Consider the following 57671-nt stretch of genomic DNA (forward strand, 5'->3'; position numbering starts at 1 on the left):
GAGCCGCGCCTGATCGTCGCCGACGAGGCGGTCTCGGCGCTCGACGTCTCGGTCAAGGCGCAGGTGGTCAACCTGATGCTCGAATTGCAGGCCCGGATGAAGCTCGCCTATCTCTTCATCTCGCATGACATGGCGGTGGTCGAGCGCGTCAGCCATCGCGTCGCGGTGATGTATCTCGGCGAGATCGTCGAGATCGGCCCGCGCGAGGCGATCTTCGGCAACCCGCAGCACCCCTATACCAAGCGCCTGCTGGCCGCCGTGCCGATCGCCGATCCGATGCGGCGCCACGAGAAGAGCCCGGTCTCCAACGACGAGATCAAGAGCCCGGTGCGCGACGCCGACTACATCCCGCCGATCCGCCAATTCCGCGAGGTCTCGCCAGGCCACGCCGTCATGATCTGGGGCGAGGAGTGGGAGAAAAAGGTGATCGAGGCCGTCGCCGCCTGAACACCGGACCAACCAAAAGGCCCGCGACCGGTTAAGGTCGCGGGCCTTTTGCCTTCGTCGCCGCTGAACGGACCGAGGATGCTGATGCGTTGAGCCGGGACAAAGCCCGACTTTGCGCTGTTCAGTCACCTGGCTCCCCTGAGCAAGTGACAGACGCCATTGGCAGGTACACCCCTGCCATACGCAGGGGCCGCGCCCTACGGTTCCGCGAGTACTCGAAAGTCGAGCTAGCTGTGACGCGCTGTGTGGCGGCTGACTTTTTCCGCAAACGACACTGTGCGCCGTAACGCCGCGCTTCCTCCCAAACGGATGCATAGAAAAGTGCGAGCCGATAATGGCCGCGCCGTGGCTTGCGTTGCCCTGAAACAACAGGCTTGGGAATAGTCGCTATTCACAAGACGTGGCGCCCCCGTAAGCTTGCCGCACGCAAAAATTCAGACGATGAATTGGCATAATTAGAAGCAGCAATGGCCTGTATTGCGGCTGCGAATACGCGGTTCCGTTCGGCCTTGTGTCCAGGTGAGCCCACCACAACGTGAGTGGAGCCCTGATCGCGGAAATCGATCCTGCGGTTGGCCTGATAATGGGAGACGGGCGCCTTGAGCAGCATTTCGAGCGAACCCGCGGGCAAGGCGAAGCGCGACAGCACGGCACAAGGTTTGCCATCGCTCGGCGTAGCCCATGGGAACGCCGCAATCGGCGTACGCAACGCACGGCTGCAATATCTGCGCGGTTTCGCGGCCGTCACCGTGATGCTCTATCACTGTTCCGGCTACCTTGAGCAGATGCGCGGTGACGCTCGATTTCTTGTGGTGTTCTCCGGATATTGGGGCGCCTATGGCGTTGCCGTCTTCTTCGTGCTGTCGGGTTACCTGATGTCAGGGCTCAGCGCACGCGGCGAAGCACTGCGTTTTCTGCTGGACCGTGTCCTGCGCATCTATCCGTTGCTGCTTATCGTCATCGCTATCGCGGCGCTGGCGTATCTCGTCACGGGCTTCTGGCGCCGACCGGACTTCATAGCACTTTCGCTCGTGCCGGCTGGACCGCGCGACTACTTCCTCGGCATCGAGTGGACGCTGCTCTTCGAGATGACTTACTACGTGGTCATCGCGACGATGATGCTGGCCGGTTTGCGGTCCTGGCTACAGGTGGTGTTTGCTGCCTGGCTGGGCGCGCTGGCGATCACGAGCCTCGTGGGTTCGTTCCCGCAAACGCTGACGCCAACCCTATCGCAGTTGTTCACCCAGTCGGCCAATGCCGCTTTTCTGATGGGTTTCCTGCTGCCTGCTCTCCTGCGTTTGCGCTGGTTGCCGCCGGCGGCGGTACTGTATTCCGCTGCCGCACTGGTGACTGGACTGTTCTTCATCCTGCCGAATGGCGACCCCCGCTGGTTCGCTGCATTGTCGTCCCTTCTTCTGCTCGCCGGAGCCCTGACGACGAAGCGTCCAACGGGTAACGGCCTTGCGCATCGTGTCGGCGTGCGTCTCGGCGACAGCAGCTATGCACTCTACCTCTGCCATGTCCCGGTCATCGTGGTGACCGGCAACATCGTTTCCACGGGCCTGCCGAGCTATCTGCTCTGGGCAGGGTGGGCGACCGCCGCGTTGGCTGCGGCACTGGCGCTGGGTTCGCTCGACCTGAGGCTACACAGAAAGCTGAAGGCTTGGGCCGGGGGGTTATCTCGATCGCGTATCGCAATGCTGTCTTCCGGCTTCCTGATCGCATTCGCAACGATCGCAATCGGTTCCGACGTCAGCACGCGCCAAACGATGCGAGCCGAAGCGGCCGCTCGCGCCGCCCTTGCCGACGCCACGCCCCAGACCTGGCCAACCGTCGTCAGCGCGATCGACAGCTCGAACGTGCTGCAGAATGGCCGCCTCGTGGTTCGCGGATACGGCATCGACCTGGCCAGTCCAGATGACGATGCCTATATCGCGATCCGGCAAGGCGACCGCATCATCGGCTTCGACCGGATGCGCCGCATGCGGCCGAAGATTGCCGAGGAGTTGAAGCGCCCTGACCTCGCCTCCATCCGCTTCGGCTTCTCCGTCGTGACGGACGGCCCGTTCGTCTGCGCGCAGGGACCGCTGATCGCCAGCCTCATCCTGCCCGATGGACGTGTGGCTCCGATCGGGACCGACGTCCTGGACGCAATATGCCCCAAGGGGAGCGCACCGCCCGCCCCCTGACTTTTGCGAACGCGAATGGGCCGCCACGCGGCGCTGGAGGGCACCCGAACGACCGATCGGCACCCGCCTGTCGCTTCCCGTCCTGGCGCTGCCGCAGAATCGCCGCAAGCTGCCGTCAATTTGACCGGGTTTTGTCACAATGGCGAAATGCAGCAGATGGAGGCGATGATGGCGAAGTATCGCTCCCGCACGACTGCAGTGTGGGTTGTGGGCATTCTGACGTCCGGCTGCGCCGGTCAGTCAATGCCGGTGGTGGAAGACATGACACGGCCAACGACCGAGGCATTTGCCAGGCTGAGTTCCTGGAGGCCATGGTCATCACAGGAGAAGGCTGCCCCGCTGGCGCCCGTCCCGGTCCAGAGCGAACCTCTTCCGCCTGTCGTTAGCGAGGCGCCGAAGCCACCACTCCCTCCCCCGCCGGCAAAACGGATAGCTGCATCTGCCGCCGTCAAACCAAAATCAGCCTCGCCTCATATAGAGCCGGCGTCCCTCCAAACGCCTGAAATTGCCGCGCCAAAGCCATTCGCTGTCAAATGCGAGAGCACGACACAGCCCGGCGGGCGCGTCAGCATGCAGTGCTCACCGATAGATTGAGGCCAGAGCCAAACCAAAAGGCCCCGCTCCCGCTCGATGGGCAAGGCAGCGATTTTATCGGGAAGCGACGGCCGGGTCTGGAATTGCCGCGAGAATCTCGCGCGTTGTCAGAATGGCGAGCCCGGCTGGATTCGGACCAGAGACCAGCAGCTTGGAAGGCTGCTGGCCTTCATTCATCCGGAATGCGCTCCAGATCCGCCAGCCACGCCGTCGCCACCGCGTCGCTGGGAGCTCGCCAGTCGCCACGGGGCGACAGCGAACCGCCCGAGCTCACCTTCGGGCCGTTGGGCACGGCAGAGCGCTTGAACTGGCTCGTTTCGAAGAAGCGCCGCACGAAGACACCGAGCCAACGCTTGATCGTAGCCAGATCGTAGGCGATCTTCTTCGAGGCCTCCATATGCGGCGGCCAATCGCCGCGCGTCGCATCCGACCAGGCGTGATGCGACAGGAAAGCGACCTTGCTCGGCCGGAAGCCATAGCGGGTGATGTAGAACAGGTTGAAATCCTGCAGGGCATAGGGACCGACGAAATCCTCGGTCTTCTGGCTCGGCCCATCGCCCTCACCCGGCACGAGTTCGGGCGAGATTTCGGTGGCGAGGATGTCCAGCATCGCGGCTGATGCATCCACGCCGAAGCGCTGCGACTGCGCCACCCAGCGGATCAGGTGCTGAATCAGCGTCTTCGAGACTGACCCGTTGACGTTGTAATGGGACATGTGGTCGCCGACACCATAGGTGCACCAGCCCAGCGCCAGTTCCGACAGGTCGCCCGTGCCCAGCACGATGGCGTTGTTGAAATTGGCGAGCCGGAACAGCACCGAGGTCCGCGCACCTGCCTGCACATTCTCGAAGGTGATGTCGTAGACCGGCTCGCCCTTGGCGAAGGGGTGGCCGATATCGACCAGCATCTGCCGGCAGGCCGGCGTCATGTCGATCTCGGTCGCGGTGACGCCGAGCGCCTCCATCAACCGCCAGGCATTGGCCTTGGTGCCCTTGCTGGTGGCGAAGGAGGGCAGCGTGTAGGCGAGGATGTTCGAACGCGGCAGACCGAGCGCGTCGAAGGTGTGGGCGGCAACCAGCAGCGCCTGCGTCGAATCGAGCCCGCCGGAGACGCCGATGACGATCTTCTGGACCCGCGCGCTCTCCATCCGCTTGCGCAGGCCATGCGACTGGATGTTGTAGGCCTCGAAGCAGAGCTCGTTCAGCCTGGCGTCGTCGCTGGGCACGAAGGGGAAACGCTCGACCTCGCGCAGAAGGCCGAGATCCGAGATCCGGTCAGGCTCCAGCGCGAAACTCACCCGGCGGAACGCCAGCCGGTCGCGATGCGCGTCGGCGCTGTCGCCAAAAGTGTTCTGGCGGATACGATCCATCGCCAGCCGCTCGAGGTCGATATCAGCGAGGATCAATTGCGGTTCGGCCGCAAAGCGCTCCGCCTCCGCCAGCAGCGCGCCATTCTCATAGATCATCGCCTGCCCGTCCCAGGCGAGGTCGGTGGTCGATTCGCCGGTGCCGGCCGCCGAATAGGCATAGGCCGCGATGCAGCGGCCGGAATGGGCCTTGCACAGCGCGTGACGCCAATCGGATTTGCCGATGGTGACGTTGCTGGCAGAGAGGTTCAGCAGAACCGTCGCGCCCGCCAGCGCCGCGAAGGAACTCGGCGGGATCGGTGTCCAGACGTCCTCGCAGATCTCCATATGGATCACGAAATCGGCGACATCCGAGGCGCTCAGCAGGATGTCGGTACCGAACGGCACGTCCTGACCGCAGAGCTGGATCGATGTCGCGCTCGCCCGCTCCCCCGACGCGAACTGCCGCCGTTCATAGAACTCCCGGTAGTTCGGCAGATAGGTTTTAGGCACGGCGGCGAGAATCCGCCCGCGATAAATTGCGACCGCACAGTTGAACAGCCGCCCCTCGACCCGCAAGGGCGCGCCGACGATCGCAACGCTGCGCAACGACGTGCTTTCCTCGACCAGCCGTGCGAGTCCGGCCAGAACGGCGTCGAGCAGGGCATTCTGCTGCAGCAGATCGTCGATCGCATAGGCGCTGATGCCGAGCTCGGGAAACAACGTCAGCGACGCGCCATCCGCGTCGGCCCGGCGCAACAGCCCGATCGTCTCGGCGACATTGAAGGCGGGATCGGCGACCTGCACGCGCGGCGCCGCGCAGGCGATGCGAACGAAGCCGTGGGTGTGGAGGTTGTGGAAGGTCATGCTGGGGAGGCTCTTGAAAGTCCTGTTGCGCTACGGCCGACAGCCAGGGCCATTGCCCCTTATCGCGCAGGCAACGCAGGGCGGGCAAGGGCAGCAACCGCCTTTCATCGGGCATCGCGCAGGCGTCTCGCTGAACGACTGCGCGAGATTGCCTGTTGGTCGCGGACGCGGCTGGAGATTCAAGTGGATCAAAGAGCAGCGTTGGTGACTGGAGCTGATTGGACTCCATACCAGCCTCGTTCTCGCCCCAGCCCGCGAAGGGCTGATGAGAAGTGCTTATCACCTACAGACGCGCCAGCTACGGCGTCCTCACTCTGTGGCGCGGTTAGGTTGATGCCGCGTGGCGGATGGGGCTATGGCGTAGTGCTCTCGACAAGGATGACGGCAGAATGACACCGCAAGAGGTCCAGAAGCGAGACGGACGGGCCTGCGCGGCGGTGGTATTGTACCACCCGGACAAGGTCTTGCTCGCGCACCAGGCCGAAGGCCTCCGCGGGTGCAGTCTTTTCGCCTTTGCCAATGGCCCCGTGCATTCTGATGCCATTGCAGCCCTGGCGCCGACCGATCTGCGGCTGATATCCAGTCCGGAGAATGTCGGCCTGGGCCGAGGCCTGAATGCCGTGATGGAAGCAGCTTCGGATCAAGGTTTCACCCATGTGATGCTGCTCGACCAGGACAGCGAGCCGCCGGCCGGCATTCTTGAAACCCTGACCGAACGCTCCCTCGCGCTGGAACGCCAGGGCGAAATGATTGCCGTTCTGGCGCCTCGCCTGGTCCCCCCGCAAGAAGGTTTCTACAAGCAAATCCGTTATGAATGGCGTGGCGAAGCACGTAAGGAGGGCCTTGCCGCGGTCGACTTCGCGCCCACCTCCGGCTCGCTGGTCAGCGTCGCGGCCTATCAGGCGATCGGCCCCTTCAGAGATGATTTCTTCATCGCCGGCATCGACGTCGAATGGGGTTTCCGAGCCTGGGATCGCGGCTGGGGATCCTATATCGCAACCGATCTCGCGGTCCCGCATCGGTGGGGGGAAAGCGTCTGTGAGGACGAACTGGGCAAACCACAGATCCTGCGACATACGCCGATCCGCAACTACTACTACGCTCGCAATGTGATCGCGGCTGCGCGGCTGCGCCATGTGCCGCTGGCTTGGCGGGTCAAGTCATGCGCAGGGCTCGCCGCCCAGATCGGCCTGCTCGCGCTCAAAGGTCCGCCACGCTCGCTACGCCCTGTCCGCGTCGGGATCATCGATGGTTTCAGGGGCCGGCTTGGCCCAGCTCCCGAGGGCGTGACCTGAACGCGCACAGATGCGCCGCTTTGGGCCGGCAATCGCTTGCGCCTCAGCCAAACTGTGGTCGCGACCGGATCGAGGCCGGCAGAATGGCCGCGGGATCGAAGCGCAGGACTTCCGATACCGGCCGCGGCATGGCAAATGCTTGACAGATGATAGGGGGGCTGTTTCTTCCCTCCGCCTGATGGCGTCTCGTCAACAGTCTGCCCCTCGGAGCGAAACGACGTGTCACTTAAATTCCTTGTCACCGGCGGCGCCGGATTCATCGGCTCTGCGGTCGTTCGCAAGCTGATCGGCGAGACGCAGCATAGCGTCTGCGTCGTCGACAAGCTGACCTATGCCGGCAACCTGGCCTCGCTCGCGCCCATCTCCGGGAGCAATCGCTATCGCTTCGAACAGGCCGATATCGGCGATGCCGAGCGCATGCACGGGATCTTCGCCGATTTCGATCCCGACATCGTCATGCATCTCGCCGCCGAGAGCCATGTCGACCGTTCGATCGACGGGCCGGGCGATTTCATCCAGACCAATATCGTCGGGACCTTCGCTCTGCTGCAGGAAGCATTGCGCCACTGGCGCGGCCTCGACGCGGCCCGCAAAGCGAGCTTTCGCTTCCACCACATCTCGACCGACGAGGTCTTCGGCTCCCTCGGCGCAGAGGGCTTTTTCCGCGAGGATACGGCCTATCAGCCCAACTCGCCCTATTCGGCTTCCAAGGCCGCGTCCGACCATCTCGTCCGCGCCTGGCACCACACCTACGGCCTGCCGACCGTGATGACCAACTGCTCGAACAATTACGGGCCCTATCACTTCCCCGAGAAGCTGATCCCCCTGATGATCATCAATGCCCTCGAGGGCAAGCCGCTCCCCGTCTACGGCAACGGCCTGAATGTCCGCGACTGGCTTTATGTCGACGACCACGCGGATGCTCTGCTGACGGTCGCGACGAAGGGTGTCATCGGCGAGACCTATAATATCGGGGGCCATAACGAGATGGCCAATATCGATGTGGTCAAGGGCATCTGTACCATCCTGGACGAACTGCGGCCCGATCCCGCCGGTCCGCGCGAGCGGCTGATCGCTTACGTCACGGACCGGCCCGGCCATGACGCGCGCTACGCGATCGACGCCGGCAAGATCGGTCGCGAGCTCGGCTGGACACCGAAGGAGACCTTCGAGACCGGTCTGCGCCGCACTGTCGAATGGTATCTCGCCAATCCCAGCTGGTGGGGCGATATTCGTTCGGGCGTCTATCGCGGCGAGCGCCTCGGCGCTGCCTGAAAAAGGACCGGACCACACCATGTTGAGCGTAGAACCGACCGCGATTCCGGATGTGAAGGTCATCACTCCGAAGAAGCATGGCGACCATCGCGGCTTCTTTTCGGAGGTGTACAAGCAGTCCGACATGACGGCGGCAGGGATCGGCCTCGTCTTCGTGCAGGACAATCATTCGCGCTCGGCCACAGTCGGCACGCTGCGCGGGCTGCATTTCCAGTCGGCGCCCTTCGCGCAGGACAAGCTGGTGCGCGTCACCAAGGGACGCATCCTCGATATCGCCGTCGACATCCGGGCTTCTTCGCCGACATTCGGCCAGCATGTCGCGGTCGAGTTGTCCGAGGAGAACTGGCGCCAGCTCTTGGTGCCCGTCGGCTTCGCCCATGGTTTCGTCACGCTCGAGCCCGATACCGAGGTGCTCTACAAGGTGAGCGCGCCCTATGGCCCGGCCAACGACCACGGCCTCGCCTTCGACGACCCCGCTCTGGGGATCGACTGGCGCATTCCGCTCGACAAGGTCGTGCTCTCGGACAAGGACCGCAAGCACCCGCGCCTTGCCGATCTGCCGCGCTATTTCGATTGAAAGCCATGCGGATCGCAGTGACAGGGCAGTCCGGGCAGGTCGTGCTCTCCATGCTTGAGCGCGCCCGCGCGGGCGTGACCGTCGTCGCGCTTGGACGCCCGCAGCTCGATCTCGCTGATCTCGAAACGATCGCGCCGACAATCGCGGCAAGCCGACCCGACATCGTCGTCAATGCCGCCGCCTTCACCGCCGTCGACCTGGCGGAAAGCGAGGAGGAAGCCGCTCGGCTGGTCAACGGCACGGCGGCCGGCGCGGTCGCCAAGATTGCCGCGGCTCTGGGCATCCCGGTTATCCAGATCTCGACCGACTATGTTTTCGACGGCACCCTCGACCGGTCCTACCGCGAGGATGACGCGGTCAATCCGATCTCGGCCTATGGCCGCAGCAAGCTCGAAGGCGAGCGCGCAGTCGCGGCCGCCACGTCCAACCACGTCATCCTGCGCACCGCCTGGGTCTACAGCCCCTTCGGCAAGAATTTCGTCAAGACGATGCTGCGCCTCGCCGAAACCCGCGACGAGGTCGGCGTCGTCGCCGACCAACTGGGTTGCCCGACCAGCGCTCTCGACATCGCCGATGCAATCATCGCCGTCGCGTGCAATCTGGTCGAGCGCCCCGACGACGACACATTGCGTGGTGTCTTCCATATGGGCGCGCAGGGCGAAGCGGTCTGGGCCGATGTCGCCGAGGCGATCTTCACCGAGCGCGCAGCGCTCGGCGGCGCGCCCGTGCGGGTCAAGCGGATCGCGACGTCCGACTATCCGACCCCGGCCAAGCGGCCGGCGAATTCGCGTCTGGACTCCTCCAGGCTCGCGACGATCCATAACGTCAGGCTGCCACAATGGCAGGGGGCGCTCGCATCCTGCGTGCGCCGCCTCCTGACCACCGAACAGACGGGATAGCAGACGATGAAGGGCATCATCCTGGCCGGCGGTTCCGGAACGCGGCTCCACCCGATGACGCTGGCCATGTCGAAGCAGCTCCTGCCTGTCTACGACAAGCCGATGATCTATTACCCGCTGACCACGCTGATGCTGGCCGGCATCCGCGAGGTTCTGATCATCTCGACACCGACCGATCTGCCGAACTTCAAGCGCCTGCTCGGCGACGGTTCAGACTGGGGCATGACACTGAGCTATGCCGAACAACCCAATCCTGGAGGGCTGGCGCAGGCCTATATCATTGGCGCCGATTTCGTCGCGGGCGAGCCCTCGGTGCTAATCCTGGGCGACAACTTGTTCTACGGGCACACGCTCCCGGAGATGATGGCTTCGGCCGCCGCGCGCGCCAAGGGCGCCAGCGTCTTCGCCTATCACGTGCGCGACCCGGAGCGTTACGGCGTGGTCGATTTCGACGCCAACGGCAAGGCGATCTCGATCGAAGAGAAGCCGAAGGTCCCGAAGTCGAACTGGGCTGTCACGGGCCTGTATTTCTACGATGCCCAGGTCGTCGAGATCGCCGGGAATCTCAAGCCCTCGCCGCGTGGTGAACTCGAGATCACCGACGTCAACCGGGTCTATCTCGAGCGCGGCGAACTCTCCGTCGAAACGATGGGCCGCGGCTTCGCCTGGCTCGACACCGGCACCCCAGACAGCCTGCTGGAAGCCGGTGAGTTCGTGCGCACGCTTGAATCGCGGCAGGGGTTACGTATCGCCTGCCCTGAGGAGATCGCCTACCGGAACGGGTGGATTTCGCGCGAACAGATCGCCGCTCTCGGAGAAAAGCTCGCAAAGGGCGATTATGGCAAGTATCTACTACAGGTCGCACGCGACGCCCGCAAATGACAGAAGCACTACGTCGGAATTTCGAAATTGTCACTCAACGGCACGGCAACGCCCCCTCTGCTTATGAACGGCTTTGCATTGCGTTTGAGCGCCAGTTCTGCGCCTTTCTCAAGATATCCGTTCATGCAGATTTTCTTCCGCGGCGCAGATTGCCTCGATTGCGCGGTTTTGAGACAGCCCGCCTCGGACTCCGATAAGCCCCACACGCCACCGTGGCGTTAACAATCGATAGGATTTCGGATGCAAGGCGAGTTCGAAAAAGTGATTGGCAGTCTCATCCGCGAGCACGTTTTTGCCAAGCCTCTCAGGCTGAGCGATGTGCCGTCCTGGCAGGGACATATCCCATTCGCATACTTTCTCGTGAGCTTGCTGAAGCCCCATACGCTTGTCGAATTGGGAACGCATAAAGGCGACTCCTATAGCGCATTTTGCCAGACGGTGCAGACGCTCGGCATGCAGACACGCTGTTTTGCGGTTGATACTTGGCAGGGCGACGACCACGCGGGGCAATACAGCGACGAGATTTATAACGACTTCTCCCAGTTTAATTCCAATAATTTTTCAAATTTTTCGACTTTACTCCGGGAAAAATTCGAAGACGCCGTAGTAAAATTTGATGATAATTCGGTTGATATTTTACATATTGACGGCCTTCATACGTATGGCGCGGTAAAATCCGATTTCGAGACCTGGGCTCCCAAACTCAGCGATCGCGCTGTTGTTCTATTTCATGACACGCAAGTTCACGATGGCGACTTCGGTGTCTGGAAACTTTGGGAAGAGCTTTCGAAAGAGTATCCTTCACAAGAATTCATGCATAGTCATGGCCTTGGCATACTTGGATATGGAAGTTCACTCGACGAAAATATGAAGAATTTTTTGGGCCAAAGCGCTCACGAATGGTCGTATGTTCGGACATTTTTTGAGCGCCTTGGTACAGCGTGCAGCGCTACTGGCACGACGCTTCGCCTACAAGGCGATCTGGGGCGCGCTCAAAAGGAGCACGAGCATCTCTTAGGTGTTGTCAGCGCTCAAAGCGTAGAAGCGCAGAGAGAACAAAATCACCTAAAGTCTACGCTAAGCGTAATTCAGTCAATTCTTGAAGACGAACAACAGAAAGCGGAACGACTTAAGGAGTATATTGACGCCTTACGGCAATCGACAAGCTGGAAAATCACGCGACCGCTCCGAGCGGTTGCGCGGGTCCTCCGCGGCACCCGCACAAGCTAAGTCGATGGCTGCGACCTCCTTCGAATGTTATCGTTCGACAGATCGCGCTCCTAGCAAAACGAGAATGTTGCTCGGATGCACGCAACCAGGGCTGGCCGACGCGTCCGATTGCACGGCACAAGGCCGGCAGCTTCAGGCTTCTGCCAATCGATGGGACGGTGGTGCAGCCTGCGACCAACGGCCGCGCTCTCTGACGCGGGGGGGCTTCCTATGAAGATGCGGCCGTGATTCTGTTGACCTTCGAGGTGATTTGCTCGGAGGCTTGGATGGCGGTGGCGATCGTACGGGAGGATTTGGACGCGGCAGGTCTTCGCCGTTGTGCGTCGCGGAGCAAGGATGCGAGCGCAGCGCGGCGGATCCTTGCCTTGGCGCTGGTTCTGGAGGGTCGGTCGCGGACGGAGGCGGCGCAGGCCTGCGGCATGGATCGCCAGACGCTGCGGGACTGGGTGCATCGGTACAACGAGGAGGGCCTGACGGGCTTGTCGGATCGGCACGCGCCGGGGCCGAGCGCGCGGCTGACGCAAGTGCAGCAGGCGCAGGTGGCGGAATGGGTACGCCAGGGTCCGAACCTGGCCGCACGGCGTGGTTCGCTGGCGCAGGATCGACCTGGCGCGGGTGATCGAACAGCGCTTGGGTGTGGCGCTGGCCGAGCGGACGGTGGGGACGCTGCTGCGCCGGCTGGGCTTTCGCCGGCTGTCGGTGCGGCCTCTCCATCCCCAGAAGGATCCTGCCGCCGAAGAGGCGCATAATAAAACTTCTTCGATCTGGTCGCCGCCGCCGTCCCCGAAGACCGGCGCGACAGGCCCCTTGAGATCTGGTGGCAGGAGACGAGGCCCGCATCGGCCAGCAGGGAACCCTGACCCGCGTCTGGGCCGAGCGCGGCAGCCGGCCGCGCGCGCCGAGGGACCAGCGCTACAAATGGGCCTATCTGTTCGGCGCCATCTGCCCTGCCCGCGCGGTGAGCGCCGCCTGGGTCGTGCCTCACGCCGACATCTGGTCCATGAACCTGCATCTCCAGGAGATCGGCAGCCAGGTCGCCCCAGGCGCCCACGCGGTCGTCGTGCTCGACGGCGCCGGCTGGCATCAGACCGGCGGCCGCCTATCTGTTCCCGAAAACATCAGCCTGCAGCCGCCCTACTCGCCCGAGCTCAACCCGCAGGAAAACGTCTGAGAATACCTGCGTAAGAACCAACTCGCCAACCGTGTCTACGAAAGCTACGACGCCATCGTCGAGGCCTGCTGCAAGGCATGGAACCACTTCGTCGCCGCGCCAGCCGCATCAAATCCATCGGCTCTGAGACTACGCAGCGGTCAACCTCTGAGACCGTTGGTATAAGGCCGTGAATTGCGTGAGCCCGTTAATGCCGACCGCTTAATGGGTCCGGTTCCTTGCAGGAGCGTCATTTGTCCGCATCTTCCCAATTTTCGCAGCTGGCTCTCTTTACGAAATTGAAGGTTCAGGCTTATTGCGCCTTCCACGAAAACGCCCGACCTGCTGTGCCGGCTCTATCGCCACATTGAACCAAGATGAACATGGGAATGACTCATTGGCAGCCTATTCGAATGAACCTACCGGGCAGCAAGCGCGGGGACCTTATGTCCCGATGATCGTCTGATGGCCTGAAGGGCGCTCAACTATGTCTTTCGGCTCCCCGTGTTCATATTCTTCTATCTTCCGATTTTCTTCTCGATTTATGTGGCGGCGCCTGCTGGCTGGCGCAATGGGCTGCTCCGCAACGGGCTGCTCATGGTAGCGAGCCTTCTTTTTTATTGGGTTGATGCCGGAGCACTCTGCTGGATTCTCGTGGCTGTGTCGTGAACCAAATGATCGCGGTCTACATCGCGGATACGACCATCGAAATGCGGCGTAAGGCGCTCCTCTGCGTCGGCGTCACGTTGAATCTTTCGCCGCTGATCTATTATAAATATTGGGTCTTTCTCATGCAGAGCATGCCGGCCTCTCTGGTCGGCCTCTTGAGTGGGATAGGTATCCCTGTCGAAAACATCCTGCTGCCGGCCGGCATTTCGTTCTTCACGTTCCAGGGCATCTCCTACATCGTCGACGTTTATCGCCGCGATGTGCGCCCGACACAGAGCATGGTCGATTTCGGGATGTATCACACGCTGTTTCCGCAGCTCATCGCAGGCCCCATCGTCCGCTATGCCGAGGTCCAGCACCAGATCCGCAAGCGCTGCAGCATCCTGACGGACATCCATACGGGGATCGTGCTGTTCTGCCTCGGGTTGGGGTGCAAGATCATTATCGCCGACCGAAGGCAAACCGGCATCGGTCTGGAAACATCCCCTGGCCGTCTCCACGCAGAGGTTCAGCGGCGGCATTGCCACCTTCATGCCCCTTTTGCGCTCACCCCAGGAAGATATGCTGCTGGTGAAACCGACCTGGCCGACCCCACCCGATTTCCGGCAGGACAATGCCCGCGGCATCTTCGAGTTCAGCACCCATTTCCCCAAGACGGGGCCGAGCTTGCTCAAACCGCTGACGATCCTCGGCGACAGCTTCACCGACGGATTCACGCGGGCGGGCATTTATCTCTACTTTTCGGACATGTACCGCGTGCGCTGGGACCACGTTCCGAAGCTCAGCGTGTTTGCCCGCGAATTGCCGCTGGAGACCAGGCATGTCGTTATCCAGATGATCGAGGTCCAGTACGGGGCGCTGCTGGCCTTCGCCGACAAGGCGGACATCGCCCTTGCCGTCAAGACAATCGACGAGCGCTTCGGGGCACCGAAGTAGCACCTTTGGGTCAAAGGCCGTCGCGGGTCAAAGGCTCTCGAGCGTCACCTTCATGTTCGGCAGGCCCATCAACCCCCTGTGACCATGCCGGGCATAGGACTTGAAGACGAACGCGTCATTGACCCAGTGATGTTGAACATGTGCAACCTGGGTGCCGTCGGCGACCGCAACGCAGACGCTGTAGTCGCCATTTAGAAGATACGGCATCTGGAAGGCGAACCGTGCGCGGGCGACCTGGCCGGCTACGACCGGTCGATGATCGTGTTCATATGCGAGGTAGGTGTTCTCACCCATGAGATTCTGCCCGAGCCGATCGCGGATGTAAAATCCAATCAGGGGTTGAGCCATGTCCGCGAGCGCTTTCACGAGCACCACCAGCGTGACGTTCTCTCCGCCCTCGACACCGCGTAGAGCCTTACCGTCGGCGTCCAGCAGCACGACGTTGCGGATTTCCGCCCCGCCGGCGCCAAAGGACGAAGATCCCTCATGTAACGCATAGGAGACCTCGCCGATGGTCTCGATCGCGTGGTCTATCCCCGCTCCCTGCGCGTCCGTTTGGATCGGTGCCTTCTTCATAGCCGATTGCGGGCCTTGCATCGTCTCGTAGAGCTTGGCGAGGTAGGCGTCGGACACGTCCTTGGGTGTGCCGTCCTGCACCAGAGTGCCGCCGTCGAGCCAGATCGCACGATCGCAGAGGGACAGGACGGCGGAGCTGTCATGGCTGACGAAGAGCAACGTACCCTGCTGCGCGAAATCACGTAGGAAGCGCATGCACTTCTGAACGAAGAAGGCGTCCCCAACCGCGAGCGCTTCGTCGATGATGAGAATGTCGGCATCGACATGAGCCACCACGGCGAAGGCCAGCCGCACCGACATGCCGCTCGAATATGTCTTTACCGGCTGGTCGATGAAATCGCCCAGGCCCGCGAATTCGGCGATCGCGGGAAACCGCGCCTCGATCTCGGCATCGGTTAATCCGAGGATCGAGGCATTGAGGTGGACGTTCTCGCGGCCGGTGAACTCCGGATTGAAACCCGCCCCCAGCTCGAGCAGCGCCGCGATCCTGCCACGGGTCTGGATGTGCCCGACCGTGGGGGTCAGCGTGCCGCAGATCATCTGCAGCAAGGTCGATTTTCCAGCGCCGTTGCGCCCAATGATACCGACGGTCTCGCCGCGTCGGATCTCGAAGCTGACATTGCGCAGTGCCCAGAATTCACGGAAATACTTCGGGATCGGCCGGCCCAGAAGCTGCGCCGTGCGGCCGAAGACGGCCTGTTTCAGCCGGTCCTCGGGCTTCTCGTAGACGAGGTAGCACTTGCCCGCGCCCGCGACGGTGATGGCGCTCTCAGAGGACATCCGCGAACCCCTTGCGAATGCGCTGGAACCAGGCGAACCCCAGAACGGCGATGATCCAGCTGATGGCGGAGTAGACCGCCAGCCCGCTCCAGGACGGCATCTTGCCCCAGATCAGCACGTCGCGCGCCTGTTCGACGGGAAAGGTGAGCGGGTTCAGGAGAACGATGGCGCGGTAGGATTCAGGGATCGCCGACAACGGGTAGAAGACCGGCGAGAGGAACAGCAGAGCCGTCACCAACAATCCGATCATCTGCCCGATATCGCGCAGAAAGACGCCCAATGCAGCCAGGAACCAGCTCAAGCCCAAGGTCAGCAACAGGAACGGAGCCAGCACCACGGGCGCGAGTAGGATCGTCCAATGGAACGGGTTGCCAGCGAGCAGCATCGCCACGAACAGCACGATGAAACTAACGAAACTGTGGAACAGGGCCGACCCCATCGCGACGACGGGCAATATCTCGATCGGGAAAACGACCTTCTTCACGTAGGTGGCGTGACTGACGATCAACCCCGGCGCGCGGCCGATACACTCCGCAAAGAGCCCTTGCACGATCAGGCCTACGAAGAGCACGACTGCGAAGCTGACTCCCGCCACCTCGTTCTGCGCTGCCCAGCGCGCCTTGAACACGACCGAAAACACGAACGTGTAAATGACCAGCATCGCCATCGGTTGAACGAGCGACCAGGACAAACCGCCGATCGAGCCACGATAACGCCCCACAATCTCCCGTCGCACGAATCTGCGGATCAGTTGACGGTGGGTCCAAGCATTCGTCACGGGAGCAAGAAACGGCAATCTTCTCCAAAACCGATCGGCCATCCGCATCGCAACCCATGTTTCCAGTCAAGCGCCGCACCGAGGCGCCTGTCGGCCTGTCGGCCCGTATCGAGGCTCGGCGTGGCTGGCAGGTAACCCGCGCAAGTCCATCGGCGCGGGCGAACGCTTAAGCGCTATTGCGCGACCAGTCCAGCCGCGGGCTGATCAGCGGCCCGCGCCGGGCGGCTGGTGCAGATAGCGCGCAATCGCCCGGCTCGGCTCGGCATTGATATCATAGGCCAGCGCCGAGAGCAGGAACTGAAGGCCGATCGTGACGTTGATCGCCGACATCATGATGATGCCGAGTGCCGTCTGCTCGCCGGTCGCGAAGGCCCTGACCAGATAGGTCGAGCCGAGCACGACGCCGAATCCGAACATCAGGACGCCGAAAAGCGTCCAGATCGTCGCGATGTTGAAGTCGCGCAGGACGTACTGATAGAAGAACCGCGAGCAGAAATTCGTAAGGTGCTTGCGAAAGAAGGGCACGAGCACTTTCCTGGCGCTCAGATTGCTGACCTCGTCGCCATAGCGGGCCGGAATCGGCACGTCGATGATGACCGCACGGATCAGGCCGAGTTGGAAGATCATATCGGATTCGAAGAAGAAGCGGCGATCGATCTTGTCGAAATCGATCATGTTGACGACCTTCGCGTCGAGGCAAGTATATCCGTTGGTTGGGTCCATTAATTTCCAGTAGCCAGACGACATTTTATTCAAAAATGACAGCATGGCATTGCCGAAAATTCTTATTTTAGGCATCTGGTTGAGGAAGCTCGGTGCGTGAAAGCGATTTCCCTTGGAGTAGTCTGCATCTTGTAGCACAACTGGGGCGATCAGTTCGTTGAGATGCTGAGGGTCCATCTGATCATCGCCATCCATCTTGACCAGGATGTCGTAGTTTTCGGCGGCGGCCTTGTAGCCAGTCATCATCGCGCCGCCGACACCTTGGTTGGTCTCGTGGAAGATCACCGTGACGTTGGTTCCGGCGAACCGTTCGGCCACGAATGCGCCGCTGCTCTCGGGGCATTTGTCATCCACGACGAAGACATGGTCGACTCGGTCCTTCACATTCGCGACCACGGTCTCGATATGGACGCGGACGCGATAGCAAGGGATGATGATCGCGATTCTTGGCCGCGACGATGCCTGGCTCCCCTCTTTGTCGCCGTATTCAAGCGGTTTGGTCAGAGCACGCTTCATTTTCAACTCATTCTCATTGTGAACGCCTGCCGGAGGCGCCCCGTCGATCAATACATCCGCGCCGTTATTCAGCGAGAGCGCTGAGCCAGTACGGCCCCGCGCCGAGGCATCCAATAACGTCGCAGACGAGGCCACGCACCATCTTTTCAAATGAGTCCTGCATCACCATTCCTGCGCTTTCAAAGCTCTATGCGGCAGTCAAACCAATCACTGCAGCCTTTAGCCTCTCATCACGCTTGTTGCCGCGGACGAGGAGGCTAACGGCTGCAGACGTTCATAATCAAACTGCCAACTCACAATACGTCTCACGGCGGTGTTCCTGCTGCCGCAAGCCAAACACGCGGCTGACGCACGGGAGAGCCACTTATCAATGCGCTTGTGGCCGGCAACGCTGTTGGAAGCTCGGCTAATGAAGCCAAAACGATCAGCTCACAAGGGACGCATTAGGACCATGTGGATGTTCTGGGAGAACAGCGCGTCTCGATCAAGGCGCTCAACCAACCTGCCGAATTTGTAGAGGGCGGCAGCGGGCAGCGTCGACAGCCAGGGCACGCGAGGAGTCCACAGGCATGCCGTCAGAACCATGGAGATCGCGTGGCACACCATGAGCGCAATACCGCCGGCGTTCGTCTGCCGCACAATTGTAAATCCGGCCTTTTCCGCCAAGCTCCTAAGTCCGTAGCGCGAGAAGCGGAAATAGTCATGCGGCCAGCCATGCAGGTAGTACATGAACGGCACGGATAAGATGACATGCCCGCCTGGCTTCAGCACACGATGGATTTCCGGCAGCACGCGCCAAGGTTCGGGCGTATGCTCCATGACCGAACAGCAGAACACCGTGTCGATCGTTCCGTCGCGCAGCGGCAACCCGCCCTGAAGATCGGCGCAGAAATCGAGCTGCGGATGCTCGACGATGTAGTCTGTGGACATATAGACGGTTGCATGCGGCTCCAAAGCGGATCTCCAGGCCATACGGCCAGCTCCAGCGTCGAGCACAACACCCTTCGTGAATTCGTCGATCAGCGGAACGATGTCGTCCAGTGATGAGCGATGATCGACGGCGATCTTCCAAAAAAGATTCGTTCCGATGGTATCGGAACAGGCCTTATGCCACCGCGTCTTTAGGCTCATCGAGTCGATCCGTCATCCATGCAGCAAACTTTATCGGCTTGCCGCAATTTGGGCCAGCCCTGCCGAGGCTCTGTCGGCGACGGGCGTTCCGATTGCCTTAGAGCAAGTGGCGGGATAAGCGAAGCGCGCTCATGGCGCGACGCCGATGGGGCCATAGCCGTTGGAGCGCACCGTTCTCCAACTCATCATGACGCATTGCCCGCTGCGGGCCGAAGTTGGCGCAATGACATTCCTGACAGAGATGAATTTGGTCGAGTGGGCGATCAGCGTGTTCGCCTTGCTGGCATTAGTCTTGTCGGCGAAGCATTGGCGGCCGCAGCTGCGGTGGCGCGGCACGGCTCGCTCCGCTCTGGCTCCAAACACCTCATCCTGGGGAAACCCGCATGGGAATGCGGTTGGAACCGTACTCGGTGTGGTTGCGCTCTTCATTGCGTTTTGCCTTGCCGTCAGCGAGGTCAGCCAGTTCATGACGCTGGACGAGACTGCCTTCGGCGAGGTCCTTCGAAATCCCGCTGACCGCAATATCGCATCCAATTGGGCACAAGGTGCATCGCACACCGCCAATCTTATCTGGATTCCCGTGACGCGGCTGATGCAGGCATTTTCGGCCCGCGACGCCACCATCGACGCCACGCTGAAAACGATCCACTGGCTGGTCGGATTTGCCCTGATGATGGGCATCGTCCTGAATGTCGCGCGCCTGTCGCCATCTCAGCCGGGCGTAAAGTCCGTCATGGTAGCGACGTTAGCCGGCGTCCTGCTCGTGCTACCTGTCGACAATCTCGCCTTGAAGACGTTGAATTACGACGCAATCTCGCTGTTCGGCAGTGTGCTCGCCATTACGCTCTTGGCGCGGGCTCAACAAGAAGAGCGTCCTGACCTGCTGTGGGCCGGTCTCCTCTTCGCTTCCCTCGCGGCGCAGGAGAAGCTCAACGCGTCACTCGTCCTCCTGATCTTATGTCTCGCCGCCGGTGTGATCGAAGCGTCGATGCGCGTTGAGCGCCGTGCCCGGGCAGCTGCGATCGCCACCCTGAAAGCGTTATGCCTCGCCTTGCTCGTCAGTGCTTGCTCCTATGTGCTCGCGGCATTGTGCCTGATCGGCGAGCCTGCGCTCGCTGTCCTGATACGGACGGCACCGCTGTTCATGGAGATCCTCACCGTCTGGATCTACGCTCCCTTGCGTTTCGTCTTCGGCATCGGAAATAGTTTGGCCGATCCCGCCGCTCGCGTGGGCTACAGTACGGCTGCAGCAGTACTGACTTTCGTCCTGCTTCCGCTGGCCTCGGCGCTCATCGTGAAGCTCTGGCCGCGCCTACAGATACTCAGTCGTGCGGCAGCGGCCCTCTCGCCGTTCGTCTTTCCGCTCGGAATTGCCATCGTGCTCTTCGTCGGAGTGGCGGGCTTGCACTACGCAGAACCCGTCTTTGCACCGATGGTGCCGCTGGATTCGTCGTTGATGACGATCGGCTCATTCAACGGCGTCCAGCTCCATTTCGGTATGCCCAGCGCAGTCTTGCATCGCGTCGCGGCTATTGCGTTCGCATATGGCGTCGTATTGGCGGCTCTTCCGACTGCTCTCATCGCGGTCGCTGCGGTGACTGCCGCAAGGCTTGCCTGGCGGCCTCGCTCCTTGCCATTCTTCGATCTGTTGTTCGCCGCGGCGATCGCGGCTCCTGCCATCCTCGCGCTTCTGAATACGCCGACCTTCAATCGCTATCTGAACCTGCCGATCCTCCTGGCGACCATCGTCATTGTGGTGCGCATCGTCTCGACATGGGCTTCAGTTTTCCGTGCGAATCGATCATGCGTGATCGCCCTGCCGGCATTGATCTTGGCAATGGTCGTCGAGGTCGCTCCTTTCCGACCGTTGCACGCCGCCTTTCGGCCTATCACGGTGAATTACGGCGGAGCCGACAGCCCGGCGCCGGGCCGTTTGAACTTCTCTTGGACTGGGTGGGGGGAGGAGGCGATCCTAGCAGGGAAATTGATCGACAAGGAATGCCGCAAGGCCGGAAGCCTAGCCGGAATCGACTGCCGCAATGTGAGGATCTGGTCGGTCTATAAGGGCCGCTGGTTCCCGCGCGCCGGCACACGCGTCCAGCCGCTCGAAGGCGGCTTCTTCGCCGACAAGGACTGGGCGAGCGGGCCGGATATTTACTATGTGATGAACCGCCAGCTGCTTGTCGGCGGGCTTTTGAGTGCGTTCCCGTCAATCGAGCCCGATTTCGTCATCCAATATCGTGGATTTGCGATGGCGTGGGTCTATCGCGGCGATCGTCTGAAATCCTCCGGGTACCATTTCATTTGGGGGAGTTGACCAACTCGCCGGTGGCACCCGCCGCGTCATGCGTGCCGGCAAGCCCCAGCGTGTTGCGAAGCATTTCAGCTTGGCCGTTCAGCAGAGCATCCAGAATGCTCACCTGGCCTTCGAAGGGCCCTTCATGCAGTTGTGGGTAGTTTGGATAAGGCCCGTACTCCATCCATTCCACCGTTATGCCGGCTGCTTTGAATTGCTCTTCGTCCAAATATGATTTCGCCGAGGGACCCGAAACGTAATGTGTGGCTCCGGCGGCCACACAGGTCGACAGTACCCGCTCGCTGCGCGTCCCCGTGAGCGCGTAATCCCGATCCCGCGTTATCGTCACGCCGATATCCAAGAGTTCCACAAGCCACCGCAGAAATATCTCGTTGATGTCGGTGAGAAGCCGCTTGGCGCCAGCGCGTTCATACTGGGCTCTCAAGGTCGGCATGAAGGATGCCCGCATGGGAGCCTTTGCGTAGGCCTGCTCGATTTGCAGCATATGTGCCTCTGCCCAACCCTCCTTGACTTCGACCTGCTCCATTGGCTGACCAAGCCGATCGCTCGTACTGACCGGGATCGTCAGCCATCGAAGACCGGCGCTGGTCTTGATCCGGTTTCGGTTGTGCCAATGTCCTTTGCTGAAGGCGACCTGATCATAGATCACGTACTCGTCGCACCTGGCGATAAGATCGAAAAATCCGCGCCATGGCACGTAGCATGACTGAATGATCGCGATCCGCTTCATCTTCACTTTCCTGCAACTGACTGGTTCGAGTGACCAATGTGATCGCTCTGTCTAACTAGCAGGCGACGGAGAGCCAACTGTGGCTCACATGCCGGATGTCTCGGCGTCGCTTCTTGAAAGACACTCCCCGTGGGGGCGAGCCGGGAATCGACAAGTGGTCCCGCGCAAACTAGAAGCGCCGAGGGCGATTGAGTCTCATTGGAGCGTCATTCGCACCGGTATTGCCGGCGGCAAAATCCAATGAGGCCTTAAGAACGTAGATCGACCTTTGATTTTCGTATGAAAGGCGTCGCTCGAAGTTAATATTATGTAAATAAAAATAGATATTACGATATCAATTATTTTATGATTTAAATAATTATATCTTCGACTTTATGCAGGCGGATGGATATATAGATGAATATAGCGCTAAAAATTGTTTTTGGCGTTGCCTTGATGGCGCTGATCATCATCAAGTTCGACGTTGTGAGGTCTTTTGGTATAATCGGCGAGCTTCCGTATATTTATGTGATTTCGATAATTTCTATCTCGTTTTTTGGATTGTTCGTTCAATCAGCTAAGACAAATATCTTGTTGCCTGATGTTCCTCTGCTCCAGTTGTTCCGGATCAACATAATCTCGCAGATCTACGCGATTGTGTTCTTCGGCCAGCTCGGAGGAGACGTCGCCAAGGCCGGGTATCTCGGCCGCTCTTCTGTTGAGCTCCATCGGATTGTAGCCGCATTGGTCGTCGACAGAGTCACTGGCCTCATACCCTTGCTAGCGCTCGGTTTGATCGGCCTTCTGGCGAGTCCAGCGCTTTTTGATCCGCTCGTTGGCCGAACGCTCATTCTTGCAATGATTATGCTGCTGCTTGGTTCAGTTGCACTCTTTTTGATCGGCGACAGCGTTATGATCAGGCTGCTGTCCTGGCTGCCTGGTCGATTGAGTGGCCCGCTTATCAGGACCGTGGGAGCGGCACGCCAAATGTCCGGAAACCTGCCAGTGCTGGCGAAATCGATCGCAATGGGCGTGCTCTTCCAAGGGATCGGAATCGCCAACAGCGCCTTGCTCGGTTCGGCGCTTGGCATCGACCTGCCTTTGACGATCTGGGCAGTCGTCATCTGCGCAGTGTCGCTTGTTCTCTTGGTGCCTGTTTCCATCGGTGGCGTGGGTGTGCGAGACGTTACCCTTCTCGGCCTACTGGGGGGATTCGGTGTCATGCCCGAAAGGGCAATCGCGCTCTCTCTCTCAATGCTCGGTGTGCAATTGATCATGGCCGCAGTGGGCTTCATGCTCACTTTGCGCGGCGCCAACGCAGAGCGTGGTCCGCGCTAGGCTGATTACGGCGGCCAGCCCGCCGGCCAGGGAGAGCACAGTCTAAAAGGCGCCGCGTCCCGTCAGGTGAGGATATCGCCGCGCGCAAGCATCTCATCACTCTCTATCCAGACCGTGCCATCGCCTGTCGCGACGAGACACCCAGACGATGTGGCGATAAGGACCTGTCCCGGAATCCGGCCGACCGTCACGCCATTCACCGCGACCCGGCGACCATCCGGGTGCCGGAATGTCGCGGGATAAGCGGGTGCCGTGGCGCGGACCGCGTTAATAATCTCATGCGACGATTGCGTCCAGTCGATGCGGTTGTTGGCCTCGGTTCTTCGCGGATAATAGCGGTCCGCGCGCGGGTCGATGGGAATCGGCGGCAATGCCACGCCGCTCAAGGTTGCATCGACGAACTCCACCAGCATCTGTGCCGCCATCTCACATAGGCTCTCGCTGATCGCGAGGTAGCTTTCCGAAAGTCCAAATCTACGGCCGCGCATGAGAAGAACCGCGCCTTGGTCGATCTGCTTCGTCATTTCGTGCAGGGAGACGCCCAGAACGGTCTCCCCCGACGCTATTGCCCATTGTACGGCATGCCTGCCGCGGTAAGACGGCAACAGCGAGGGATGCGCGTTGAAAGCTCCCGACGGGAAGCTGTCGATCAGTGCCCCTGGCAGGATGTGGCCAAAGCCGCTGCACAGCGCCATGTCTGCAGCGCTGGCGGCATCCGCGATGTCGATGAGTGGAATGCCAAGATCGGCCGGAGGCTCGCCGGTCGCCGCATCCCACACGATGGCGGCCATCTGCCCCCCATGACGCTTGCAGAGAGCTTCCGCGGCAAGCCGTCCAGCCAGCCCGCCACCGAACAGCAGGAATGTCATCGTTTAGCCTCCGTCGTGGTGGCTGTGCGCTTGTGTTCTCGCCCTGCCGCTCCGAGTGCGCGATCCTGTTTGCGCCGCTCGCGGCAGAACGGCGGCACGCTCATACATTCAGGCTGCAGGAGAAAGCGCGCGTTTTACCGCATCTGCAACAACGTCGACGCCATCATCCAGCCCAAGCCAGAGCGGAAGACGTACCAGCCGGCGACTGAGGTCGTCAGTTTGCTGCATTGAGCCGCTAGCCCTTCCAAATCGCAATCCCGCCGGTGCGCTGTGCAGCGGAATGTAATGAAACACAGCACTGATGCCCTCTGCCCGCAGTGCCCTGATCAGGCCGTCGCGTTTGGCCTCGTCCGGCAAAAGCAGATAATAGATATGTCCATTCGAGACCACGTCCTCAGGGATGGTGGGCCGCCGCAGGACGCCCGCCTGTTCCATTGCTTCGAAATGCTCGTGATAGCGGCTCCAGATCAAGAGCCTGCGCTGGGTCAATTCCTGCGCCACTTCTAACTGCGACCATAGGAAGGCGCTTATGATCTCGCTAGGAAGGTAACTCGAACCGAGGTCGACCCAGGTGTATTTGCTGATCTCCCCCCGCGCGAACGCGGTCCGGTTCGTGCCCTTCTCGCGGATTATTTCGGCCCGCTCGATAATCTCGGGGTCATTAATCAGTATCGCCCCGCCTTCGCCCGAGATGATGTTTTTGGTTTCGTGGAAGCTTAACGCCGCCATCTGACCGATGGACCCTAAAGGACGTCCACGGTAGCTTGCCATAATCGCCTGGGCCGCATCCTCGATTACCGTTAGGCCATGTCGAGCCGCGATGGCCATGATTGAATCCATTGCACAGGCTACGCCGGCATAATGGACGACCATGATTGCACGCGTGCGCGGCGTGATTGCGGCTTCAATCAAGCGCTCGTCGATGTTCAACGTGTCTGCCCGGATATCGACGAATACAGGCGTCGCGCCGCGCAAGACTATGGCATTGGCTGAAGAACTGAAGGTGAAGGATGGCATGATAACTTCGTCGCCGGCCTCGAGGCCGGCCAGGATCGCCGCCATGTCAAGTGCCCCCGACCCAGACGTGGTCAGCAATGCCTTTCGAACACCAAGGATATTTTCAAGCCACTCGTGGCAGAGCTTGGTGAAGCGGCCATCTCCCGACAGATGCGTGCTACCGCAGACTTCGTTCAAGAACTCAACGGCGCGCGCTCCGCTCCAGGGCCGGTTGAATGGGATCATGTTCGCTATTGCCCTGTTTTCGTTTCGTCGGTTTGGCGGCCGCTAGGCAGAAAGCGGCGGTACTTTCCGCCTATCAGAGCATGGACATCTCACAAGAAGATGGGCAAAGCCAGTCTTGAAATAGCCCCTTCGGCGTGCCACTGCAGCCTGCTGCAGCGGTTTCAAAGCAGGCGGATGCTGTCGTTGCGGCATCGAATATCGATACGTATCGTGCTCGTCTGCGTAGAAGGAGTTCCGTAGTTGAAGAAGAATATCTGCTTTATTATCGACCATCTTGGCGTCGGTGGCGTGCAGGAATACCTTCTCAATTACGTTAAATTTTCTAGTAGTAATACGAATTTCACTATTGTTTCGATTTTCGGCAGCGATATCTACTCCACGCGACTCAGGGCGGCTGGCGCGAATGTGGTCTTCCTCACCGGCAGGCCTTACAATTACGGAACGGTAGTCGATCCCCGCACCTTCTGGGCTTTCCTGACATTCTATCGCCGAAATCACGAGGTTTTCGACTTCATCCATCTCAAGCTCTTCGCGGCATTCGCGTATGCCTCGTTACTTATGCTCTGGCGATTGCCTAACGTGAGCGCGGGGATCGACTGCAACCGCAGCCAGCTGCCATTCCCAATTCGGGCGCTCTTCTGGATTTTCGGACGACATTACAAGCGGTTCTATATGAACCGGATCATCTGGAACGATTACAAAGGCTACGGTTTCCGTTCCGACCGCCTGCGCGATCAGCCGAATCCCATCACACGCCGCCAGAGCGACACTCCGAAGCGTTTCTCGGCGCGCCATGCCTTTCTCTCCGTGGGACGAGGCATTGCCCAAAAAGGACACGCTGAGGCAGTCGCGTTTTTCAACGTCCTCAAGCCGATGTTGGATAACGACGCATGCCTCATCATCGTTGGCGACGGCCCTGCGATAGACGAGTTGAAAGTCCAAACAGCGGCCAGATCAGAGACAGGCGTCTTGTTCGCCGGTTCTGTCGCAGACTACGACGACTGGCTGATGGGCTCCTCAGGGCTCATCCGTATGGCCTTTGGTGAGGACACCAATTCTGTGATGAGAGAATGCTTGCTGGCGGGCAAGATCGTGGCCTCGACCCTCGAGGGACCAAACTCCGTGGAGTTGGCCGAACAACAGGTAATCGTACCGATTGACCGGGAAAATTTGCAAGATAGCGCGAAGCGGTTCGCCAACGAGGTGAGAGCTTTTTCTGCGAACCGTGCAATGCGGCTCAGCCAGTATGCCGAGCGTCGATGGCCCCAAGCTGACGTTTTTAAAGTATACGATTGAAAGACTGTCGTTTAGTTGAGCTAACGGAAGTAATAAGTTATTGATTGTATGGCATCAGTTTTGTCGTGGATCGTGGTGCGGGCAGGGCGGGCGTCAATGATCAACGGGAACGTGGCGAACACGCATCATGAATCTTGTGCATTTGCTTCGATGCCAGCCCTCGATGAATTCGCGTCATGCGACATGGCCGGAGTTATCGGAGCTCGTATGGGTGAAGCCGATCCAAAAGCTTCCACACTCGATGCCAGCGTCGGCGACGTGGTTCAGGCCATGGACATGCTCTCCGGCCAGTTGTGTTGACGCTAGACCGTATCACTCGATAGTTGGACTGATATTGGGCAAACGGGTTCGAGCATGAATTCCAGCAGAAGTCGCGTCGCTGATGCGGGAAGGCATTCGGCCGTGCGGAGTTGGATCGGACTAGCCACGATTGGACTGTTCGGGGTTCTCAGCGCTCGATACGCTTATCGCCTCGGATTTGATTGGGGCGATATGGGATCCTATGCCCAGATCGCCCGGGAACTGTCAGAGGGGGGATCGCCAGCCGATTTCATTGGGTATGGCCCGCTCTGGCACTTCTTCGGCGCCTGGATTTTCAAACTCGCGGGCGTCAACTTCTCGGCGCTGCTGATCGCCTTCCACTTCCTCATCATCATCTGCTCTGTGTTGCTCGCGATGGCGCTGCGCCAGGCGACGGGTACACTTTGGCCTGGGCTTGTGGCGGCTGCCGCGATCATACTGGTTCCGCCATTCCTTGCATCGACGATGCGGCTAGTCTGCCTTGCGTTAATCGCTTGGCCCTTCGTCGCGCTTGCGCGCACCGAGCCTCAACGTGACCGGGCGGTCGTAATGACAACCGCGGCGGTCATCGCCGTGATCATGATGATACGGCCTGATTTCGCTTATCTCTACGCAGCGGCGCTTGGCACCATCCTGATCGGGCGGACGCTGTTGCTGTCCGGCGATTTTCGAGAAAAGCTCGCCTATCTGCTACGCCGCACGCTTTATGCATCGATTGCATTCGTCGTCGTCATGGCGCCTCTCGCCTTGCATGCCGTGATTAGAGGGTATGGGTGGCACCTCCTTCTCGAAATCGTTCGATATCCAACACGAATTCTATTCTTTTTGGGTATGCGGTTAGGCGAGACGAGCGAGCTTGGCTCTGCGTCGGGCAGTCTCCTGAAGATGCCGCCCGTCAGCGCGATATTCGACCTATCAAGCGGCCAGCAAATCTTCGCATTGCTGATCTATTCGACGCTCGCTGGCCTCGTTGGAGCGTTCATTGCCCTGGTATGGCGTGCACTGCGCAACCGCGATGATGCCCGGATAGATCAGCCGTTGTTCGCAATATTCCTGCTTGCGGCATGCCAATGGCCAATTTTCGGCCTGTTCCGACCAAGCTGGGTTCATTTCGTTGGCTTCATGCACTGTTACGTGCTGCTGGCTCTGGCGCTCGTTGTATGGCTGAACGAGCCGTGGCGATCCGCGCGCCGATTGGACCAGCCGGCGGCGCGGGCAATCCAGGTACTTCTTCTGGCGCAGGTCGCGCTCTTTGTCGGATACGGCGCCCTCTTTGGCGAGACGGGGCTGGGCATGAAGCTGTCCGGGCGCGACGCAGTGTTCGAAGGAAAGAACGGCGTTCGTGTTCGCGTCAGTGCCGGAGAGAAACGAATTTACGACAACGTCGCTGCGATTATCGAGCAGAACTCAAGCCCCGGGGACCGCATTGTCTGCGTGCCCTATTGCGCCGGCTTTCCATTCATGACTGACCGGCAGCCGCTGTTTCGTGAGCACTATGTGGACGATGCGACGCCTTTAGTGTATCCGGGTTGGCTCGACAAGGCTATTGCGCTGACCGACGCGGCGAAACCACCAGTAATCATCGTGTTGGATTGGGCGCCCAATGATACCCACACGTCGCGTTTCGACGTCTGGGCTCGCCGCTATATCGACCATATCAACGCCACCTATCCGATTTCCGGACGCTTCGAGATGGGCAGGGTCTGGCTGCGTGACGGCGCAATGCGCCCGCCGCCAACGCGCGTTCCGGTGCTCGACTACGGGCCAAGATCAGCCCGGGTCGGTGTGCCGTTCAATCAGCAGCCCAACGGCCAGTCTGCGCTATGGATCAAGCTAGATCGCAACATCGGCGGTGGCGCCGTCGTGCGATTGGATGGGCGGGATCTTCCGGCTGTCGTCACCGATGGCGGGGTCTCGGCATTAGTCCCTGCCGATGCGCTCAAACAGCCCGGCCAACACGAGCTCAAGGTCGTCAATACCCTGCGCAACGCAGAAAGCGATCCGGTGACGTTGGTGCTGGACCCCTGACAAGTTCGAGGTTTTCCGCCTCAACGAGAACGCGACATCGGGGCGCGATGCGCAGGGACGGCGAAGCAGCCGCTCGAACGATCAGCCGTTGCAATAGGGTCGATCCTCCCATACTGGAACGAGCCACTTCCCGCCCGACCATACGGCGAACATTCGACGGATTCCCAATATGTCGCGCGACACATCCGCCTTTTCAACTGTTTCGGTCGTCATACCGATGTACAATGAAGCGGAGAGTGTCGAGCCTCTCTGCCAGCAGCTCAACGATGTTTTGGGTCAGGAAGCTTGGGCCTGGGAAGCGATATTCGTCAATGACGGCAGCACCGACGACACCGCTGCGAAGTTGACCGAGCAGGTGCAACGTTTTCCCGAGAGATTCCGTCTGGTCGATCTCCAGCGCAATTTCGGTCAGACGGCGGCGCTGATGGCGGGTATCGACCATGCCAAGGGCGACATCATCGTGCCAATGGATGGCGACCTTCAGAACGATCCGAAGGACATCGCGCGGCTCGTCGCCAAGATCGGGGAAGGCTTCGACGTGGTCTCAGGATGGCGTCGAAATCGCCAGGATGCCAGCTTCCGCCGTGTTCTGCCGAGCCGGATTGCGAACAAGCTCATCTCCGTCATTTCCGGTGTGCACCTCCACGACTATGGCTGCTCGCTCAAGGCCTATCGCCGCGATGTGCTCTCGGGGTTCCGCCTCTATGGCGAGATGCATCGCTTCGTGCCGATCTTTGCACGCTGGCAGGGCGCAAAGATCACCGAGATGGTTGTGGATCACCACCCGCGCAAGTTTGGTACGTCTAAGTACGGTCTCGAACGCATTTTCAAAGTTCTTCTCGACCTGCTTTTGGTGAAATTCCTGACGCAATACGACACCAAGCCGATCTATGTGTTCGGGGGCGTTGGCGCGATGTTCTTCGGGCTGAGCGGCGTCGCCGCGATCTACGCGCTCTGGCTAAAATTCGTGAACAACATCTCTTTCATCCAGACACCGTTGCCTCTCATGGTGATGTTTGGTGCAATGACCGGCATCATGTGCATCCTGCTTGGACTTCTCGCAGAAGTCCTGGTGCGAATTTACTTTGAGTCGCAAGGCAAGACACAGTATGCGGTCCGCGCCATTGTCGGTGGCCAGGATGGTGGCGTCGCGCTTCGCGCCGACGGAGAGCAGTAGATGTGCGGCATCGCCGGTTTCGTCGGGCGGGGGAGTGAGACCGACCTCGTGGCGATGATGAATTGCCTCGTTCATCGTGGGCCGGATGGCGAAGGCCGTTTCGTGGACCATGACAATGCGGTGTATCTCGGCCACCGGCGGCTGGCGGTAATCGACATTGCCCTCGGTCAGCAGCCCATGTGGAACGAGGATGGCCAGGTCGGCATCGTTTTCAACGGCATGATCTACAACCACGGCGCCTTGCGGACAGAGCTCGTCGCGCGAGGACATGTCTTCCGCAGTCACCACAGCGACACTGAAGTGCTCGTGCATGGCTGGGAGGAGTGGGGCTTCGATCTCCTCGAGCGGCTGAACGGGATGTTCGCCTTCGCCTTGCTCGACCGGAGGACATCGCGATTGATCCTTGCGCGCGACCGGTTCGGCGAGAAGCCATTATTCTATGGCAGCGGCGCCGGAGGGACGGTTTTCGCCTCCGAACTCTCGGCGATGCGGGCTCACCCCGATCACGCCGACGCGTCGATGGACGTCGCCGCCATCCGCAAGTATCTCGCCTATGGCTTCTTTCCTGCACCGCTGACGCCGTACAAGACGATCTCGAAACTCCCCCAGGGACATGCACTTGAGATCGACGTTCAGACGCATGAGACGCGCCTGCATCGCTATTGGCGTTTTGCGATCGAGCCCGACGCGCCGCCGCCCGGAAGCCCCGAGAGTTGGGCGGAAGAGCTGGACGGTCTCTTGACCAACGCAGTTTCGCTGCGGCTCGATAGCGACCGCCCCCTCGGTATCTTCCTGTCGGGTGGGATCGATAGCAGCGCGATTCTCAGCCACGCGGCCCAGTTGCGGCCACCGGAAAGCATTCAAAGCTTCGCGATCGGATTTAACGAACAAAGCTTCGACGAGTCCGTCTATGCCAGGCAAATGGCGGCTCATGTGGGCTCCTGTCACCAGACGGAGATGTGTGATCTGGATGCCGCACGCGATCTTCTGACACGACTGCCCTCGATCATCGATGAACCTCTCGGTGACAGCTCGATCCTGCCCACATATCTGCTTTGCAAGTTCGCGAGACGCCACGTCACCGTCGCCTTGTCTGGCGACGGGGGCGATGAGCTCTTCGCCGGCTATGACCCGTTCAAAGTGCTTGGGAAGGCAGCCTGGTATCATCGCATGGTGCCCAAACCGGTTCATGGCGCGGTTGCCGCGCTCGCTGCGCGGATGCCGCCGTCGGAGGCGAATATGAGCCTCGATTTCAAGCTGAACCGCGGGTTGCGAGGCCTTGGCCTCCGCCCGGCCTTGTGGAATCCGGTCTGGCTCGGACCCGCCTCCGTTTCAGATATCGAAGGTCTCCTGTCGGAACCAGTGGATATCGAGGATCTCTACAGTGAAGCCGTGGCGGCTTGGGATGGCTCGGCGAGCAAGGGGCTGATCGACAGGACGCTCGAATTCTATACGAATTTCTATCTCCCTGACGACATCATGGTGAAGACCGACCGGGCCGCCATGCGCAACGGGCTCGAAGTCCGCGCACCTTTCCTCGATAATCATGTCGTGGACTTTGCGCGACGGCTGCCCTCGCACGTCAAATTGCGACAGGGCCAAACCAAATGGATCCTCCGCCAATCAGCGGCCAGGCGCTTGCCCGCAAATCTGCTTGCGCGACGCAAGAAGGGTTTCGGCATTCCTCTGGCACGATGGCTGCGCGAAATGCCGGAAGCCGCCATGGCCAAACCGACAATGCTCGAGAGCGGTACCCTGCACCGGCTCTGGCGCGAGCATCGCGACAAGCAACGCGACAACCGTGGTGCGCTCTGGTGCGCGCTTACATTGGTCTGAGCGTTGCGAACGCCGCTGTATTCGACGGCGCCGCACCTTACCCACGAAAGAGCGGCGGATTGACAAATGCGTGCCTGGGTGGCGAGGCATTCGTGACATTCGGCTTGCTCTGTGGTCTGGCCAACCGCTAGCGGTTGGCGCCTGTTCACGGCCGCGGTTGTAAAGCTCGAGGAATAACTATGTCGGCCTTCTGGCGATCCATATCCCGGCCTCTCGTGCTGGACGGGGTGATGTTGGCTTCGCTTGCGCTCGTGGCCATGGGGCTTGCCACGACAGATGTGCTTTCACCGGTCGGCTGGTCGGCGACGACGCTGAAGGCTCTCTACACGGTAGGGGCGGTCGCACTCATTATGGTCGCCGCCTCGCAGGTCCTGCAGCGTCGGTTTCGGATCTCGGGCGGGATGGTTACCGCGCTCGCTGGCGTTTTCCTGGCAGGGGCGCTGTTTGGTCTGGCTGCGACGGCTATCGTGGCGATGCTCCTGATGGCCTCGGCGATTGCCGGCACGGTTGTCACCGGCACGGCGTCCCCGAAGGATTCGGCCTGGCCGATGGGGCAGCGGCTGAGCATTGGCCTTGCCCTCGTCACCATCGTCGTCACGTTCCTGAGCCCTTTTCGCGTCAATTTCCCGGGGGCGCATCTGGCCATACTGGCCCTTTTCGCTGCGCCCATCCTGCACGCCGATATTCGTAGGCAGCTCGGTGCGGATTGGGCGGACATGGTCCGTCCAGCGGTGGTCCCGCAGGATCTGATGCCTCAGGATCGGACGCGCCAAAGTTGGATGCCGCAAGGCTGGATGCTGCTATGGCGCGTCGCCGCGGTCGCTCTTGCGCTGTTCTTCATGCTGCACGCGGCATTGCCCGAACGGTACCACGACGCCCTGGCGGTACACCTTTACGTAGCCTCCTATGTCGCGGCCCACGGCGAATGGTCCTATGATCCTGGCCTGTTCGTGTTCGCGGTCATTCCGCTCGCCGTCGATTTCCTATACGCGCACGTCTATCTGTTTGCCGGGGAACCGGCGGTCAAGCTCCTGAATTACATAACGTTTCTCGTGATCGTCGCGCTGATCCGCGGTGCCGTCGCGCGGCGCTATGGCGCATCTGCAGGGCTGATTGCGGCGCTGCTGTTCGCATCGATGCCACTGACCCTCGTCGAAAGCGCGTCGAGCTTCATCGAAAATCCGCTGACGATGTGGGTGACGGCTGCCGCGGTCATCATCCTTGATCGAGGGCGTAGCCTGACCCTGCGGGCAGTTGCTGCGGTGATGATCGTTCTCGCAGCAGCCGCGCTCAGCAAGGTTCATGGCGCGATCGCCGCAACTCTGCTCGGCCTGTTGGCGACGAGCCTCTATCTCGGGAAGCGTCGCCGCTCGATCGAATTGCTCGGCCTCGCGGGTTGCCTCGTCCTTGCCGCGGCGACGGCCTTGTCGAGCTACATCCACGCTTATTGGATCTCGGGTAATCCCGTCTTCCCCTTCTTCAACAATGTGTTCAAATCCCCGTTCTATCAGCCGGTCCAGTTCGTCGACGGGCGCTGGATCAACCGGTTCAAGCTCGATCTTCTCTATCAGGCGACGTTCCACTCCGATCATTTTCTCGAAGCCTATAACGGTGCGCTTGGATTCAGTCTGATGGCGTTCCTCGGCACGGGGCTGGTTGCGGCCGTGATCTACAGGCAGATGCGCTGGCTGGCGCTCGCCTTCCTGGCTTTCATCTGTGCGATCGGCTTCAGCACGCAGTATCTGCGCTATTTCTATCCAATCCTGCCGGTTGCGTTCCTGCTGATCGGGCTCGTGGCCTCGCTCTATCTGGTTCGCCCGCGCATGGCGCTTGTCTTCAACCTGGCCGTCGCCGTGGTCCTTTGCCTCAACGTCTACAAACTGAATGCCGGCGGCTGGATCATGGCGAGCTATGATTTCAGGGTCCTGTTCGATCCTCAGAAGGCCAAACGATACGAGCAGGCGTTCGTGCCGGAAAAATCGCTCTTGCGGCTGGTCAACCAGCTTCAGGGCCGAAGCTCGCGGGTGTTGCTCAGCGGCGTGAGCTCGGCCGCCCCGCTAGAAGGCACGGCGCTCTATACCTCATGGTTCAGCAAGGATTTTTCCGACTCCGGCACTGCGGCCAAATCCGGCGCCGATGTCGAGGCCTATCTGCACCGCGTCAAGCCGACCTTTATCGTTCATCGTTCGCCGCCGGAACCGAGCTACGCTTTCCATGGTCTGCTGGATGCCGAGATCGGCCGCTTGGGACGCAAGATCGCCACGATGGGCTCAGTCACGCTTTACGAGGTCCGTCTCCCTTGACGCTCCGCGGGCTCAGGTTCATCAACGCGCCTCATTCACGCGGAACAACTCCATAATGGGAATTGCCGATCTCCTGCGAGAGCCCGCCTTGGCGGGCATCGATGTCGACGGTGTCGAGCGCATGCGGGCGCATCGCGCGGTCATCGACCGCAAACCGATGATCCGCACGGTCTTCACGGAGATACACCGGCTCATGCTGGGCCTGGAGGCGCAGTATCTGACGGCTCAGGGCGTGCGCCTCGAAATTGGCGCGGGCGTCTGGCCGATCCGCGAAAGCGATTCTGGCGTGCTGGCCACGGATGTCGTCCCGGCGCCCCATCTCGATCGCGTCGTGGATGCCCAGGCGATGGATTTCGCGGATGGCAGCGTCAGGAGCGTGTTCGGGCAGCATTGTTTCCACCACCTGCCCGATCCGGAGGCGTTCTTTTCAGAATTGTCGCGCGTCTGTCCGCCGGGGGGCGGAACCGTTCTCGTCGAGCCTTATTGGAGCCCGGTCGCCAACCTGCTCTTCAAACGCCTCTTTGCCAGCGAGGACTATGACAAGTCGGCACAAGGCTGGACGACCAGCGGCAGCGGGGCGATGAGCGGAGCGAACCAGGCGCTGAGCTACATCGTCTTCGAGCGGGACAGGGATCGCTTCGAGCGCCTGTTCCCGCAGCTCGAGATCGTACATCAGGCACCTGTTGCCAACCACGTCCGCTATTTGCTTTCGGGCGGGCTCAATTTTCGGCAGCTCGTTCCCGATTTCATGACCGGGCCGCTCAAGGGCGTAGAGGCGATGCTCGGTCCGCTGAACCGCATCCTGGCGCTGCATCACGTCATCGTCCTGCGCAAGCGCTAGGCGGTCGGATGAGGGCTGCCGCACTTTACGTCATCGTCCAGCTCCTCGCTTACGGGCTCGATATCGGGACGTTCGCACTACTCGTCGAGCGCTTTGCCGTTGCGCCGCTCTGGGCGAACATTTGCGCCAAGGCCGTTGCCGGATGCTTCGCCTTCTTCACGCATCGTCACATCACCTTCGATGCTGCCGCCGGCGGGCGCCTGTCGGATCAGGCGCTGCGGTATGTTCTGCTTCTGATTGCGAACAGCGTGGCGTCGTCGGCGATGCTGGCGCTGTTCATGCGCGTCGTCCCTTCGCCCGTGATGGCCAAGATCATTGCAGACGTCATCCTGATCGCGGTCAGTTTCAGCCTGTCAAAATCGGTGGTCTTCCGCGGCGCCAAATCCGGGCAGGGGAACTGACCGCGTGGAACCGGTGAAGACGGTCGCCGTCACGGGCGCGAGCGGCTATGTCGGGGAGGCGGTCTGTCGCGCATTGACGAAGCGCGGTATCGCGGTCCGGGCACTTTCGCGACGCGATCCCGGCATAGCCGGTACGCGCTTCGTTGCCTACGATCTCCGGCATGAGCTCGAACCCGGCTTGCTCGCCGGTGTCGATGCCGTCATTCACGCTGCAGCCGAGACCTCGCGCGGCGCGGAGCCTGACATCGAGGCTGAAATCGCGGCCCTTCATCGCCTCGCAGACGCGGCCGAGGCTGCATCGGCTCGTTTGATTTTCGTCTCAAGCCAGACGGCGAGGTCCGATGCTCCGACCGGCTATGGCCGACTCAAGGCAAGCGCCGAACGGATCGTGCTGGACCGCCTCGGGGCGGTTGTCAGACCCGGACAGGTCTATGGTGGCCCCGAGAAGGGGCTGTGGGGCACCCTAGTGTCGGTGGCGCAGCGCGCGCCGGCGATTCCTCGCTTCATGCCCGAGCCGCGGGTCCAACCTATACATGTCGATGATCTGGCGGACGCCTTGGTCCTACTGGCCTGTGAAGCTCGACCGAGGCCGCGCGTCTACGCCATAGCGGATCCGCGCTCCGTCGCGTTCTCGCGTTTCATCCAGCTGGTGGCGATCTCCCGATTCGGGCGCCGGCCGATCCGTGTTCCCGTACCGTTGGCACCGATTATCTGGGCTCTTCGCGGTGTCGAGAAACTGGGTGTCCGACCGGCTTTCGTAAGGCGTCTTGCCTCGCTGAACGACCTTCCTGCGCTCGACAGTGTAGCGGACATGGCCGAGCTGATCCCGTATCATCGACGTTTTCCCGACGGCGCCTCTCGCGGTACGTTCTGCCACAGGGGCCTGATCCGGGAAGGGGTCGTTCTGCTCCGTTATGCGACGGGCAGGGAGCCTGACCGGTGGCTGCTGCGCAGCTACGCGCGTGCGGTCTCGTCCGTCGGCGAAGCCGGGCCGCTGGAGTTGTCCGGCCTGACCCGCCTGCTGCCAAGGGGGCTGACGCTGTTCGACCAGCCTGCCGCCCGTCGTCGCAACGGCGAACAGGATGCCCTGTCGCGCCGCATTGATCTCGCGCTGCTTCTGGCCGAGAGTTCGGCGCAGCATGTCGACGGCTTTCTGATGTCGTCCCATACGCCGACACGGCTTGCCCAGATCTTGCAGCTTGGACTGGCGTTGCCGCTCGAGGCTGTGGGCCGGCTCGCCGATGCCGTGGCCGGGCCGTGGCTCGATCGTGTCAGGCCTCGGCCGATCGAAGGCTCAGACCATCCCGCATGAGGTCGTGATCATCGGCACCGGCCCCGCGACGCCATCCACCGTCAGCGACTAACCAAGCGAAAGAGCGCCGCTTGCACGTCGCGAGTGTCCATCGTGATGCTCCGGCATGAAAAAGGTTGGGCCATTGGGCTCGCGTCGCGGGTGCGATGCGGCGGTGGTCGATGCGTTCTAAGCTCCACCGATCCAGCCCAGCGGATCAGGGAGAAGAGCGATGGAGTGCTTTGTCGGCTTGGACGTTTCGGTGAAGACGACGAGCGTCTGCGTGATGGACGCAGGCGGATCGATCATCCGGGAAGGCTAGGCGGAGAGTTCGCCGGAGGCGATCGCCGCGTTCCTGTCAGCTTGCGGGCGGCAGTATTCCCGCGTTGGCCTGGAAGCCGGTCCGCTCTGTCAGTGGCTCTATGCTGGACTGGCGAAGGCAGGCTTCCCAGTAATCTGCATCGAGACGCGCCATGCTCAGGCGGTTCTAAGCGCCCGGCCGAACAAGACCGACCGCAACGATGCACGCGGCATCGCCCAGATGATGCGGGTCGGGCTCTACCGCCCGGTCCACGTCAAGACGCTGGCCAGTCAAAAAATCAGGGCATTGCTGAGCGGCCGGCGCTTCCTTCAGGCCAAGCTGCTCGATGCCGAGAATAGTATCCGCGGCTTGCTCCGCAACTTCGGCCTGAAGGTCGGGCTCGTCTCGCGCGCCCAATATGAGGCTCGTATCCTTGAACTGATCGAGGACGCGCCTTCGTTGCAGGTCATCATCGAGCCGATGCTAGCGGTCCGCCGGGTCGTCCGCGAACAGTATGTGTCGCTCCACAAAACCATGCTGGCTCTAGCCCGCGCTGACGACGACTGCCAGTTGCTGATGAGTGTTCCCGGCGTCGGGCCGCTTGTCGCCTTGACCTATCGTGCTGCGGTCGATGAGCCTGCGCGCTTTCAGCGATCTCGAGCCGTCGGGGCACATTTTGGCTTGGCTCCGCGAACGCATCAATCGGGTGAGATCGACCGACGCGGGCATATCAGCAAGAGCGGTGACGAGACCTTGAGGGCGGCCTTGTTCGAGGCCGCCATGGTTCTCTTGCGCCCAGCTACGAGGCCTTCGGCGCTTAAGGCGTGGGGCCTGCGCGTTGCCAAGCGACGTGGCATGGCCAAGGCAACTGTCGCGGTTGCCCGCCGCCTAGCGGTCATCCTTCATCGTATCTGGGTCGATCGCACCCAGTTCCGCTGGAGTGCTGAACCGGCCTGACGCCTCTCACAAGCGATCCAAGATCTGCCGCAAGGTGGAGCAATGTCCCTCCGGGGACCGGGGGTCGGCGAGATCGAGGGCGGTTTGGAGAGCCGCAGGGCTACTCCGCGAAAAAGCTTGATCCGCCACTCTTCGGACCCAACCATGAAGCGGCCACGTGCCGACTTCGAAGAGAAGCCAGAGACCTGGCGGGACAGCCTGCTCACGACCCATAGGCGACCCATGCCGCAGTCCCGATCTACGAGAGTTTGTCGCCGAGCCAATCAACAACGAGCATTCCCAAAGAAACTAGTATGCCGACGATTGCGAGTAGGAAAACACCTAACATCGCGCCTGAAATCAAAGGATCCAGCTGAACAGCACCAAAATTCGCCCCATACACGCAGAAGGCGAAGACGACGAGGCATGAGTATCCGAGGACCCGCCTCGTCCAATTAAATGTTCTCTGGGTCAAGTTGCGCCCGCCTGTGTCAATTGTGCGGTTTATCGCCGGATTGATGACAAGCTGCAGGTGAGCATACAGGGACGTAGCAATCGACGCGTTAACAGGATCGAATGCAGGCGCCATGGCGCTCGTCAGGTCCGCTCCGCCCCAATTGAGATTTTCGTGGCGTCGGGCGGCTTGACACCCATGGCCCAATAGAGAAGCCGCCCGAAGGCGGCTGGTTGGGGTGGCTTCTATGATCGCGCTATGGCGTCGCGAAAACCGTGGCCTATCGAGAAACGAACGAGGCGGCCCGCGCCTTGAACTGTTCCCATGTCAGCCATCTGCGCCGCTCGTATAACATGTCCCCGTCATGGGGTTTGGACGACAGGCGGTCGTGGTTCAGCGACTGCAGCATCTGAGACCGATCGAGCATGAAACTCAGCGCTACGAACGGCAATAGAGCGGCAAAAGTCTTTCGCTGAGTGCGGTAGGCCAGGCAATAGCCCAAATACCTGCCAATGGCTGATCCTGAGAACGGAACGCGGACGATGTCGCCATTCCCGGGGATCGGGTTGAATACACGAAAGGGGACGATTCCAACCCGGTAGGAGTTGTAGAGCGGAAACTGCCAAACATCGACGTCTGGAAACTGCTTGGCGAAAGCCGAGGCGATCAGCGTTGCCGCATCGTGATCGGGATGCCCTCCCTCCCATGCCGGGGCATAGACTGTGCCGATATCAGCCGGACCAAAGCGATCCACCAACTCGGAAAACGTACGGTCCATCGCATCTACAAGCTTGCCATCAGGTACGCGCTCTGCCCCGCCGAAAATGATGATGTCTTCTTTGGCAATGCCGAGCTTAGCCAGGACACTCTGGCTCTCAGCGTCGCGCGCGATAGGTGAGGCCGAATTTCCCCCTCCGTCTGTCAGATAGACGCAGATGTTCCGAATGCCGTTGCGGACATTCTGTTCAAGCAAAGAAAAAACCGCGAACTCGTCGTCTTGATGAGGGAACAGAAATAGGGCTGGCTTCTTAGCCTTTGTTGTAAGCATGGCACTCGAAAAGGTTGAGAGTTTAAAAGGCGTCGAAATCGAGGAAATCAAACAATATCTCCGACTTCTTCGGAGAGGCGGAGCCGATCGCAAGCGGCCGAAAAATCAGATTCAAAGGCGAGGTTCGGAATCGGCCGGGAACGTCAATGGCAATGCCGCGCAAATTGGCAGCAGCCGGCAGCAAGCCGATGAACACTTGCGGCCTGGCAAAGGGGAAGCTGCCCGCACCATCGCCGCCGCTTACGCTCTGACGCTCGGCTACAGCGATGACTGACTTTCGCCCGGCATAAGCCCAGAATCGGCTTCGGTCACCTCTAGAAACGAGGTGGACAGCATTTCGAGGAGACCTCAGCCGCCATTCGATAGTGTCCCTGTCCCAGACGCTTTGGAAGGACGCTTCCTGCGTTTGTTCCACGCCCAGGCCGATACCAATCTTCGCATCGAGGGGACTTATGAGTTCAAAGCCCAGGCGCTTCACGAACCCCGGAGTGCTATTGGCATTGGCTACGCCGATGACGAAATCCATGCCGAGGTCTGTGCCCCGTGCGTAGGTCGCCTCAGCGAGCTTCGTGAAAAGCCCCTTCCCCCGATACGCTTCTCCGGTGGCTGTATTGAGCGACAACAGCCCCCGAACGACTTTCCCGCCATAGCGATATGAAACCGGAACGCAGACATAGTGGGCAGCTAGATCGCTGCCCGCCCAAGCATCAAATCCCACCGCGCGCCCTAGCGGGTTTTCGCAGTATAACCATTCCAAATATTTTCGACTGTAATTAGCGGAGCCGGGGAAGCACTTAGAAAAAAGCTCGCAATACTCCCCAATTGCCTTCTCGTCGAACTCGATCGGCCGTATTTCAAACTCCGACATACAGTTCCCCGCGCCACCTTAGACCATTCTCACTGGTGGTCTTCAGCGATGACAATAGACGCTGCCGTATAACAGCGTCAAACTCCGGAGGGCAGTGCGGCCTCCTGACCGCGGGCGTGACCATATTTGTTGTGGAGGTGGTGCAAACCACCATTGTCGCATCAAATAGCAGTGAATAGGTGGCGCGCGCGACGTTTTGGCCGTTCGGCCACAGACAAAGCGCGGGCAGAGCGACACGCGCACACCACAGCAACTCCGCCACTCACAGCTGGAGTCGCAACGGCGGGTTGGGCGAATCGTTCCTTGGGGATATGCGAGCCACCTGGAGAACACGCCGTGCCGACCCGCGACCCCGAGAACCAGCGGATGGTCTATTCCCTCCTCGCCGGCCGCGAGGTCTCGATCAGGTCAGAGCAGTGGAAGCACGAATGCGAGGTCGCCTATCTCGCCGACCTGACGCCTGAGAAGCGCAAGGCGATCCTCTATGGCGTGCTGGGCGCGGAAGGTGATGAGGCGCGCGGGATCAAGCGCCACCGCGGCGACGCCGCGACGGCCTAGCTGGGGAGCGAGATCAAACGGCTCAAGACATTGCGGTTGCGGGGAATCGTTCCGCGGTAGAAGTGGTGATTAGGAGATTCGCCCATGCCCGTTCGCCGCGCCGACCAGCCCACCGTCTATTCCCACCGTGCCGGTCGCGAGGTTTCGGAAATGGGCTATTGTACCGCTCGTGTCAGGCCTCGGCCGATCGAAGGCTCAGACCATGCCGCATGAGGTCGTGATCATCGGCACCGGCCCGGCGGGCGTCTCTGCAGCGTGGCCTCTGGTGCAGGCCGGGCGGGATGTGCTGATGGTCGATGCGTCAGTCGGGAAGGTAGGGACGCCGCCCGATGGCGAGTATTTCGACCTCCGCCGGCATGACGGCAGTCAGCGCGACTGGATGTTCGGCGCCGATCTCGCGGCCTGGATCGATCGGGCCGCGACCTCACCGAAGCTGCGTGTGCCGACCCTGCGGGCGGTTTTCGATGGCTTTGCGGAGGCAAACCGGATCGTGACGGATAATTTCGCCGCGATCGGCTCGCTGGCGCGCGGAGGCCTGTCGAATGCCTGGGGTTGCGGCGTGGCGCGCTATGATCGTGACGAAATGGCGGACTTCCCCTTCGCGCATGCCGATCTCGACGAATCGTTCGCGGCCGTCAGCCGGCGCGTTGGCCTCTCGGGGCGAGCCGACGATGACCTGAGCGGGTATTTTGGACTGGACGACTGGGCGGATCCGGCGCCGGCACTCGACGACAACGCCCAGAACCTGATGCGGCGCTACGATGCGCTGCATTCGGACGGGGCTCTGCACGGACTGCGTCTTGGGCGCGCACGCCTGGCGCTGTTGGCGTCGGATCGGGAGGATCGGCGCGCCTGCGATCTGTCGGGGCTCTGCCTTTGGGGCTGTGCGCGGGGCGCGCTCTATTCCGCGTCTCAGGAATTGCCCGGCCTCGCGCGAGCGGGGGCCGGTCTTCGCAAGGGCTTCGTTGCCGATCACATCGAGAAGATCGAAACGGGCTGGCGTGTTCATGGCGTCGAACGGGGTACAGGTGCGTCCGCGACGATCGACGCGCGCCGCGTCGTGCTGGCTGCAGGGACACTCGCCACTACGGCGATCGCCTGGCGAACGCTCCGTCATTTCGAGACGCCGCAGCGCGTCATGTCCAACCCGACAGCGGCATTTCTGCTTCTGCGAATGGGCTTGCCCGGTCGGGCGCCGGTCGCTGGTCCGGCCTTCGCGCAGCTGGCATTCGCCCATAGGTCGGTAGCCGGTCACCTTGCTTATGGCGCCTTGTTCTCGCCGGGGCACCTGCCTGCCTTCGAATTCATCAAGCATATCCCGTCGTCGCGTTCGGCCGCCCGTCTGATCTGGCGGCTGCTCAATACCGCTACGCTCGTCGGGAATGCCTTTCTACCCGCCAGCCTGACGCGACACAGCGCCGTCCTCGGCCGCGACGGCAGGTTGCGTGTGACCGGGAAGGCCGGCGACGATCTCTCCGCTGCCATTACCGGTATCGCGCGGGATTGGCGAAAGGCGGCGAGACGGCTGGGATTTCTCGTGATGCCCGGGAGTTTCACGATGGGTCAGCTCGGCTCGGATATCCACTATGCCGGCACGCTGCCCATGCGCAAGGACCCTCGGATTGGCGAAACGAATGCTGTTGGCGAACTGGCCGGACAGCCGGGATTGTTCGTCGCCGATGCAGCGACGTTTCCGGAATTGTCTGCAAAGCCGCATACGCTGACGATGATGGCGATGGCGGACCGCCTCGGTCGCCATCTGGCGCAACTGTGAACAGCTCAAGCGATCGGTTCCAAGACCCCGGCGTCAATAACGACTTGGTCTTCACACCCAGCGCCAATACCACCGCCGCCTCACCGGCTTGCCCGACACGAAGGTTGCGATAGTAGATGCCTCTGGAGCCAAATGGTTGCCGACTACGTTCGCCAGCGAAAGTTTCTATGATGGATAAGATGTCAAAGAGCGGAGCTGTCGCGACGCCGATGAATTTCAGCGGTGAGAGGTTGCAATCGGTGAGCTCGGGTGAGGGGATGATGAAGCATCATCGCTATTTCCTAGCGCGCGATTTCTGCAACGACCTTGACGTGCTCGATATTGCCGCCGGAGAAGGCTATGGCTCCGCAATCCTGGCGCAGGTCGCCAAATCCGTGGTCGGTGTGGAAATCGACCTGGCCATCGTAGAGGCCGCAAATACCGAGTTCGTTCGCCCCAATCTGCGCTATCTTCAGGGTGACGCGCGGGCGATTCCGCTCCCGGATGCCAGCATTGACGTCGCAGTCTCCTTCGAGACCTACGAGCACTTCGGCGAACACGAACTCTTCCTAGCCGAGTTGCGCCGCATCCTTCGTCCCAATGGGCTGGTGATCATCAGCACACCCGACCGCGACATTTATTCCGGCCCTGGAATTCCCCCGAACCCTTATCACGTCAGGGAGGTGAACCGGGAGGAGTTCGACTTTGCGCTGTCAACCCAATTCGCCAATGTGCGGATCGCGCGGCAACGAGCCTTGATCGGATCCTTCATCGAAGGGTACCAGCAAGATACGGCAGCACGCTACTTCGAGGCGCGCGGACGCGATCTCATCGAGGCAAGTCAGGAAATGACTCGCGCTCCCTACCTGGTTGCCTTCGCATCCGACGCCGAACTCCCTCCGCTACCGCACAGCCTCTATATCGAGCGCAGCGACGTCGACACGGACGCGATAGCCCTTCGTGAGACACGGGCAGACCTGCGTAAAGTTCTGGCGCAGCTTGCTCGTGAGCAACAGCAGCACGCAGGCTCTCGCCAGCAGATCCGTCGCTTGTCCCAACAGCTCTCGGCCGCCATCTCGGCCTTCGAGGGGGCAAATCAAGAACTCGAGCGTCTCAAGACTTCGCTCAGCTGGCGAGCCTCGGCGCCCCTTCGGCACGTTATGACTCACTACCCAGCGGCCGCCCGCCGGCTGCGGCAGGGGGCCAAGCTCGCTTATTGGACAGCGACCGGCCAAATTGTGCAGCGATTGAAAGCTTCGGTCACGTATCGCTTCTCGCTTGCGAACCCGGACAAGCTGGTGCCGGCCAGTGCCTTGCAGGGGCGATCTCCGGACGGGCTACCGCTGTTTCTGGAACATTACCTGGCTGAACGCTGGCCGGGACAGGATCTTCAGACAGTCAAGTTCGCCTACCGTTTCGTGGCCGAACGGCCGGCAAAAGCCATCGACGAAACCGCTCTCTCCAGCGCGGAACTCGCAGCGCTCCTCGCACGCCTGCGTGACCTCGCCGAGTTGCGGAGCGATGCGCTTCATCCTGCGGTCTCGATCATCGTCCCGGTCCACAACGCCCTCGCTCATACGCTGGCATGCCTGTTGAGCCTGCTGGCCCAGCCGAGCCGACACAGTTTCGAGATCCTTGTCGCCGACGACGTCTCGACCGACGCCACGGCCGCAGCCATCCTCGCTATCGGCGGTAAGGTGCGACTGGTAAGACAGGAGCAGAATCTCGGCTTCGTCCGGAATTGCAACGCCGCTGCTGCCGAAGCGCGCGGCGCACTTCTTGTCTTCCTCAACAACGACACGATCGCCCTTCCCGGGTGGCTGGACGAGTTGGTGGCGCCGTTCGAAGTCGACGAGCGCATCGGCCTAACCTGCTCGAAGCTGCTCAATGCGGACGGCACGCTGCAGGAGGCGGGAGGCGTGTTCTGGCAGGACGGCTCAGCCTGGAACTATGGCCGCGGCGCCGATCCCCGAGCCTACCCGTTCAATTTCGTGCGCGAAACCGATTATGGATCCGGCGCGGCTATCGCCACCCCGAGCAAGCTCTGGAAAGAGGTCGGCGGCTTCGACGACATGTTTGCGCCTGCCTATTGCGAGGATGCAGATCTCGCCTTCACCCTGCGCGCGCAAGGGTACCGGACAGTTTATATCCCCTCCGCCGAGATCATTCACCACGAGGGCGTCAGCCATGGCCGTGACGAGCGTGCCGGTATCAAGGCCTATCAGGTCGAGAATCTAAAGAAGTTGAAGGCCAAATGGGCAGCGGAATTAAAAAACCACTCGCCCAATGGACAGAACGTACCGATCGCCGTCGCCCGCTCGGCGGAGAAGCGGCGGGTGCTGGTAATCGATCATTATGTCCCCCAATGGGATCGGGATGCCGGCTCGCGAGCCATGGACGGATATCTGCGCTTTCTTGTCGAGAACGGCTTCCACGTCACCTTTTGGCCGGACAACCGTGCCCATGATCCACACTATGGCCCAGCCTATCAACGCATGGGCATCGAAGTCGTTTACGCTTGGCCAGGGCAGCTTGACTTCGATGACTGGATCGCTCAGCGCGGAGCCGGCTTCCACTATGTGATCATCAGCCGCCCACATGTCGCATTGCATGTGCTGGACGACCTCAGAAAGCGCACCAGCGCCAAACTACTTTTCATCGGTCACGATCTCCACGGGCTGAGATTGCGTGCCGAGCGTGAGTTGACCCCCTCCGCCGATCTCGACCGCGAGGTCGATGAGGCGGAATCAATGGAAATGGCCGTTTGGAGGGCCGTTGACGCGATCTACTATCCGTCCCAGGAGGAAGCCGACTACGTCGCATCGCGTGGAATAGCGGCTCCGGCGCGGGCGCTGCCGCTCTTCTTGTTCGACGAAGCGAATATCTCCCCGCTCCAGGAACCCGCAAAATTGCGAGATCCCGCAGCACCACACGCGATGTTCGTCGGAGGGTTCAGGCATCGCCCCAATGTCGACGGCGTGCTATGGTTCTGCCGCGAAATCTGGCCGCAAGTGAAGGCAAGGCTGCCTCTCGCTCGTCTAACCATCGCCGGGTCTGAGCCACCTCTGGAAATCACGCAGCTGATCAACGAGTCGGTCGATGTGACCGGCTACATTAGCGACGCTGATCTCGATGCTCTCTATCGGAGTGCGGATCTGGTCGTCGCGCCGCTGCGTTTTGGTGCCGGCGTCAAAGGCAAGGTTATCGAGGCGCTGCGTCAAGGACTGCCGCTTGTGCTCACCTCCGTCGCAGCTCAAGGCATTCTGGATGTGGCCGAGGCGGGGGTTGTCGCCGATAAGCCCGACGCCTTCGCGAAAGCTGTGATCGAAATGATGCGACCAGGGGAGCATCGCGCAACGCGGGCGCTCAGGGGGCAAGAGCTTATCCGCAAGCACTATTCAGTGGAGGCAGTACAGTCTGTCCTCAGCAAGGACATCCCGGAACTGACTTCGGCCCCAGCAAAATCGGGCTGAAAACGCCCAGGTCGCAGGCTCCGATCGCCGCTGCTCGCACGATGGGCGGATCAGTACGGTTGTAGTGCCACTGCCGCGCCCCGCTGATGTCAAAACGCCCGAATGCGCCCAGGTGTTCGATCGTGCATTTCCACAGTGCTTGCACCGACATCACAAAACCTGCCCCTTCAAATCACGTACCGTGAACCCGCGCGACCAGGTCGCAATCGTAAAGCACCGCTCGACGGCGTGGTGCAAAGTGCCATCGAGCTGACGCGCCTCCGGTTCGAAATCCTCCGGTCGCAGGTCGAGTTCACGCAATGAAGCCAGCGCGGCGGGGCGAAACCAGAACATCGTGCCTTCGAAGAAACCCAGCCGGATCGCGCTCTCAGGGGCCTGCATCCGTTCAGCGACCTCGCGAGCGCGCACTTCATTGGCCATCCAGTAGGATGGTGTCGCCCGCCAGCTCTGGCCCCATCCGACGATTCCTGTCGTGACGGAGTTGAAGGCAGACAGTGCGCGGCAAGTGGCGTTCCAATCCCCGCACAGCTTGTCGAACAGCAATTTGCGGCGGATCTCTCCATCCAGCAGATGGGGGCTGCGTTTGGTATGCAGCTTCAGGACCGCATCATAGCCGTCGAGCGCGCCTGACCCGAGCACGGCCAGAAACGGAGCGACGTCACGGCCGCGATTGTCGTGTTCATGAATGAACACGTCCTGCGCGCCGATCACCGCCGCCCTCAGAAGTGCGCACCGCTCCGGCGGAACGGTGACATGGACAGGCGTTCCGACCGGGAGCAACGCCTGGCAGGCCAGGATCTCGTTCATCAGGTCCGGGTAATAGGCATGAGCGACGATGGCGACCTTGAGGCCCGGCCATTCAGCCCGCGCGCTTCGGGCAGCCCAGCGTTTCCGCAGAGATCTGCCGGTATCCGACACGAAAACGGCACCAAGCGTCAGCCCGGCCACCTTCTGCAGCACATGGCGAGCGTAGGCCTTGCATCGAACAAGGATCGGCGGCTTTGAGGGGGACGAAGCACGGACAATCACGGATGAGGAATCACCAAATGAGGCATAGACCGGCCAACGACCATTTCAACACATAGCATCCCTGGGCTTTTGTAGTCAGGACATGTACGCAAGCGACATACCCACCGGTCAGACAATACCGCCGGAGCTTCGCGGTAGATGGGAGACCGAGCGAACATGCATTTCCTGCATGAACTGAATTGAACGCATTCTGGCGGGGAAGGCGGTCATCGCAGCGGGCATGCTTGAACGGGTCACTGTCTCGCATTATTCGTTCTCAAATCGATATCATTCCCTCGGCCCAGAAAGCCGTAGAATTCAAGCGGCGGAGTAGACCAATCGTCATGCCGAGCATCACGGAGCCGCTCTGGCGCGCAGTTCGCCGTGCCGGAGGGCTCGGCGCGGCGCTACGGCGGGTGACGGACGTCCTTCGCAGCGAGGGTGCACGCGGTCTTCTCCGCCGCCTTCAGCGGACCGTCCGGCAGGAGGCACGCTACGAAGACTGGATCGCGCGGTTCGACGACCGGCCCGAGGATGATCGGGCCGCCATGGACGCTCTATTGCTAGCCCTGAGGGAGCGGCCGCTTTTCTCCATCATCATGCCGGTGTTCGAGACCCCCGCCGCCTTGCTCGAAGCCGCGGTATCGTCCGTGCGGAGCCAGATCTATCCGCACTGGGAATTGTGCGTCTGCGACGATGGATCGTCTAGTCCTCGCATTGCGGCGTTCCTGGACAGCCTCAGCCGAGAGGAGCCGCGCATCAAATGGACCCGTCTCACACGGAACCAGAACATTTCCGCCGCTTCGAATGCATCGCTCACCCTTGCCACGGGCGATTGGATCATACCGCTAGATCACGATGACCTGCTTCGGCCGCATGCGCTGCTCGAAGTCGCGCTCGCCGCGGAGGCAAACCCGTATGCGCGTTTGATCTATTCGGACGAGGACAAGATCGATGCCTCCGGGACTAAGCGTTTCGATGCTCACTTCAAGCCCGACTGGTCTCCCGATCTCCTCCGGTCGTTCAACTACGTCAGTCATCTGGCTGCTCTAAAACGGGAAGACGTGCTCAGGGTCGGCGGCTGGACACTGGGCATGGAGGGCGCTCAGGACCACGATCTGTATCTCAAGGTCACCGAGACACTAGATCGCCGCCAGATCCTGCACATCCCGAAGATCCTTTACCACTGGCGCGTGGCAGAGAACTCTACCGCCGGAAGCGATGCGGCCAAGCCCTACGCCGTCGCAGCAATGGCAAGCGCAATCGCCAGCCATCTAGAGCGCACAGGGCGTGAAGGCGACGTAACCCTTCTCGATGACGCGCCTGTCGCCAGGGTTCGCTATCGCCTACCCGAGCGCGCGCCGCTCGCGACGATCATCATTCCCAATAAGAACATGGCGGCACTCATACGAGCCTGCATCACCTCGATCCGCTCGAAGACCACCTATCCTCATTACGAAATCCTGATCGTGGACAATGGATCGACCGATTACGAGACGCTAAGGCTCTACGACGAGTTCAAGCGACAAGGGATCGTGATCGCGGACTACCCGGCTGAATTCAACTACTCGGCAATGAACAATCTCGGGATCAGGGAGGCAAGGGGCGAGGTCCTGGTTTTCCTCAACAACGATACGAGTGTGATCGGCGAGGACTGGCTGTCCGAACTCGTCGTCAACGCCATACGACCAGAAGTGGGATGCGTCGGCGCCAAGCTTTATTTCGATGATGACACAATCCAGCATGCGGGCGTCTTCGTCGGCGTCTGCGGCATTGCCTGCCATCCCTATCGCGGATTCGATAAAGGCGATTTCGGCTATTTCGGCCGGCTGCGAGTGACCCAGAACCTGAGCGCCGTGACCGCAGCATGTCTCGCCGTCAAGCGCACGATCGCGCTGGAAGTGGGAGGCTTCGACGAAATCGCGTTGAAGATTGCACTGAACGACGTCGATTTCTGCCTTAAGGTACATGCTGCCGGCTATTATAACGTTTGGACCCCTTTCGCCGAACTGTATCACTTCGAAAGCAAAACACGCGGCTATGAGATCGGGCCTGAAAAGCGCGCCCGCTTCCAACGGGAAAGCGAGATACTGAACGAGCGTTGGCAACAATATGTCACGCTCGACCCGTATTACTCGCCTCATCTGACCCGAACGAACGAAGCCGTCACGATCCGGACAGAGTAGGCGATCCGCGCGCCCGACCTGGCACCTGTTTGGCCTCCTGTAAGGCCAAAACGGAACCGGAGCGGACTTATGATTGCCACGACGACATCAGGCACCGTCGACCGACGATGGGTGATGCATGCCTCGTTGACTTTGTCGAGTTGACCTGGGCTGCGACAGATTTTGTAGGCGCTGAGGCTGCGCCGAATTGGCTGCCTGTAATCCCGCCGACGCGCTGCTTTCAAAATCCCGCCCAGCTGCCGCCCCAGCATGCTTGCCCATCATCGCGATGAACTCCTGGACGCTATAAGTTGGCTGCCCGGACGGATTCAGTCAAAAAACAATTGGAAACTCCAAATTTGGTGTCCGTCACATCAGACCGTGTTTAGACGCTTTCGATGCGGATTTCGTCTTATTAACCAGCCCAGGCATAAATCGGCTCGCTCGCATAAACGATAATGGGCTGATCATTGCTCGTGATCTTGGCTATACCGCATAACGACTACACAGCGCTCAGCGCAGTAAGAATGCTTCTAGGGAGAACGCTGTCAGCTTGATCGAGATACGTTTACCATGATGGCGCGTGCCATTTTTTCGGCAACCGTTCATCTGCCCATTGGGGCGAACTGATAGCGCTAATCCCCGCTCGACCCGCCCCCCCGCTTCGCCAGCCTCACGCCTGCGCCCGCGCCGTTCTCAGGAATGAACAACACGCCGGCGGCTTCGAGCGCAGTCCGCATGCCCAGCAGGTTGTTGTGGGACGGGATGCGACGACCCTTCTCGAAATCGCGGATTGTGGAGAGGCCGAGATGCGCTGCTTTGGCGAGCTCTTCCTGCGACCACTCGAGCAGAGCGCGCGCGGCGCGTGATTGGGCTGGGGTCATCATTCTGCGAGGGATAGCACGGCACGACGAATTTTGTCGAGTGTCGACGCTTTCCGTTTACTCCCGCCACCATACAACGCTAATCGTCGTTTAACGACGAATTTCGTTTATGGAGTTGAGCAGATGCTTCTCACCGCGGCAGACGGCCGAACCATCTTCAACATGTCGGCGATCATGCGCCGGGCTTGCCAGCTCGGCCGGTTTGCCCTGCAGTTTTGCCGCAGCACACTTGAGCGAAACCGCCAGCGCTCGCTGTGGCTGAAAAGGGCTTGGGCGGAAGCCAAGCGCGAGGCTGGCGAATTCGCCCGGCGTCAAGCGCGCGACGCCGAGGTGCGTATCGCGCTGGCCGCGAGCGCAAGGGAGAGCGCCGCTCTCGCAGCCAGTCACGGCAACAACCCGCTCGCCATCCAGAACGCGCTGCTGCGCGAGACGATGCGCGACCGCATGAACTTCGCCGCTGTCGCCCGCCTTGAGGCCGCGCTTGTCGCCATCCTGGCTGCCAAGCAGCTCCATTGACCGGTTCGATCACCAGGAGAGATTTGATGCCCATATCCGCCGGCCGCCATTCACCGCCTGAGCTCGCCATTGTGGACGAGCCTCCAAGCAGAGCGCGCGACCTCGATCAGGGGGCCAGTCTCGGGGACCTTCAGCCGCAGCAGCCACCGCCCGAAATGGTCCGACGCCTGACGCCCACCGAACTCGCCGCGGAGTATCGCCGCTGGATCGTGAGCGTCTCGCCAAGCCGCCGCTGACGCCCGCCACCTGCGCTGCATTGTCCTCACAGCCCGAGATGTCCCGATGAACCAGATCGTTTCAATCAATCCGCTCGCCTACACGCCCGGCGCAATCTGCGCCCTCACGCCGCTCGCCATGATCGGCCAGGCGGTTGAGCGCGGCGCCCCTGTCAAAACCCTTGAGAAGCTGATCGAGCTGCATCAGCACTGGGAAACCAGCCAGTCGCGAAAGGCCTTCGACACCGCGATCGCCGAGGCCAAGGCCAAGATCCCGGTGATCTCGAAAAACCGCGAGGTCGATTTTACCGCGCAGCGCAGCCGCACGCATTATCGTTATGAAGATCTGGCCGAGATTGCTCGAACGGTCGGACCGATCCTTGCCAGCTTTGGCCTGGCCTATCGGTTTCGCTCGTGCGTCGAAGGATCGCTGGTCAAGGTGACCTGCGTCTTGTCGCACCGCGACGGCTATTTTGAAGAAAACCAGCTGGCTGCCGCGACCGACGAAACCGGTAACAAAAATGGCATCCAGGCGATCGGCTCGACGCTGACCTATCTGCAGCGCATGACCCTGAAGGCGTCCCTGGGGCTGGCAGCCTCCGATGACGATGATGGCAAGGCAGCCGGAACGGCGGTGCCGATCAACGCCGATCAGATCCCGGAGCTGCTCGCCTTGCTCAAAAGCGTCGGCGCCCAGAAGGCTGCGCTGCTGCGCTTCTTCAAGATCGACGCGCTGCCGGATCTGCCGGCGGTGAAGTTTGATCAGGCGATCACCATGCTCAACGCCAAGAGGGTGTCGTGATGAGCGCACCCGACATCATCGCTTGCGACCAGGGCAGCGAGGCGTGGTTTCGCGCACGTATGGGCATCCCGACCGCCTCGGAATTCCCCGCAGTAATGGCGAAAGGCCGGGCAGGCGGGGATAGCAAAACCCGCCAGACTTATCTCTACAAACTGGCCGGCGAGATCATCACCGGTCAGCCGATGGAAAATTTCAGCAACGGCCACATGGAGCGCGGCAAGATCCTGGAGGATGAGGCGCGCTCATTTTACGAGTTCATGACCGACACGCCCTGCCAACGGATCGGGTTCCTCCGCAATGGCCGCAAGGGCGCCTCGCCGGACTCGCTGGTCGGAGCGGATGGCTTGGTCGAGATCAAAACCAAGCTGCCCCATCTGCTGATCGAGACGCTTCTGCGAGGCGAGTTTCCGCCCGAACACAAGGCCCAATGCCAGGGTCAACTCTGGGTCGCCGAACGCGAATGGATCGATATCGCAGTCTACTGGCCGCAGATGCCGATCTTCGTGACCCGAGCGTTCCGTGACGAGGCCTACATCAGTGACCTCGCGGATGCGGTCGATGCCTTTAACGCGGAGCTTGACCTCACCGTCGCAAAAATCCGGGCCTATCGGCAGCCGAGGGCGGCGTGATGGCGGTCCGCGTCGGACCCGCCGGTCAACCCTCTTTCCGAGGCCGCAGTGCCATGCGACGCGAGTTCACGCGGGCTCAGAAGGTCACGATGATCAAGCGCGCTCTGGATGGCAACGGTCGCATTCTCTGCGAGGGCTGTGGTCTCAACATCACCGGCAAGGCGATCGAGTTCGACCACATCATCCCTGAGGCGCTCATCGTCGATAAGAGCGCGGGCCTCGAGATCAGCGATGGACGCGTGCTTGGCCGCGACTGCTGCCACCGCCAGCCCAGCGGCAAGACCGCGACCGATCTCGCCGATATCGCCGAAGCCAAGCGTCGGGAGGCCAAGCACTTTGGCATCCGGCCCGGCCAACGTCTGAAGGGAGCCGGCTTTGGCCTCTCTCAACCGCAGCGATCGGCATCACGCCCCCTCGTCAAGCCCGCGGCCTGGCGTCGTGACGAGCACTGACCCCACCCACCCTTAGGAGAAAGACATCGTGACGAGCCTCTATGCCCCGCCTTTTCGCATGCCAATCGCCGCGCGCTCGCGGCTGTGGCTCGCAACCGCCATCCTGGCGTTGCCCCTATCGGCCTGCACAACCCGAAGCGTGATGAATTTCAATCGCTTGGATGGCCGCGCTGATGCGGCGGCGGTCGCCCAATTCCAACAGGATGATGCAATCTGCAAGGGCGAGGTCGCCAAGGCGCAAGCGATGGCCGCACCGATCTATATGGGTCGCAGTCTGGCTGATGCGATGGAGGCGGGCATGAAGGAGGGCCAGCGTAACAACGCCTTGCGGCAGATCATGGTCGGCTGCATGGCCCAGCGCAACTACACGATGACGCTGATGACCGTGCCAAACTGAATTTCTGCGCAGCTCTTCGACCCCAAGCTCGCGCGCCCTCCACGCGAAGAAAAACAGGCCGGCTTACAAGCCGGCCTGCCTGAACCGCGACTGCGGTCGGACAACCCTTTGAGGTCGCTCGCGCACGACCGGCGTGCGCGCCGTCAGGTATTTGAGCGCCTGGCTGGTCGAATCGACCTGATCGTCGTTCTTGCCAGCGGGAAATCCCAAAAGCTCCGCCAGATAGCTCGCCAACCAATCGGCCTGCCGGGGCAGATACACCTGGCCCGCCTCAAACCGCGCGGCCTGCGCCTGCAGCCGTGCGAATTTATCAAACCGCGCCTGCTGGAGGAGGGGGAAGAGCCGGCCGGTCCGCCGCAGATCCTGCGACAGCGCCCGACCCAGTTCTGTCTCCTCGATCAGCGTTGCATTAACGCCATGCGCCTGGGCGACCTCGATCATCCGGCGGCGCAACTCGGGGCTCTCCCAGCGGCCGCGGACCACGTCGAGCAGATAGTACTCCTGCCCTATCGCGCCCCAGAGCGTGCCAACCGACCAGTCGGAGGTTTCTCCGATCGTCGAGGCTGTATCCCACGACGCAATCACGCACTCGAATGCTTCTGGCTTCACGTCATAATAACGCAGCCAGTCGCGCTTGATCACGTTGCCTTCGGCCGGCAACGGGTTTTGCTGATACTGCGCCGAAAAGTTCTGCATCCCCAGATTGCGCTTAGCCGCCTCCAGCCATTCGGCGGGTTCACGACCCGGGTGCAGCACCTCGCCTGCACGACGGCGGTAAACCTCCTCGCGCCCATCGCCCAGACGATAGTGACAATCCTCGGTGGCAATGGCGGGGATCGTCAGCAGCTCCCACTCTTCTTTGTTCAGGACATGCCCGACCAGATCGTCCTGATGGAGCCGCTGCATCACGATGATAATGGCGCCGTGCAGCTTGTCGTTCAGGCGGGAGTACAAGGTGGAGTCGTAAAACTCTGTGACGCGCCGCCGTTCGGCCGCTGAAAGCGCTGCGTCCAACCCCTTGATCGGATCATCGATGATGATGAGGTCGGCGCCACGTCCAAGCACCGAGCCCCCGACCGAACCCGCGAAACGCGAGCCTCGCTGGCTCGTCACCAGCTCGCCTTCGCGATCACTTGCCATCTCAAAATCAGGGAAAAGCTCCCTGAACCAAGCTGTCGTGACCACACTGCGGAAGTCCACAGCGTGTTTACGCGAGAGCTCGTTGGCATAACTGATGGCCATGACCCGCTTGCGCGGATCATGGCCCATCACCCAGGCGGTATAAGCGATGGTGACGCAGATCGATTTGGCCGAGCGCGGCGGCACATTGATGATGAGCCGCTTGCACTCGCCCCGCCAGACCCGCATCAGCTGGTAGGCGATGGCGTGAATATGCCAATTATCGAGATAGGGCGTGCCGGGTTCGAGCGTGCCAAAGCACTGCGCGATGAAGCTCGCCAGATCGCGTCGCAAGATCGCCTGCAACAAGGTGGCGCGCTCACTCACCTGCGCCTCCCTCGTTTTTCGCCCGTCGCGCCAGGTAACGCGCGATCAAAGCCTCCTCCTCGGCGGCGTTGTGATCTTCCGCCATCGCCTGCGCGTCGTTGTCGTTGCACCCGTCAAGCTTCAACAACAGCGCGAGAGCGCGCATGTCGCCCTTGAAGGCCATGTCCACGGCCTTCTCATAAAGCGCGCGCCGTGCCGTAATCCGCACGACCTTGCCGTTGATCCGGGTGGACACGATCCGGCTCAAGACAGCCTCCCGCTCATCGACAGCAGCCGACTTGGCGCGCCGCGGCTTGCCTGACGGATTGCCGCTCTGGCCCTTCTTAAATTGGCTCTGCTTCGGCGGACGCTTGTAGCCGACCGGTTCAGCATCCTCGTCACGCGACATCGTAGCCTCCCATGTTCTGGGTGGCGCCGGCGGCAGCCTGGTCGCGCAGCATGGCCATCTCTGCGAAGGTCAAGCCGGTCTCGGCGTGCCGCGCCTCGCGTTTGAACAACGTCTCCCAGCGCTTGACGGCAACGTCGACATAGAGCGGGTCGAGCTCCATCAGATAGCCCCACCGCTTGGTCTTTGCCGCGGCGATCAGCGTGGTCCCGTTTCCGCCGAACACGTCGAGAATGATACCATTGCGCTTGGAGCAGTCCTTGATCGCTTCCATCACCATCGCGCACGGCTTCACCGTCGGATGGCTGGCGAGATCCTCCATGCGCCCCTTGCGGAAGCCGTTAGCTCCCGCATAGGTCCACAGGGTCGTGCGGTAACGCCCGTGCCGGCCGAGCTCGATGTTGTTGACGTGGGCGGCCTTGCCCACCTTCCACAACGGGATCAGCTCGGTCTGTGCGCGGTAGAGCGAACCCATCCCGGCGTTGGTTTTGGCCCAGCAGATCACAGCCTTGAGTTCGTCGAAGGCCTCGTGGCCCGCGGTCAGCATCTCGTGGAAATGCTGACCATCGATGCAGGTGTAGACCAGCGCTCCATCCTGCGAGGCGCCCTTGATCTCGCCAAACACGCCTTTGAGGAAGGCCGTGAACTGCGCCTTGCTCATCTCGCCCGAGGCCATCGCGAAGGGCCGGTGCTTGATCTTTCCGAGCCCGCCGACATGACCGTCGATCGCGACATTATAGGGCGGGTCGGTGAAGGTCATCTGAGCCAGCGCACCACCCATCAGCTTCTCATAGCTCGCGCGCTCGCGGGCATCCCCGCAGAAGACGCGGTGTTCATCAAGCAGCCACAGATCCCCGAGCTGGGTCACGGCCTGTTCGGCGACGGGCGCGACCTCATCGGCCGGATCAGCCTTCTGGACGGCGTGTTCGCCGCTGAGCAGGAACTCGATCTGCGGGGTGTCGAAGCCGGTCAGCTCGACCTCGAACTCGATATCGACGAGGTGGCCAAGCTCCAGCTTGAGCAGCTCATCGTCCCAGCCAGCGGATTCGGCCAGGCGGTTATCCGCAATCCGATAGGCGCGGATCTCGTCGGGCGTCAGGTGATCGAGACAGATCACCGGAACGCTGGTCATCTCCAACAGCTTGGCGGCCGCGTAACGGCCGTGACCAGCAACGATCTCGTTATTGCCATCGACCAGGATCGGATTGACGAACCCGAAAACCCGGATGCTGTCAGCGACCTGGTTGATCTGCTTCTTGGAATGCGTGCGTGCATTCCGCGGCGACGGCTTCAGCTCGCTGAGCGGGCGTTTCGTCACCTTCAAGGCCAGCGCCTTGTCGAGTGCGAGCGCCGAAATACCGCCATCGAGCGGCGCGGTGCGCGTGCGAGCGCGCACGGTCGGCGAAGAGTTGGGGATAGAGGTCATATGTCGTCTCCTTGAGGAGATCGACCGAGTCAATGAGCACCCACGTCGCCGCCGTTCCACAAGCGCAATAGCGCTTACGGTTATGGTAGCGAACGAGGACTGCTCAATGAAGTGCTGCCTAGCTCAAAGGGTCCTCAACCCGATCAGATCGGTTGGGCTTAGGCCGCAGCGATTGCGGCCATTTCCGAGATAGCGTGCGATCACCCAATCCGCAAGAGGGATTTTAAAAAAACATCAACAAGTACAGTGTCTTCGTCAGCTACCCGCCTGCTGTCGAGGGTAAAATGAGGTGCGGCAGCCGGGTCAGTTTCCCTGCATGGCTGACGAAAAATCCCTGCAACGTCCAAGGAAATTCCCTGCTCGCTTTCGCCGCCCTACAGACCCAGTTCATTGCATAACAACGGCTTTTGAGGCCAGCTCGCACTATATCGGCCGAGCAACCGGCCCGAATTCCCTGAAAATTCCCTGAAAGCAGGGAATTTGCGTCCGATCGCAGCTCACTGGCACTTCAGGCAGCGTTGCCGGCGGCCCAAGCCGCCAGGATCTCAATGGGCGGCCCACCCTGAACTCAACCGCGCCTCATCCGGAGCGATCGCGGCAACCGCCTCAAGCCTTGAACAGATGCGCGCCGTCCAAGCCCAATCGCGCGCAGATGTTGCGGGTGTCGACGACCAATTTGGCCTGTCGGACGACCAGCGCGTAATCGACCTCGTCATGATCGGTCGCGATCAGAACCGCGTCGAATGATGCAAGCGTTTCAGGTGTCAGGTCGACGCTGCGCCTCGCCTCCAAGCTCCCGTGCTTGCGTGTCGGGGTGATCTCCGGAACATGAGGATCGTGATAGGCGGCTTGCGCACCGCGGCTTTCGATCAATTCCATCAGCTTCAATGCGGGACTCTCGCGCATGTCCTCGATGTTCTTCTTGTAGGCGATGCCGAGCACGAGGACGCGCGTGTCGCTGAAGCTCTTGTGCAAATGTCGATCGACAAGCTCTGCCAGCCGATCGATCACGCGATAGGGCATCTCCGTATTGACCTGCCCGGCGAGCTCGATGAAGCGCGTCGAGATGTCGAATTCGCGCGCTTTCC

The 57671-nt window shown here is 61.0% G+C and carries 45 protein-coding genes and 2 pseudogenes (1 of these 47 running past the window's edge); 30 read left to right on the top strand and 17 right to left on the bottom strand.

Features of this window, described 5'->3' with window-relative positions:
* Both C4S73_RS25150 and C4S73_RS25155 read left to right on the top strand, forming a co-directional pair.
* A partial coding sequence (locus tag C4S73_RS25150; RefSeq protein WP_146071497.1) for an ABC transporter ATP-binding protein occupies positions 1 to 447 on the top strand: 447 nt, incomplete at its 5' end.
* A 599-nt stretch (positions 448 to 1046) separates the two neighbouring features.
* Complete coding sequence (locus tag C4S73_RS25155; RefSeq protein ID WP_103875342.1) at positions 1047 to 2636, top strand: acyltransferase family protein; 1590 nt, start codon at positions 1047 to 1049, stop codon at positions 2634 to 2636.
* A gap of 763 nt (positions 2637 to 3399) precedes the next feature.
* Here the strand turns inward: C4S73_RS25155 and C4S73_RS25160 are convergent.
* Positions 3400 to 5442: an NAD(+) synthase gene (locus tag C4S73_RS25160; RefSeq protein ID WP_103875343.1), complete on the bottom strand. Its 2043-nt coding sequence runs from the start codon at positions 5440 to 5442 to the stop codon at positions 3400 to 3402.
* Positions 5443 to 5831: 389 nt separating this feature from the next.
* Here C4S73_RS25160 and C4S73_RS25165 point away from each other — a divergent pair, with 389 nt between their 5' ends.
* The 7 genes and pseudogenes from C4S73_RS25165 (at position 5832) to C4S73_RS25195 (ending at position 12922) form a co-directional block, all read left to right on the top strand.
* Positions 5832 to 6737 (top strand): glycosyltransferase family protein, encoded by a 906-nt coding sequence (locus C4S73_RS25165; protein WP_160115908.1) that lies wholly within the window; start codon positions 5832 to 5834, stop codon positions 6735 to 6737.
* Between the two features lie 219 nt (positions 6738 to 6956).
* Positions 6957 to 8012 (top strand): dTDP-glucose 4,6-dehydratase, encoded by a 1056-nt coding sequence (gene rfbB / locus C4S73_RS25170; protein WP_103875345.1) that lies wholly within the window; start codon positions 6957 to 6959, stop codon positions 8010 to 8012.
* Between the two features lie 19 nt (positions 8013 to 8031).
* Positions 8032 to 8589 carry a dTDP-4-dehydrorhamnose 3,5-epimerase gene (gene rfbC, locus C4S73_RS25175; protein ID WP_103875346.1) on the top strand — a complete coding sequence of 186 codons (558 nt, stop codon included), beginning with the start codon at positions 8032 to 8034 and terminating at the stop codon, positions 8587 to 8589.
* Positions 8590 to 8594: 5 nt separating this feature from the next.
* Positions 8595 to 9488 (top strand): dTDP-4-dehydrorhamnose reductase, encoded by an 894-nt coding sequence (gene rfbD, locus C4S73_RS25180; protein WP_103875347.1) that lies wholly within the window; start codon positions 8595 to 8597, stop codon positions 9486 to 9488.
* A gap of 6 nt (positions 9489 to 9494) precedes the next feature.
* Positions 9495 to 10370, top strand: a complete 876-nt coding sequence (gene rfbA / locus C4S73_RS25185) for a glucose-1-phosphate thymidylyltransferase RfbA (protein ID WP_103875348.1) — start codon at positions 9495 to 9497, stop codon at positions 10368 to 10370.
* A gap of 240 nt (positions 10371 to 10610) precedes the next feature.
* Positions 10611 to 11600, top strand: coding sequence for a class I SAM-dependent methyltransferase (locus C4S73_RS25190; RefSeq protein ID WP_103875349.1), 990 nt, complete (start codon positions 10611 to 10613; stop codon positions 11598 to 11600).
* 266 nt (positions 11601 to 11866) lie between these two features.
* Positions 11867 to 12922: pseudogene (locus C4S73_RS25195) on the top strand (IS630 family transposase).
* A gap of 445 nt (positions 12923 to 13367) precedes the next feature.
* Here the strand turns inward: C4S73_RS25195 and C4S73_RS25200 are convergent.
* Entirely contained in the window at positions 13368 to 13940 is a 573-nt protein-coding gene (locus C4S73_RS25200) for a hypothetical protein (RefSeq protein ID WP_146071499.1), read from the bottom strand.
* Positions 13941 to 13980: 40 nt separating this feature from the next.
* Between C4S73_RS25200 and C4S73_RS25205 the strand changes: the two genes are divergently transcribed.
* On the top strand, positions 13981 to 14355 hold the full coding sequence (locus C4S73_RS25205) for a hypothetical protein (protein ID WP_103875351.1): 375 nt from the start codon (positions 13981 to 13983) through the stop codon (positions 14353 to 14355).
* Between the two features lie 27 nt (positions 14356 to 14382).
* On the opposite strand, the gene C4S73_RS25210 is transcribed toward C4S73_RS25205, so the two are convergent.
* The 4 genes from C4S73_RS25210 to C4S73_RS25225 all read right to left on the bottom strand — a co-directional run bounded on the left by C4S73_RS25210 (position 14383) and on the right by C4S73_RS25225 (position 18859).
* Positions 14383 to 15711 (bottom strand): ABC transporter ATP-binding protein, encoded by a 1329-nt coding sequence (locus C4S73_RS25210; RefSeq protein WP_103875352.1) that lies wholly within the window; start codon positions 15709 to 15711, stop codon positions 14383 to 14385.
* Positions 15701 to 16537 carry an ABC transporter permease gene (locus C4S73_RS25215; protein WP_244595788.1) on the bottom strand — a complete coding sequence of 279 codons (837 nt, stop codon included), beginning with the start codon at positions 16535 to 16537 and terminating at the stop codon, positions 15701 to 15703. Before C4S73_RS25215 ends, C4S73_RS25210 begins: the two co-directional genes overlap by 11 nt.
* A 156-nt stretch (positions 16538 to 16693) precedes the next feature.
* Positions 16694 to 17863: a glycosyltransferase family 2 protein gene (locus tag C4S73_RS25220; protein WP_146071501.1), complete on the bottom strand. Its 1170-nt coding sequence runs from the start codon at positions 17861 to 17863 to the stop codon at positions 16694 to 16696.
* Between the two features lie 294 nt (positions 17864 to 18157).
* Positions 18158 to 18859: a class I SAM-dependent methyltransferase gene (locus tag C4S73_RS25225; protein ID WP_103875355.1), complete on the bottom strand. Its 702-nt coding sequence runs from the start codon at positions 18857 to 18859 to the stop codon at positions 18158 to 18160.
* 160 nt (positions 18860 to 19019) lie between these two features.
* Here C4S73_RS25225 and C4S73_RS25230 point away from each other — a divergent pair, with 160 nt between their 5' ends.
* A complete protein-coding gene (locus tag C4S73_RS25230; protein ID WP_103875356.1) occupies positions 19020 to 21176 on the top strand; it encodes a hypothetical protein in 2157 nt (718 codons plus the stop codon).
* Here C4S73_RS25230 and C4S73_RS25235 read toward each other — a convergent pair.
* On the bottom strand, positions 21160 to 21906 hold the full coding sequence (locus C4S73_RS25235) for a WbqC family protein (protein WP_103875413.1): 747 nt from the start codon (positions 21904 to 21906) through the stop codon (positions 21160 to 21162). The two genes, C4S73_RS25230 and C4S73_RS25235, sit on opposite strands and share 17 nt — an antisense overlap.
* Before the next feature lie 396 nt (positions 21907 to 22302).
* On the opposite strand from C4S73_RS25235, the gene C4S73_RS25240 reads away from it, so the two are divergent.
* Positions 22303 to 23223, top strand: coding sequence for a lysylphosphatidylglycerol synthase transmembrane domain-containing protein (locus tag C4S73_RS25240; protein WP_103875357.1), 921 nt, complete (start codon positions 22303 to 22305; stop codon positions 23221 to 23223).
* Between the two features lie 62 nt (positions 23224 to 23285).
* On the opposite strand, the gene C4S73_RS25245 is transcribed toward C4S73_RS25240, so the two are convergent.
* Together C4S73_RS25245 and rffA are read right to left on the bottom strand one after the other, a co-directional pair.
* Positions 23286 to 24092 carry a methionyl-tRNA formyltransferase gene (locus C4S73_RS25245; protein WP_103875358.1) on the bottom strand — a complete coding sequence of 269 codons (807 nt, stop codon included), beginning with the start codon at positions 24090 to 24092 and terminating at the stop codon, positions 23286 to 23288.
* Positions 24093 to 24200: 108 nt separating this feature from the next.
* Entirely contained in the window at positions 24201 to 25334 is a 1134-nt protein-coding gene (gene rffA, locus C4S73_RS25250; RefSeq protein ID WP_103875359.1) for a dTDP-4-amino-4,6-dideoxygalactose transaminase, read from the bottom strand.
* 240 nt (positions 25335 to 25574) lie between these two features.
* Between rffA and C4S73_RS25255 the strand changes: the two genes are divergently transcribed.
* The 9 genes and pseudogenes from C4S73_RS25255 (at position 25575) to C4S73_RS25295 (ending at position 38065) form a co-directional block, all read left to right on the top strand.
* On the top strand, positions 25575 to 26630 hold the full coding sequence (locus tag C4S73_RS25255; RefSeq protein ID WP_103875360.1) for a glycosyltransferase: 1056 nt from the start codon (positions 25575 to 25577) through the stop codon (positions 26628 to 26630).
* Positions 26631 to 27122: 492 nt separating this feature from the next.
* Complete coding sequence (locus C4S73_RS25260) at positions 27123 to 28958, top strand: hypothetical protein (RefSeq protein WP_103875361.1); 1836 nt, start codon at positions 27123 to 27125, stop codon at positions 28956 to 28958.
* A 169-nt stretch (positions 28959 to 29127) separates the two neighbouring features.
* Positions 29128 to 30135 (top strand): glycosyltransferase family 2 protein, encoded by a 1008-nt coding sequence (locus C4S73_RS25265; protein WP_103875362.1) that lies wholly within the window; start codon positions 29128 to 29130, stop codon positions 30133 to 30135.
* Entirely contained in the window at positions 30136 to 31971 is a 1836-nt protein-coding gene (gene asnB / locus C4S73_RS25270; protein ID WP_103875363.1) for an asparagine synthase (glutamine-hydrolyzing), read from the top strand.
* A gap of 230 nt (positions 31972 to 32201) precedes the next feature.
* Complete coding sequence (locus C4S73_RS25275; protein ID WP_103875364.1) at positions 32202 to 34274, top strand: ArnT family glycosyltransferase; 2073 nt, start codon at positions 32202 to 32204, stop codon at positions 34272 to 34274.
* 88 nt (positions 34275 to 34362) lie between these two features.
* Positions 34363 to 35115 carry a methyltransferase domain-containing protein gene (locus tag C4S73_RS25280; protein WP_200828099.1) on the top strand — a complete coding sequence of 251 codons (753 nt, stop codon included), beginning with the start codon at positions 34363 to 34365 and terminating at the stop codon, positions 35113 to 35115.
* An 8-nt stretch (positions 35116 to 35123) separates the two neighbouring features.
* Positions 35124 to 35516 (top strand): GtrA family protein, encoded by a 393-nt coding sequence (locus tag C4S73_RS25285; RefSeq protein WP_103875365.1) that lies wholly within the window; start codon positions 35124 to 35126, stop codon positions 35514 to 35516.
* Positions 35517 to 35520: 4 nt separating this feature from the next.
* Positions 35521 to 36828 (top strand): NAD-dependent epimerase/dehydratase family protein, encoded by a 1308-nt coding sequence (locus tag C4S73_RS25290; protein ID WP_103875366.1) that lies wholly within the window; start codon positions 35521 to 35523, stop codon positions 36826 to 36828.
* A gap of 211 nt (positions 36829 to 37039) precedes the next feature.
* A pseudogene (locus C4S73_RS25295) lies at positions 37040 to 38065 on the top strand (IS110 family RNA-guided transposase).
* 713 nt (positions 38066 to 38778) lie between these two features.
* On the opposite strand, the gene C4S73_RS25305 reads toward C4S73_RS25295, so the two are convergent.
* Positions 38779 to 39597 carry a PIG-L deacetylase family protein gene (locus tag C4S73_RS25305; RefSeq protein ID WP_146071502.1) on the bottom strand — a complete coding sequence of 273 codons (819 nt, stop codon included), beginning with the start codon at positions 39595 to 39597 and terminating at the stop codon, positions 38779 to 38781.
* On the bottom strand, positions 39569 to 40414 hold the full coding sequence (locus C4S73_RS25310; protein WP_103875369.1) for a GNAT family N-acetyltransferase: 846 nt from the start codon (positions 40412 to 40414) through the stop codon (positions 39569 to 39571). The genes C4S73_RS25305 and C4S73_RS25310 overlap by 29 nt, the downstream gene beginning before the upstream one ends.
* A gap of 336 nt (positions 40415 to 40750) precedes the next feature.
* On the opposite strand from C4S73_RS25310, the gene C4S73_RS25315 reads away from it, so the two are divergent.
* The 3 genes from C4S73_RS25315 (at position 40751) to C4S73_RS25325 (ending at position 46198) form a co-directional block, all read left to right on the top strand.
* Positions 40751 to 40972, top strand: a complete 222-nt coding sequence (locus C4S73_RS25315; protein ID WP_103875370.1) for a DUF7696 family protein — start codon at positions 40751 to 40753, stop codon at positions 40970 to 40972.
* A 202-nt stretch (positions 40973 to 41174) separates the two neighbouring features.
* A complete protein-coding gene (locus C4S73_RS25320; protein WP_103875371.1) occupies positions 41175 to 42746 on the top strand; it encodes a GMC oxidoreductase in 1572 nt (523 codons plus the stop codon).
* Positions 42747 to 42925: 179 nt separating this feature from the next.
* Positions 42926 to 46198 (top strand): glycosyltransferase, encoded by a 3273-nt coding sequence (locus C4S73_RS25325; RefSeq protein ID WP_160115909.1) that lies wholly within the window; start codon positions 42926 to 42928, stop codon positions 46196 to 46198.
* A 150-nt stretch (positions 46199 to 46348) separates the two neighbouring features.
* On the opposite strand, the gene C4S73_RS25330 is transcribed toward C4S73_RS25325, so the two are convergent.
* The gene (locus C4S73_RS25330; protein ID WP_103875373.1) at positions 46349 to 47158 is read right to left on the bottom strand and encodes a rhamnan synthesis F family protein; all 810 of its coding nucleotides are present in this window, start codon (positions 47156 to 47158) and stop codon (positions 46349 to 46351) included.
* 392 nt (positions 47159 to 47550) lie between these two features.
* Here C4S73_RS25330 and C4S73_RS25335 point away from each other — a divergent pair, with 392 nt between their 5' ends.
* A complete protein-coding gene (locus C4S73_RS25335) occupies positions 47551 to 49392 on the top strand; it encodes a glycosyltransferase family 2 protein (RefSeq protein WP_103875374.1) in 1842 nt (613 codons plus the stop codon).
* A 614-nt stretch (positions 49393 to 50006) separates the two neighbouring features.
* Here the strand turns inward: C4S73_RS25335 and C4S73_RS25340 are convergent.
* The gene (locus C4S73_RS25340) at positions 50007 to 50255 is read right to left on the bottom strand and encodes a helix-turn-helix domain-containing protein (RefSeq protein WP_103875415.1); all 249 of its coding nucleotides are present in this window, start codon (positions 50253 to 50255) and stop codon (positions 50007 to 50009) included.
* Between the two features lie 33 nt (positions 50256 to 50288).
* Between C4S73_RS25340 and C4S73_RS25345 the strand changes: the two genes are divergently transcribed.
* The 5 genes from C4S73_RS25345 to C4S73_RS25370 all read left to right on the top strand — a co-directional run bounded on the left by C4S73_RS25345 (position 50289) and on the right by C4S73_RS25370 (position 53266).
* Positions 50289 to 50771, top strand: coding sequence for a hypothetical protein (locus C4S73_RS25345; protein WP_146071503.1), 483 nt, complete (start codon positions 50289 to 50291; stop codon positions 50769 to 50771).
* Between the two features lie 282 nt (positions 50772 to 51053).
* Positions 51054 to 51788, top strand: a complete 735-nt coding sequence (locus tag C4S73_RS25355) for an ERF family protein (protein ID WP_103875377.1) — start codon at positions 51054 to 51056, stop codon at positions 51786 to 51788.
* Positions 51788 to 52417, top strand: a complete 630-nt coding sequence (locus tag C4S73_RS25360) for a lambda exonuclease family protein (protein ID WP_103875378.1) — start codon at positions 51788 to 51790, stop codon at positions 52415 to 52417. The genes C4S73_RS25355 and C4S73_RS25360 overlap by 1 nt, the downstream gene beginning before the upstream one ends.
* Positions 52418 to 52506: 89 nt before the next feature.
* Complete coding sequence (locus C4S73_RS25365; RefSeq protein WP_146071504.1) at positions 52507 to 52869, top strand: hypothetical protein; 363 nt, start codon at positions 52507 to 52509, stop codon at positions 52867 to 52869.
* Between the two features lie 28 nt (positions 52870 to 52897).
* The gene (locus C4S73_RS25370) at positions 52898 to 53266 is read left to right on the top strand and encodes a hypothetical protein (RefSeq protein WP_146071505.1); all 369 of its coding nucleotides are present in this window, start codon (positions 52898 to 52900) and stop codon (positions 53264 to 53266) included.
* Between the two features lie 63 nt (positions 53267 to 53329).
* Here the strand turns inward: C4S73_RS25370 and terL are convergent, their stop codons facing one another.
* The 4 genes from terL to C4S73_RS25390 form a co-directional block, all read right to left on the bottom strand.
* Entirely contained in the window at positions 53330 to 54772 is a 1443-nt protein-coding gene (gene terL, locus C4S73_RS25375; RefSeq protein ID WP_146071506.1) for a phage terminase large subunit, read from the bottom strand.
* Positions 54765 to 55160, bottom strand: a complete 396-nt coding sequence (locus C4S73_RS25380) for a DUF5681 domain-containing protein (protein ID WP_103875382.1) — start codon at positions 55158 to 55160, stop codon at positions 54765 to 54767. The genes terL and C4S73_RS25380 overlap by 8 nt, the downstream gene beginning before the upstream one ends.
* On the bottom strand, positions 55150 to 56583 hold the full coding sequence (locus C4S73_RS25385; protein WP_103875383.1) for a site-specific DNA-methyltransferase: 1434 nt from the start codon (positions 56581 to 56583) through the stop codon (positions 55150 to 55152). Before C4S73_RS25385 ends, C4S73_RS25380 begins: the two co-directional genes overlap by 11 nt.
* A 606-nt stretch (positions 56584 to 57189) precedes the next feature.
* Positions 57190 to 57671: the end of a nucleotide sugar dehydrogenase gene (locus C4S73_RS25390; protein ID WP_244595789.1), read on the bottom strand. Its footprint extends 859 nt past the window's final position; only the last 482 of its 1341 coding nucleotides appear in the window; its start codon lies off the right edge, out of view; its stop codon occupies positions 57190 to 57192.

It is taken from the genome of Allobosea lathyri (assembly GCF_900108245.1).
Lineage (GTDB): Bacteria > Pseudomonadota > Alphaproteobacteria > Rhizobiales > Beijerinckiaceae > Allobosea > Allobosea lathyri.

Coding starts and splice junctions, on each gene's coding strand:
- C4S73_RS25320 (WP_103875371.1), top strand. CDS start 41,175: ATGCCGCATGAGGTCGTGATCATCGGCACCGGCCCGGCGGGCGTCTCT.
- C4S73_RS25160 (WP_103875343.1), bottom strand. CDS start 5,442: ATGACCTTCCACAACCTCCACACCCACGGCTTCGTTCGCATCGCCTGC.
- rfbD (WP_103875347.1), top strand. CDS start 8,595: ATGCGGATCGCAGTGACAGGGCAGTCCGGGCAGGTCGTGCTCTCCATG.
- C4S73_RS25380 (WP_103875382.1), bottom strand. CDS start 55,160: ATGTCGCGTGACGAGGATGCTGAACCGGTCGGCTACAAGCGTCCGCCG.
- C4S73_RS25355 (WP_103875377.1), top strand. CDS start 51,054: ATGAACCAGATCGTTTCAATCAATCCGCTCGCCTACACGCCCGGCGCA.
- C4S73_RS25205 (WP_103875351.1), top strand. CDS start 13,981: ATGCTGCTGGTGAAACCGACCTGGCCGACCCCACCCGATTTCCGGCAG.
- C4S73_RS25335 (WP_103875374.1), top strand. CDS start 47,551: ATGCCGAGCATCACGGAGCCGCTCTGGCGCGCAGTTCGCCGTGCCGGA.
- asnB (WP_103875363.1), top strand. CDS start 30,136: ATGTGCGGCATCGCCGGTTTCGTCGGGCGGGGGAGTGAGACCGACCTC.
- C4S73_RS25325 (WP_160115909.1), top strand. CDS start 42,926: ATGTCAAAGAGCGGAGCTGTCGCGACGCCGATGAATTTCAGCGGTGAG.
- C4S73_RS25225 (WP_103875355.1), bottom strand. CDS start 18,859: ATGAGCCTAAAGACGCGGTGGCATAAGGCCTGTTCCGATACCATCGGA.
- C4S73_RS25200 (WP_146071499.1), bottom strand. CDS start 13,940: ATGCCGCCGCTGAACCTCTGCGTGGAGACGGCCAGGGGATGTTTCCAG.
- C4S73_RS25210 (WP_103875352.1), bottom strand. CDS start 15,711: ATGTCCTCTGAGAGCGCCATCACCGTCGCGGGCGCGGGCAAGTGCTAC.
- C4S73_RS25165 (WP_160115908.1), top strand. CDS start 5,832: ATGACACCGCAAGAGGTCCAGAAGCGAGACGGACGGGCCTGCGCGGCG.
- C4S73_RS25215 (WP_244595788.1), bottom strand. CDS start 16,537: ATGCGGATGGCCGATCGGTTTTGGAGAAGATTGCCGTTTCTTGCTCCC.
- C4S73_RS25365 (WP_146071504.1), top strand. CDS start 52,507: ATGATCAAGCGCGCTCTGGATGGCAACGGTCGCATTCTCTGCGAGGGC.
- C4S73_RS25240 (WP_103875357.1), top strand. CDS start 22,303: ATGAATATAGCGCTAAAAATTGTTTTTGGCGTTGCCTTGATGGCGCTG.
- C4S73_RS25275 (WP_103875364.1), top strand. CDS start 32,202: ATGTTGGCTTCGCTTGCGCTCGTGGCCATGGGGCTTGCCACGACAGAT.
- C4S73_RS25245 (WP_103875358.1), bottom strand. CDS start 24,092: ATGACATTCCTGCTGTTCGGTGGCGGGCTGGCTGGACGGCTTGCCGCG.
- C4S73_RS25360 (WP_103875378.1), top strand. CDS start 51,788: ATGAGCGCACCCGACATCATCGCTTGCGACCAGGGCAGCGAGGCGTGG.
- C4S73_RS25385 (WP_103875383.1), bottom strand. CDS start 56,583: ATGACCTCTATCCCCAACTCTTCGCCGACCGTGCGCGCTCGCACGCGC.
- C4S73_RS25190 (WP_103875349.1), top strand. CDS start 10,611: ATGCAAGGCGAGTTCGAAAAAGTGATTGGCAGTCTCATCCGCGAGCAC.
- C4S73_RS25340 (WP_103875415.1), bottom strand. CDS start 50,255: ATGACCCCAGCCCAATCACGCGCCGCGCGCGCTCTGCTCGAGTGGTCG.
- C4S73_RS25235 (WP_103875413.1), bottom strand. CDS start 21,906: ATGAAGCGGATCGCGATCATTCAGTCATGCTACGTGCCATGGCGCGGA.
- C4S73_RS25260 (WP_103875361.1), top strand. CDS start 27,123: ATGGGATCCTATGCCCAGATCGCCCGGGAACTGTCAGAGGGGGGATCG.
- rffA (WP_103875359.1), bottom strand. CDS start 25,334: ATGATCCCATTCAACCGGCCCTGGAGCGGAGCGCGCGCCGTTGAGTTC.
- rfbA (WP_103875348.1), top strand. CDS start 9,495: ATGAAGGGCATCATCCTGGCCGGCGGTTCCGGAACGCGGCTCCACCCG.
- C4S73_RS25310 (WP_103875369.1), bottom strand. CDS start 40,414: ATGTCGGAGTTTGAAATACGGCCGATCGAGTTCGACGAGAAGGCAATT.
- C4S73_RS25285 (WP_103875365.1), top strand. CDS start 35,124: ATGAGGGCTGCCGCACTTTACGTCATCGTCCAGCTCCTCGCTTACGGG.
- C4S73_RS25265 (WP_103875362.1), top strand. CDS start 29,128: ATGTCGCGCGACACATCCGCCTTTTCAACTGTTTCGGTCGTCATACCG.
- rfbC (WP_103875346.1), top strand. CDS start 8,032: ATGTTGAGCGTAGAACCGACCGCGATTCCGGATGTGAAGGTCATCACT.